The sequence below is a fragment of the Mesorhizobium sp. P2_A12 genome, from assembly GCF_056405075.1.
In genome coordinates this window covers 1-56,372 of the sequence record NZ_JBFUCU010000028.1, presented here as the reverse complement: position 1 = coordinate 56,372, position 56,372 = coordinate 1, and the positions used below count along the sequence as shown (strand labels likewise).

Sequence of the window (56,372 nt, the reverse complement as noted above, 5' to 3'; positions counted from 1 at the left end):
AGCTGACCGCGATCCGGAATCAGCTCGATACGCTGCTGGAGGAAGCGGCGCGTCCCCCATTGACCTTGCGCGAGGCTTTGGCGCTTTTATGAACTGGCAGCAGCCGGTCCCGCGCCAATCGCCAGCGATGCGCTGAGACGGATCGCCGAACTCTACAAGATCGAGGATGACATCCGTGGCCGATCGGCCAACGAGCGCCGCGCGATGCGTCAGGACAAAAGCCGCCCGATCGTCGTCGAACTCGAACCATGGCTTCGCGAAAAGCTCGGGCTGATCAGCCAGAAGACAAAGCTCGCCGAGGCAATCCGCTACACGCTCTCACGCTGGGAAGGCCTCTCGCGCTTCCTTGACGACGGCCGCATCGAGATCGACAGCAACACCGTCGAACGATCGGTTCGTCCGATCGCGCTCAACCGCAATTATGCTCAGGCCCGGATTATGCGCAGTTTGTGTGCGCGACGTTCGGGATGCGAGCGGATGCCGGGCATCCCCCAGCAGGCCGGGCGACCGTAGGTTTACATAATCCTGATCTCCTCTGCGCGCCAACCGTAGAGGAGATCGTCATGAACCAAATCAAGCTGCAGCCGGCGCCCCGTCAGTGGCTTGAGAACAGCCCGTTGGGGCCATTCTCGGAGCGCTATCTTGAGCACCTGGGCCGTGCCCGCTATGCGCCCAGCACCGCACGTGTTTATCTGTGCTGCATTGCCCATTTCGTCCACTGGATCTCGACCGAACGGCTCGCGTTAGAGTCCATAGGCGAAGCCGCGCGAGTTCGGTTTATCAGCGAGCATCTTCCCGTCTGTGACTGCCCTTATCCGGCCCGTCGCTTGCCGCACGAACTCAGGGCGGCCATCACGCATTTGCTTGCAGTGCTGAGTGCCGAGGCGCCATTCCCGCAGCTACCGCACACATCACACATGGCGGGGAATTGGCGGCATTCCGGGCCTACAGGCGCGATGTCGGCGGGTTAGCCGTCAGCACACGAGCGAGGCGCGAGCGGATTCTTCGACGCTTTCTTGAGGAACAGTGTCGGGAAGGGGAGATCTCTATCGCCGGCCTTGAGCCGGCGCGTGTGAGACGCTTCATCCTCGGCGAACTGCAGGGCGGACGACCGCCACCATTCGCATTGTTGGGGGTGCGATCAGCTGCTATCTCCGGTTTCGGCAGATGATGGGCGACGACGTTCAGCATCTACTCGGCGCAATCCCTCGCGTTGCATGCTGGCGACTGAGCAGCTTGCCGGATGTGCTTTCCGACACGCAGATTGAGATTCTGCTCGCTTCATTCGACAAGGATTTCCCGTCGGGCCACAGGGCCAACGCCATGGTCCGGTGCCTGACCGATCTTGGGCTCCGAACCAGTGAGGTTGTGCAACTGCAGCTCGGCGACATCGATTGGCGGCAGGGTACGATCCGCATTTCCCGGTCAAAGGCCGGCGTTTCGACGTCCTTCCCTTGCCGCCCGAGACGGGTGACGCGATCGCTGCGTATCTGCGGCATGAACGTCCACCGAGCACGAACCGCGCAATATTCGTACGCCACGTCGCGCCCTATGACCTGCCGATCTAAAAAGACGTTGTAAGGCGCGCCGTTTTCGCCGCCTACAAACGTTGCGGCTGGTCTCAGACACGCGTTCATATCCTCCGGCACAGCGTCGCCAGCCGCATGCTGAACGCTGGTGTGCCCATGAAGCAGATCGCCGATATCCTGCGCCATCGGAGCATCGACACCTCCATGATCTACACGAAGGTCGACCTTCAGCGGCTCGCGGCGGTCGCTATGCCGTGGCCGGGGAGTGTGGCATGAGCCGGTCGCTGACCATGCAGGCGCGGATCGACGCCTATCTTGTGGAGCGACGTCGCCTTGGATTCTCGCTCGAGACCTCTGGCATAATGCTGCGGTCGTTAGCTCGCTTCGCCGATCTGTCCGGCCATCGCGGCCGCAGCACGTGGCTGGGACGGCGTGATCACACTCTGCTTTGCTGGCAGCGCAAACGGGGTTGCGGGTCTCGGAGATCATCGATCTCGACCGGGACACGGTGATGCTGGGGCACGGTGCCCACGTGCGATGCGTTGGCAAGGGCCGCAAGGAGCGAAGTACGCCGCTCACCAAGGTTGCACAGCAAGCCCTTCGGGGCTGGCTCAACGAGCCCAGCAATCGGGGCGCAACGGCTCTCTTTCCGAACACGCACGGCGGCAAGCTGAGCGCCGACGGCGTGCAGGCGCTGCTGAACAAATATGTCGCCAAGGCTCGCGAACACTGCGTCACCCTCCGCTCGAAGCGGGTGTCGCCAGCCCCATGTTTTGAGGCACAGCGCTGCCATGGAGCTGCTGCAGGCGGGCGTCGATTGTTCGGTCATCGCCCTATGGCTGGGCCATGAGGCGATGGAAACGACGCTGACCTATCTTCACGCACATCTTGAGCTCCGCACTTGCCAAGCTGAAGCCATACGAACGCGTAAAGGCCGGACGATTTCGACCAAACGACCGGCTTCTTGAGTTCCTGAACGCCCTTTGAGCATGAGAACTATGCCGAGTGCCAACGACCGGTTCTTGGTCGAAATGGCGGGCAAAGCGCTTCATACCGCCATGATCGGAAGAGGCGCTCGGCATAGTTCGGCGGTCGGCATAAACCGGCAAGTTCAATGGTGTCGAACCGCTCGGCTATCTCGTTGACGTCCTCACCAGGATCGTCAACGGCCACCCCAACAGCCAGATCGACGATCTCCTACCTTGGGTCTACATCGACAAGCTTGAGCTCAAGGCCGTGGCCTGAAAACACCGCTCTGATGTCCGCTGTCAACGCTGTGGGCGCACAAAATCATCCGATCCGAGGAGCGGCCGTCGTGCTGATGATCGCGTATGGGAGGAGGCGGAACTGAAGGACGTCGGTGATCAAGCTCTGATGCGCGGGTTGGCTACCGCATTCCCGATTGCGCGTCCGGGGCTGTTCCTATCTTACTGCGGGCGTCGGTCAATTTGCCGGCCACAAAGCGTCTGACGGGCATTCCCCTGCCGTGGTCCCGCCTCCGCCCATGCGCGAGGTGTACACTGCCGCGGCGAGCGATCAGGTGGAGCGTGCCTCCCTGGCGACGGCCCACATGAAGCCGACTAGTTCGCGGGCGATCGCCGTGCAGACCACCGTCGTTCGCTTGCCTCGCCCGACCAGCTTTCGATAGCGGGTCGTCAGGCGGGCTTGAGCCTTCCATGCGATCTCACGGACTTTCGGCGGCGCCTGCTCCAGCCGGTACAGCTTCGCTTTGCCGATCCGGGGAGGATGTCGATACGTCCAGGCGCTCTCGACCAGCATGTGGCGAACGCGGCCATTGCCTGGCGGCTATGCCGGAGAAAAACTGACGCAGGCTCTGGCCGATCTGGGCACGTGACCGTCGAAATCATCAAACGCTCCGACCGGCCAACGGGTTTGAGGGTGCAGCCGCGACGATGGGTCGTAGAGCGAACTTTCGCCTGGTTGGGACGGTGTCGCCGGTTGGCCAAGGGCTTCGAGGCGACCATCGCCAGGGCTGAGGCATGGATGCTCATCGCCTCCATTCGCCTCATGCTGCGCCGCAGGGTCCGCGCCGCGCGTAACTGAGTTTCGAGTCAGGTTCTTAGGTTCTTAAATACGCCAAGCCGATAACGTTTTCAGAATTACACAGTTCAATGGCAAAAGTACGATTTACCCTCGATACGTGTGCTACGCTGGACCTGAGGTCAATCTCGACGTCCTGAAAATCGAGAATTTCATTGCATAGTGGGAAACACGCCTTATAGACGGCCTCCTTGAGAACGAATAGGTCTCGCTGCTGGAGCAGACGTAAGTCGTACATGCTTCGCTCCCTAGAAGTTGTTACCAACTCAATTAAACCGTCTGGAAGAGGTTCGTTGGGTTCAATGTCGATACCTAGCGCTCCGATGGTATCCTTCTCTGCTATAGCGGCGGCTGCTACTGTATCGTGATGGGCCAGAGAGCCGACAATGCCGGCTGGCCAAATCGGAACACCAGATCGCGTCTTTAAGATAGGCATCAGTGAAAATCCTAGTTTGCCTAGGAGTGTTCGGGCAATAATTCTTGCCGCACCGCTTTGGCGACGGACTTTGGGAACAGCGCGTCCCAGCGCAGCAACTTCGGAAGCGAACAACGCGACCTCATCGACAGGTCCTATTGGACGAATGCCGACGAGGATGTTCAGTTGATCAAACCTTATGGTATCCACCTATTGGCCCCTTTAAGGTTTCCGGATGGGAATCTAACGCAATGTAGCTTATGGTCGAGCTCGACAACAGGGTCCGGAGGTGAGATGTCCTGGACGCACAGAACCAGAACCGGCTTAGTCGGCTGCGACCAACGGCGCGCTTTGCTCAACGATGGCGGAGGCTGGCGCGGCTGTGACACAGCTTGGCAACTTGCCGGGAATGCCAAGTGACCGTTCTCACGCAGACCGCTGGTCGGCAAGGACCTGCGGCGGGGGCCCGATTAGCCACGGAAGATGCTATGCCGCCTGGGCCAACCTGATCTGTGCCATCAGGCACGGCTCTGCTTTGTCCACGCTTGAACGACAACCAAGCGTGAGACGGAACGCATGGCCAGACGTTTTTCAGAACGGCCTCTTAAATCCCTGTAGAAAGTTCACAAAAAGCGACTATGGCCGTGACCCGCGATACTCCTCCGAGAGGTAAGCAGGGTGACGCTGGGTTTATTGGCTCACCGCAAGATCGGCCCAGCTCGATTCCGTGCGTCGCCGCGTGCCCTATTTGACTCCGTTGGACTGACGAGTGGAGTGCGCCCCTGAGGGTGGACAGATATCAGCTGCGGGCTCAGATATCCGAGCGCCGAATGGAGCCTGCGTTTGTTGTAGACCTCCTCGATGAAGCGGGGAAGGTGATCAATGACGTCGTCGAAGGTTTCGAAGGCCATCGGGTAGACCGCCTCGACCTTCAGCGTCTTCATGAAGCTCTCCGCCTTGGCGTTGTCGTAAGGATTGCCTCTGCGGCCCATCGAGCCCGTCAGGCCGTTTGTTTCAAGCGCTTCGCGGTAAATCTGCGCAGCGTATTGGGAGCCCCGATCGGAATGATGAATGCAGCCGGACGGCGGCTGGCGCCGTTCAATGGCCGCCTTCAAGGCTGCCATCGTCAGCCGCACATCGATCGATCGGCCAATGGCGTAGCCGACGATCATGCGCGACCAGGCGTCTAGAATGACTGCGACGTAGACGAAGCGGGTCGGCAGCGCGACATAGGTTATGTCGGAGACCCAGAGCTGGTTCGGGCCGGTTGGAACGATGTCCCTGGCCAGGTTGGGGAAGATCGGGCCATCATGATCGCTGTCGGTGGTGGCCACGAAGCGCCGCCTGATCCTGGGCTGCAGATCATGCTCGCGCATCAGGCGCCGGATCTTCTTGTGGTTCGCGACGAGGCCTTGCTGACGCAGCGCAGCGCCGACGCGGCGATAACCGTAGAACTCGAACTCGTCGCTGATCGAGAACATTGCCTCGACGATCGCGGTGTCGTCGGCCGCCTTCTCCAGGGGGTCGTAGTAGGTGGAGCGCGCGATTCCCATTAACCGGCATCCTTCGGCAACGCTGATGCCGCGGGGCCGGTGATGACGGATGTAGTCCCGCTTCTCGGCCGCGGTGCGTTTCTCAGAGCCCCCTTTAGAAACTCCAGTTCCAGAGCCTGCTTACCGACCAACCGTTCGAGCGCTGCGATCCGGGCTTCGTATTCCTGGATCAGGTCGGCGGCCTGCGCATCATCGTCGAACGCGCCTTGCTCATATTTGCGGACCCAGATGCGGATTAGGTTGCGCGAGACATCGTGATGCTTAGCCAAGCCGTGCAGCGTCTCGCCGGCGATGAACTCCTGCGCGACCTGGCGTTTGAACTCGATGCTGTGACTGCGGTGCTTTGCCATGGGTTCTCTCTCCGAAAACCCGGAAGGCTGGTCAATCCACACATCCCGATCTGTCCACCCTCAGGGGCGCACTCCAGAGCTTGGGCTAAAATGCCCATATGTAGAAGCTTCACACATCCTAAGGGGTGGCCCGTGTGCCCTGTGAAACGTCGGAGTAGCAGAGCTCAGCGAAGCAGCCCCGGCCATCTCGAAACACGATCGCACTGTCCGGAACATTATATTGGCGCACCCAATGCCAAGTGGCACATACTTGGTGGGTAGCGGATCGAACTGCATCCGCCCGTCAACGCCGTCCGACAGAAATCGAGCGAACTGAAGTGCAGATCAAAGACGTGCTCCTCGCGCCAGGAAACGGCGCCTTTTTCTACGACGATCAGGCAGCTATAAGAGCCGGTGCCTCGCAGGACGGTTTCGTCTATGTGGGCGAACCCATCACGCCCGACTTCCAGTCCATTCGCGTTCCGGCATCTTCCCTTAGTGTCGGGCTTGTCCTTGTCGATGACACCGTCGTTTGGGGCGATATGATGAGCGTTCAGTATTCTGGTACTGGTGGACGCGACCCTTTGTTTCAAACTGCTCAAATCTCGGATTTGATGTCGCGGGTTGTGGTGCCACGGCTCCTCGATATCGATGCATCTCGGTACCTGGAAGCATGCGCCTGTGTTTTCGAACCTCACGAACATAAGCGGCTACCCCTCGCGCTCGAGTATGGCGTCAGCCAGGCACTGCTCCGAGCAGCGGGCCATCTTCACAGCAGGACGATGGCAGAGGTCATATGTGCTGAATTTGGCTTGCCGCTGCCAACGCGCAGGGTCCCGATTTACTGCCAGACCGGCGATGCTCGCGAAATCAATGTCGACAAGATGATCCTAAAGGCGGTGGATGTGCTTCCCCACGGCCTGATTAACTCACGGGAGAAATTCGGCGTCGGCGGCCGGACCTTCATGGAGTTCGTCAAGTGGGTTGCCACGCGTACGCGTCAAATCGGACGCGCCGGTTATCAGCCGGTGCTGCATTTCGACGTGTATGGCTGGATCGGCCGGGAAATCGGCCTTGATCCGCAGCCTATCGCCGACTTTATCTGCAGGGTCGCCGATACCGTTCCGGATTTCACGCTCAACATCGAGTCGCCAGCGGATTTTGGTTCTACACCGGCTCAAATTGAGAACTACGCCAAGATCGTATCGATCTTGAACAACCGGGGTTCCAGCGCGCGCATTGTCGTGGATGAGAGATGCAATACGCTTGAGGATATTCGGCTGTTCGCCGAAGCCAAGGCCACGCATCTCGTTCAAATCAAGACGCCCGATGTCGGCTCAATTGCCGACACGGCGCGGGCCGTTCTCCTCTGCAAGGAAAACAAGGTCGGAGCGTATGTCGGGGGAAGCTGTACCGAGACAGATCTCTCCGCCCAAGCTTCTGTCCACGTATCGGTGGCAACCCAGGCCGACATGATGCTTGCAAAGCCCGGAATGGGTGTCGACGAGGCATTCTCAATTGTTGGGAACGAACAAAACCGGTTGCTGGCGATGCTGAACCGTCGTCGGACTCAAAACGAAAACGTTGGATGAAAAGCACGGTGTCGCATGCAGAACTCTCTTAAGGGGATCACTGTCGTAGCGGTGGAGCAGGCCGTGGCGGCGCCCTACGCATCATCTCGTCTTTCTGACGCCGGCGCCCGGGTGATCAAGATTGAGAGGCCTGAAGGGGATTTTGCCCGTAACTACGACAAGTTGGTGCGGGGACAGAGCGCTTACTTCGTCTGGCTCAACCGGGGTAAGGAGTCAGTCTGTCTTGACCTGAGGTTGGAGCCGGATCGCGCCGTCCTCGACGCGCTCATTGCCAGCGCTGACGTCTTTATCCAGAATCTGAAGCCGGGCAGCATCGAAAAACTGGGATTCGGTTCCGCGGATCTCCGCCGACGATTTCCAAGGCTGATCACATGCGACATCTCCGGTTTCGGGGAGGGGGGGCCGTTTTCCCACCTGAAGGCTTACGATCTTATCGTACAAGCCGAGACAGGTTTGTGTGCGATCACGGGAACGCAACACGGGCCGGCGCGGGTGGGGGTGTCGGTTTGCGACATTTCGGCAGGCATGACGGCACATAGCGCCATTCTTCAGGCGCTGTTTCATCGGGAGCGGACAGGTGAGGGCGCCCGCATACAAGTCTCGCTATTCGATGCTGTGGCCGACTGGATGAACGTACCGGTTCTGCAGCATGACCATAGCAGCTACGAGACGGTGCGCGCCGGCGTGAACCATCCGTCGCTGGCCCCTTACGGTGCCTACCGTTGCGCCGACGGCAAAGACATCATCTTCTCGGTTCAGAACGACCGGGAATGGGTGAACTTCTGCGAGAAATTCCTCAAGCAGCCCGAGCGCACGCGCGAGCCCGGGTTTGCCGATAATATGGAGCGGCTCGGCAGCCGTGCTCGCCTCAATCAGATTGTCAAACGGCGTTTTTCCGAACTATCCAGCGAGGAAGCGATGCAGGAGCTTGAGGCGACTGGCCTGGCATACGGTCGTTTGAATGAGATTTCGGATGTTTCACAGCATCCACATGTTCGCAGAGTGCAAGTCCGCACGTCTGAAGGGATTGTCGAGACTATAGCGCCCGCGGCGATTTTCAACTCCGAGAAGCCCTCGTTGCGCCCTGTCCCGGCACTTGGCGCACATACGGAGGCTGTCCGCGATGAGGTCCAGGCGCGCTTACGCCTAAGGGCTGCGTCCGCGTGAAGACACCGTCGTCCCTTTGCGCTGACGCGCTCGCAATGTACGAGACCACCGTTACTGTTGGCCTGGCCGGTCCAATTGGCCCCTAAGGAAGGTCACTCACTGCCAAAACACCCGCGCAAATGGACAGAAGGAGCGTGCTCGTGAGCAGGGACACCATTCCAGTCGTCCACAGCACGAGCTCCATTCCTCGATGGAGATCCCTGCTCTTTGTCCCCGCCCACGTGTCCCGGTTCGTGGAGACAGCGTATGACCGCGGTGCAGATGCGGTCATACTCGACCTCGAGGACTCGGTCCCGCAAGACCGGAAGGAGGAGGCAAGGCGTCAACTTCCTGAATCGGTGACAAAAGTGGGTTACAACGGTGCGTCGGTTTTGGTCCGTGTAAACCGCGGCCTGCGCGCGCTGGCTGCCGACCTTGAAGCAGCAGTCGTCGCCGGCGTTAACGCCCTTGTCCTACCAAAGGTGGAATCGGCCGAGTGGGTGATGGAAATCGCTGATGCCGTTACGGAACTTGAGCAGGAAAGGAATCTTGACGCGGGAACCGTTCGGTTCGTTGCCCAGATCGAAACTCCGGGAGCATTGACGAGACTCGCGGCAATAGCTTCGGCCCATCCACGGATGGCCGCGATGGCGCTTGGCCCGGAAGATTTCAGCGCGGCCGTTGGCGGCACGCCCGGTCCGGAGCTCCTTCTGGGACCGAGCCTTTCGGTCTTGTTCGCCGCCCGCGCGAGAGGTCTGCTGCCTCTGGGATTCGTTGGAAGTATCGGGGAGTTCTCGGACACGCAGAAGTTCCGCGATGTCGTCATACAGGCAAGGCGGCTCGGTTTCGTCGGAGCGTTGGCAATTCACCCGACACAAGTTGCCATCCTGAATGAAGCCTTCTCGCCTAGCGCAGAGGAGTTCGAGTGGGCCCGGCGCGTGCTCGCGGCCGAAAGGGATGCTGCGGCAGAGGGTAGAGGTGCTTTTGCCTTGGATGGAAAGATGGTCGATGCCCCGGTTATCAGGAGGGCCCGTGAAATCATCGCCATGGGTTCGAAAGCCGAGTTGGGCGTTTGAACGGCTGATTTAGCCCAGACTCGGACGACACGACACCAAGGTACTCCACTTGCCTGGGCCGTGGATTGCCACGGCGATTGCTGCAGTGCGGCACAATTATTGCTTTCTCGCCATCACTTTTCGAGATAGATAGGGGGAAGTTGAGGAAAGTGCCTCAGTTGGGCTCTTCAAGTTATGGAAATTAGGCAGTTAAAGTACTTCGTCGGCGTAGTCGAAGCAGGCAGCTTCACGAAGGCTGCTGCGTTCCTCAATATTGCGCAGAGCGCTCTGAGCCTGCATGTGCGTCAGTTGGAGGAAGGCTTCGGCACTCAGCTGCTAATACGCGACAGGACCGGCGTGAGCGTGACGGCGTCAGGAGCCAAACTGCTCGAACGAGCGCGGGCAATTCTCAAGGAAATTCGACTCACCGAGGCGGAATTGACCAACACAGCCGCATCCCCTGCCGGGGAGGTAACCATTGGCATTCCGTCTGGAGCTGCTCGAGTCCTAAGCGGCCCGCTGCTTGAGTCGGTAAGAAACGAACTGCCCAAAGTGTCCCTCAAGATGGTCGAGGGTATGACTGGACCGCTAGAGGAGTGGATGGCTGCTGGACGCTTCAATCTGGCGGTTCTCTACCGCACGGCGGACAGTGTAGGGCGAATGACGGTGCTAGCGCGCGAAAACCTTTGTCTGGTGGTCCCGTCGGGTGAGCCGCCTTTCGAAGATGCGATATCTCTGGCTGACCTGCATGCATTCCCGCTGGCCGTTCCCATGCGCAACAACAATGTCAGGCGTTCTGTGGCTGACGTCGTCGCACAACACGGTTGCGCGCTGGACGTCAAGTTTGAAGTGGACTCGCTCTCAACGATCATCAACATGGTTATAGAAGGAAAAGCCCATTCTATTCTCGCCCCCTCGGCCGTTCAAAAAGAGGCATCTCAAGGGCTGGTGAGGACGGTCAAAATCGTCGATCCGGTGATCACCCGTTCCGTCGTGCTTGCCGTAAATCCGAAAGATGAGCGTTCTGCGGCCGTCTCCGCAGTCCGCAAGCTCATCCCCAAGGTCGCCAGAGAATTAATTGAGAGTCGGGCCTGGGCAGCCGCGGCACCTGACGCGGCCTGAACTCTTCACCCTATTTGGCAAGGCTATGTCTTCTTGCGGCCATCAAGATCAGATCGATCTCGATTCTAGATGGTTTTCGGCAATATTCGATATTTGACCTGCCGCGACACTCGCGATGAAACTGGCTCAAGCGAGTTTAGCGGTTTCGACATCGAACGACGCTCGTATGGCAAAAAATTCACATAAGTGGAGCACGCGATGTCAGACGCCAGGAGCCACGAACTCTTCATCAACGGCAAATGGCGGGCCGGTGGTAGCAGAGCCACATTGCCCGTGATTAATCCGGCAACGGAGAAGGTATTTGCCTCGGTCGCCTCTGCGACGGTGTCGGATCTGGATGAGGCCCTCGCTTCGGCGGAATGGAGCCGCAAGGCGTGGTCCTCGCGGCCTGCAAAAAAACGTGGCGAGATCCTGGTAGCAGCCGCAAGAATCTTGGCAACAAAGATTGAAGCAGCAGCCAGGGACCTGTCGGCTGAACAGGGAAAGACGATTGCCGAAGCGACAGGTGAATACGCGCGCGCTGTCGAAACGCTCGAATGGAACGGCAGACACGCCGAAGAGCTGTCGGCCCCGATTCCGTTGGGCCCGAACCGGATGATCGTCCCGGAGCCGCTCGGTGTCGTTGCTGCCTTTACGCCATGGAACTATCCCGCCGTTCTGATCGCCCGCAAGTTCGCCCCCGCGCTGGCGGCAGGCTGCCCGGTGATCCTCAAAGGGGCTGAAGAGACCCCGAGCGTGGCGGTCCATATCGTTGAATCATTGCGCCAAGCAGGTATCCCAGCCGGCGTGGTCAATCTGGTCTTCGGTGTTCCGGTGCATATATCGCGGCATCTGCTCAGTTCGCCAATCGTGAAGGTCGTGACTTTCACGGGTTCAACCGCGGTTGGAAAACAGCTGGCCACGCTCGCCGCGAATAATTTGCAACGCTGCATCCTTGAACTTGGGGGACACTCACCGGTTATTGTGTGCGAGGACGCCGACTTGGCAAAGGCCGTACCGGCAATTTCGGAATACAAGTTCGAGTGCGCGGGCCAGAGCTGCAATGCGCCGAGCAGGATTCTCGTCGCTCGGCCTCTTCATGAGCAATTCCTGTCCCGGATGACGGATGCGGCTCGCAAGATCAGAATCGGCCCACCGGACGACCCTGCAACAGAGATGGGACCGATGGCAAACGCCCGGCGAATCGAGGCCATGCAGCGTCTGACCAAGGATGCAGTCGATCGTGGCGCCCGCATCGAGACTGGCGGCACCCGCCTCGACCGACCGGGCTTTTACTGGCCGCCAACCATCCTGACAGGCGTACCGAAGGAAGCGAGAGTGCTTCATGAAGAGCCGTTCGGGCCGATCCTCACGGTGGCGCCGTTCGATACGCTCGAGGAGGCCATCGAGGAAGCCAACGCCACTGAGTATGGCCTGGCCGCTTACTTCTTCACGGACGCTGCCGATACGCAACGAAAGCTGACGAACAGTCTTTCAGCAGGCGCTGTCAGTGTGAATTACCTGAAAGGGGTTTCAGCGGATACGCCCTATGGGGGCGTCAAACAGAGCGGCTATGGATATGAAGGAGGCGAGCACGGGGTGCGGAGCTTCCAGATCCTGAAAATGGTCAACGGCCTCAGCTCATTTGGATGAGATCCGGTGGGAAGTAGAACACGGAACATCGCCGGCAAGGACATCACAAGGAGCGTGGCCGACGCCCTTCAGTACATCTCGTACTACCATCCTCCAGATTATATCCGCTCTCTTTCGCAAGCATATGCGCGCGAACAGAGCCCGGCGGCGAAGAATGCCATCGGGCAGATTCTGCTGAACTCCCGCATGGCAGCCTTCGGGCGGCGGCCGATCTGCCAAGACACCGGCCTTGTGGTGGTCTTCGCAAAAGTCGGCATGGACGCCCGCATCAAATCAACGGTCAGTTTCGCAGACCTCGTAGATGAGGGCGTCCGTCAGGCATATCTCGATCCTGACAATCCCCTTCGGGCATCGATCGTTGCCGATCCGCTCGCCGGACGGGTCAACACCCGTGACAACACGCCGGCGGTCGTCCACGTCGACCTTGTGCAAGGTAACCAGATTGAGATCACCATTGCCGCAAAAGGCGGCGGTTCAGAGAACAAGGCACGCTTTACCACCTTGAACCCCAGCGGGTCCGTTTCCGATTGGGTGGTGGACACAGTCTCCACGCTTGGCAGTGGGTGGTGTCCGCCCGGACTGATCTCCGTTGGTATCGGTGGCAGCGCTGAAAAGGCGATGCTGCTGGCCAAGGAGGCCATGAACCAGCCCATCGATATAGCGGACTTGATCGCCAGGGGGCCATCAAGTGAGGAGGAGGCACTGCGGGTCGAGCTTTATGAACGAATTAATGCCCTAAGCATCGGCGCGCAGGGCCTAGGCGGCCTGACGACAGTCGTCGATGTCAAGGTAGCGACTTATCCTACCCATGCGGCATCCAAGCCTGTGGCGCTCATTCCGCAATGCGCCGCCAACCGGCACCTGAAGTTTACCTTGGACGGCTCTGGACCCATCAAGCTTCAGCCGCCCGACTTGCGCGAATGGCCCGATATTGGAACCGACGAATTGAGTCCAGCCGGCGTGCGAAGGATCAACCTCGATGCACTTACGAAGGAAGAGACGGCATCGTGGCGCTGCGGTGAAACGCTTCTTCTGTCCGGAAAGATGCTGACAGGCCGGGACGCCGCCCACAAGCGAATCGTCGAGTTGATCGACGCCGGCAAGCCACTTCCGTTCGATCTGCGGGGGCGCGTTATCTACTACGTTGGACCCGTCCGCGCCGTGAGAGATGAGGTCGTCGGACCGGCTGGCCCAACAACCTCCAGCCGCTTGGACGATTTTACGGACAAGGTGCTCGCCGAAACCGGGCTTTTCGCGATGGTGGGCAAAGCGGAGAGGGGACGGGCGGCCATCGAGTCGATTGTAAGACACAAAGCACCGTATCTGATCGCAGTGGGTGGGGCTGCCTACCTGATATCAAAATCGATCAAATCAGCGCGGCTCATTGCCTTCGAAGACCTGGGCATGGAAGCAGTCTATGAATTCGAAGTGCAGGATATGCCTGTCATCATGGCTGTCGATGTTGAGGGAAACTCCATTCACAATTCCGGGCCTCTTGAGTGGCGCAAGCGCATGGCTGCGGACAGCATCGCACGCAACATCGGCGTTTGAGCCTTCCTACCAAGCTGGGTTGGTTGGCGTCAATTCGAGAACGGCTAAAGAGCACAAGGTCATGAAGTCGAAACCCAATCCTGCATGCCTGGACGCTTGGGACTTCCGGATTCTCTCAGAGATTCAGTCAGACGGCCGGATTTCAAAAAGCGAGCTTGCAAAACGCGTTCATCTTTCGGCGTCGGCCTGCTCGGAGCGGCTCCGTGCACTCGAGGTCGCAGGGATTATTGAGGGGTTCTACGCGCGGCTGAGTCCGGCCCTCATCGGCGGCATGGTCTTTGTCATGGTGGAGGTCGTGCTGGAATGTCATCGCCTAGAGAACCAAAGAGACTTCGAGACTGCGATCCGAGAATTTCCGGAAATCCTGGATTGCTGGGCTATCGGCGGGCGGATCGATTATCTGATGCGCGTCGCATCTCCTTCTATGGCTGCGTACCAGGATTTCATGGAGGGACTGCTGCAGGTAGGCTTGGGGATTGATCAATATTACAGTCTTGTCGTGACCAAACCAGTCAAATCCAATTCGCCGATTCCCTTGTCCGCACTAAAGCAACGGTGACCCAAGCCTTGGTTTCCACGGCTTTTGATCCCGATTCCGCGAATTCGTCGGCTAAGGACATGCATTCCCGCGAAAGTTGAGGGGCGTTTGCGGTATGCTAATTGCTAAGGAGGCGGCTGACCGAGTGCCCTCCGCCAGTCTATCGCGAGGAGAGGGACCATGCGCTTGAGCAATCTGGGAACCGAGCAACTCAGAGAGAAGGATCGAACCTTCGTCTTTCATCCGTCTACGCATCTGGCCAAGCACAGCCGAGGCGAGACCCCAAATCGGATCATGGCCGGTGCAGAAGGCGTGTACATCTGGGATACCGAAGGCCGAAAGAGTCTCGACGGTTTCGGTGGGCTCTACTGCGTCAATATGGGATATGGCTGCACGGAAATTGCCGAGGCCATTGCCAGGCAAGCACACGAATTGCCGTTCGCCCATGTCTATGCAAGTCAAGGAACAGAGCCAGTCGCCCTCTTGGCCGAGGCCGTGGTCGAGTATTTTGGTCAGAACATGCGAAGGGTTTTTTTCGGCCTTTCCGGCTCCGACGCCAACGAAACCAACATCAAGCTGGTCTGGTACTACAACAACATTCTGGGCCGCCCCGAAAAGAAGAAGATCATCTCGCGACATCGCGGCTATCACGGGTCTGGGCTGGTCACTGGCAGCCTGACGGGCCTTGCCTTCTTCCATAATTTCTTCGACCTGCCGTTGGATCTGGTGCGCCATACAACGACGCCGCACCACTATCGCCAGGCGCATGACGGCGAAAGTGAGCAAGGGTTCTCGGAGCGCTGTGCGGATGAACTTGAAGCCCTTATCCTCGCTGAAGGTCCGGAGTCCGTTGCAGCTTTTATCGGAGAGCCGGTGCTTGGGACAGGCGGTATCGTTCCGCCCCCAAAAGGATATTGGACCGCGATCCAAGGCGTGCTCGACAAGTATGATATCCTCCTCATCGCCGACGAAGTGGTCTGCGGGTTTGGACGAACCGGTGAGAAATTCGGTTCACACCTCTATGGCATGCGGCCGGACTTCGTGACCATCGCCAAGGGCTTGAGTTCAGCCTACCTACCCATCTCCGGGTCAATCATTGGCGACCGCGTCTGGTCGGTCTTGGAACAAGGAACAGAGAAGCACGGCGCCCTCGGTCATGGCTGGACATATTCGGGTCACACGCTTTGCGCTGCGGCCGCGCTCGCCAATATTCGACTCCTAAAGGAAAGAAATATCCTGGAGCATGTCCGCGATGTCGGACCGTATTGGCATGCCCGCATGAATGCCGAACTGGCGGGACACCCTATCGTCGGCGAGGTTCGTGGTGTCGGAATCCTCTCCGCCGTAGAGCTGATGCGAGATCCAAAGCAGAGGATACCGTTTGAATCCGATCTTCAGGTCGGCGTTCGCGCCGCCGCTGCTCTGTTCGAGAACGGTGTTATCGGCCGCGCCATGCCGCACGGCGATATCCTCGGCTTTGCCCCGCCTTTGATCATCACCCGGAAGGAGATCGACATAATCGTCGACGCAACCGCTAAATCTGTCGAGACAACCTATCACGCGTTGAAGGCCGAAGGTGCGATATGAACATGCGAACGCCGACAGGAGCGAGCCGGAGGTTCGACGCTTCCCGTAACCAATGTAGGTGGTCCGTGGGATGAACTTTCACACGGACTAGACGCTTTGACGTCAGGCTGTCGTTAGGACTGGTCGCCCATTGGTGTCCCATGGTGAAGACGGATTGACAGCGCATTTCGTGCCGAGCCGACCGAAACTGCTAAACCTCAAGCCGTCAGATTCTAAGCATGCTTCGGATAGCTTCGATCGCAAGCGATAACCAAATCAGTTCTGCCGCCGCTGCCCTGTTGCCCAACGACCAGGGCGTCTGTGCGGCGCACCCTGCCGGTGCACCTCCCTACCGGCAGGGTGCCATTTTTGACCCGCTGAATCAGGGTGATTGTAGCGCGTCCGCCATCGAGAGTTTGAGAAGGAGGTCATCAGCAGATCCGGATGGCATATCGAGCTTCGACATTTCTATTACGCCATGCCAACCGCCACCATCGCAGCTCCCGACGCGGGGCTGACGGCAGCCGGCGTGGAGGTCGCACGCATCTCCCTTCACATGATCGAACGTCCGGGAAGCAATCACCGCGGTGAATTTTCTCCAGCGTCGATATTTTGGGGGCGACTCTCCTCGCCGTAGCTGCCAAGAGGCCAGAAAGTCCCAAGTTTAATTGAAAACAGCCGCAGGGGAAAATGCAGCTCGTCTTCGAAACTTTGCTGGAACAGTTATCTTTGAGCGTTGATGAAGTCGACTTCCATAACGCACTGGCCAGCGCCGCCGGCGCCTTCGACATTCCCGCATTCGCCTATCTGTCTCTGGTGTCTGATCGCGTCACAAAACCCAGGCTGATATCGAACTATCATTCCGGCTGGACGTCGCACTACTTGCGCCACCAATATGAAAGGATCGACCCGGTCATAGAATGGGCAAGATGCAGCGAATGTCCCTTTCAGTGGGGACCGGGTTTCGGCCATGCCGGCATTTCAAAGCGACAGCAACAGCTTTTCGATGAGGCTGCCGAATTCGGCATCTGCTGCGGACTGACGATTCCACTTGTCGATCGCCGCGGCGGTGTGGCTGCGATGACCTTCGCGGCAGACAGGCTCGATCCGACCTTCCTGCGCGTCGCCGAGCAGTATGAGCAGGCGCTCGAGATCATGGCGATGTGCTTTCACATTGGCGTTCGCCGCAAGCTTTCGGGTGGTCTGGCGGTGGATGGTGTTTCGCTGACGCCCCGTGAGTACGAATGCCTGGAATGGACGGCGAAGGGCAAGTCCGCCTGGGAGATCGGCTGCATCTTGGGGATCAAGGAGCGCACGGCCGCTTTCCATCTCGACAATGCCAAAAAGAAGCTCGGCGTGCGCACCAAAAATCAGGCGGTGACGCTGCTGGCCTCCTCACGATCATCAATTCTCTGAGGAACAGAATTCCTCTTTGATCTACCTGTGCAAATGTACAGGCAGTCGCGGCATGAAGGTTCGCCTCCAATGGCAGGGTCATACCTGCGAGGAGACCATCATGATTGAGCTTATTGTGCCCGGCTGGTACGGCGCCTTTGCCGACGAACTTCACGAAATGCACCGCCTGCGCTACCGCGTCTTCAAGGAACGGCTGGACTGGAACGTGCGCACGACCGGCGGCTTCGAGATCGATTCATTCGATTCCCTGAAACCGCACTATCTTGTGTTGCGCGATGCCGGCGGTCGTGTCGGGGGCGGCGTACGCCTTCTGCCCTCGACGGGGCCGACGATGTTGCGAGATGTCTTTTCGAGGCTGTTGGAGGGAAGAACGGCACCCGAGGAACCGAGTGTCTGGGAAAGCAGCCGTTTCGCCCTTGATCTTCCACCGTCTGCACCGAAGGGCAGTGGGAGTATTGCTGTTGCGACCTATCAACTCCTCGCTGGCATGATCGAGTTCGGTTTGTCGCGGCAGCTCACCCATATCCTCACGGTTACGGATTTGCGCATGGAGCGAATCCTGCGTCGCGCCGGATGGCCGCTGGCCCGCATCGGGCCGCCCCAGACAGTCGGCACCACGCGCGCCGTTGCCGGCTTTTTGGATGTCTCAGAGGAGAACCCTGCTGCGGTCCGCCACAATGGCGGTCTTGGCGGTCCCGTACTGTGGGCCCCGGTGCTCTGCACGGGCGCCTGACATGGTTATGATAGGTAATGACGCCGACTGGCCGGACTGGCAGCATGAGAAATCCTATCGCTACACGCGGCACCTGACGCGACGCGGCTGGGCCTGGGAATTCCTACGGCGCAATCCGGCCTTCCAGCGTGACTGCAGGCTCTCGCTTGAGCAGGCAGAATTTGCAGAAAGGTGGTTCGAGGTAGAAGTGGTGAGATCGTCGCTCGATCTCACGCAGTGGGGGCTCCTTTTTCGCAGGCTCGTTGAGGCGCGATGCGGCTGTTTTCTGGTGCTTCCGCCAATGCCCGCATGTTCTGCCGCTCATTGCGGAAAAGGCATTGTCGGCCGAAACGCTTTCGTTTGATCTCGCTGCATTGCCATGTCGGGCGGCACTCGTGATCACGGCGGACGGTCGACAGCACGTCATGCTGCGAAATGCTCACCGGGACCTCCAACTTGTCGTGGAGGGCGCGGAGGTTTTGCGCCCCGTTCGGCTTTCCGTCGACGCGATCTGGCCTGCCGATCGGATGAGACATCACCTGAATGCGCTCGAATGCCTCAATGCTCTTCACGCGACCGGGCAACTTCCCGACAGGCTGTTTCCGCCCGAAGCGCGCGCCAGCCGTCTGCGCTTTGTCCTCCAGGCGCTTGACGGCTCGCTGGGCGGGGCATCGCACCGCCAAATCGCATTGGCCCTGTTGGGCCGACAACGCGTCCAGGCCGACTGGACGGATCCGCGCAACCACCTTCGCGATCGCATTCGCCGTGCCGTCCGGCGCGGTCACATGCTCATGGATCGCGGCTATCAGGATTTCCTCGCCTGAAGGTGATTGCAATATCTCACCTGGAGCCGCTCAGCGCGCGAACAGTTCTTTGTATCCAGTCGTAACCATCCAGTTTGCCCGACCGAGATGGCTGCGAACCGCCATTCGAGCGCGCTCAGGTTCTCGCACCGGATCGATGCCGAGGACGATCTGCGCCATCTCATCCTCGCTGGCATCGTCGGCGGACGCGTCCAGGAGCCTCATATAGACAGTGAAGTGCTCGTTGTCGTAGGCGGTCAGGCGGTCCGACCATGGGACTTCGTCTTGAACTTTGGGTTTCATCGCGACCTCCTGGGGTTCGGGTTTGTCGTCATCGGATAGGGCAAGATATCTCCTCGTTAGGCTAATCATATCGAATAGGAACGATCGTTCCTAGAACGATAGTTCCGGTTCTGGTCCCTTCTTGCCATGGACCTCAAAGAGGTCATGGCGATCAACATGCGTCGTTTGCGCCATGATCAGGACCTGACGCAGGAAGAATTGGCTGCTCGCGCAGAGCTGAGCATGCGCTATGTGGGCTCGATCGAGCGTGCTCGGGTTTCCGCAAGCGTCAGTGTGCTTGGCCAGCTCGCAAAAGCGCTTGACGTTGATCCTTGTGAGTTGATTAGGCCGCAGTAACAAAGGCGATCCGGCCCATCCCGGATTGCCGCAATCGATTTTGATGGCGCGCAGCCGGCCGCCGGTGAACTGAGCCCGCTTTCCTCGACATGGGCCTAGACCATTCGGCTTCGCCCCCTGGCGCAGCTTTCGTGACCTACAGCGCTGACCTTGAGCGATAATCATCGTCAGATCGCATCCGCGAAGTCGCGATCCCTAACAGCAGGTAGTTCGGGCAAAGTCGATGCTCGTGCGAGTTGCTCCTTAAGTTTGTAGAGTATACTCCGTGGTGAAATCCTCAACAAGAGGGTGGCCTCTCGCCTATGGGAATCCGAGAGGTCTTTGCCCGCAATCTGCGTAGGCTTCGCGAGAAAAAGAAGCTGTCGCAGGAGGCGCTGGCACATGAAGCTGGTGTTGATCGAACCTACATCAGCGCTCTTGAGCGCAGTGTATATGCTGCTAGCATCGACATGGTCGAGAAGCTCGCTATGGTGCTGGAGGTTGAGCCGGCAACGCTGCTCGATCCGCGATCCGAATAGACTTAAGCACAGTCTGATGCCGGCATCTCTTCGATCGCCCCGCCAAAGCAGGCTGCTGGAATAGCTGATAGCGGCGCGGAAGAACAAGGGCTTGACCCAGGCCAAGGTTGCCGAAGCGCTTCGCCGCCCGGGAACATCCGCGCATGGATATGCGCAAGTTGGTCGGACGAAATGCACGCAGGATCAGGGAGAAGGCCGGCTTGACGCAGGAGCAGCTTGCCGAGATCTCCGGCTTCAGCCAGCAGTACGTCAGCGGGCTGGAGAAGGGTAAAAGGAACCCCACCATCGTCACGCTTTATGAACTGGCACAAGCCCTCCGTGTCAGTCATATCGATCTGGTGCGACCTGACTGACCATGATTAAGCGCAATTTGGAAATGACCGACGCGCCGCGGACATTGCGACCGCATCCACCATGTAGATGATGCTGCGCACAGTCGGATAGGCGAAGAGGCACGACGTGGTGCCAGTCGCGCCGCCAGCTTTGAGTGATCGCCGGGTATCGCCGGCCCAGTCGCCGGCCTCGAAGTCCTCCAGACCCTGCATGCCGGCTTGGCGTTCGCGCCACGGCAGATGACGCTGAGCATCGGCACGACGGCTTTGCAATCCTTCTGTGACATGAAATCAAGCAAATGGCGGATCAGGTGCACCATGCAGGTTAGCAATGTCGCCTGGGGAAAGGTGGCGCCGGTCGCCTCCCGCTTGGCCAAGCAGTTCGCCAGCTTGCCGTCTTACCAGCACCTCGCCAATCTCGTTGCGTTCTTGTTTAGGCCTTGCAACAGATCCTTCAAGGAAATTTATGGAATCTTTGCGACCGCAAATCGCTGTCAATGTTACGCTCACCACAACTTTCAAGTTCAGTGGGGCAGAAACCTGGTGTCGTTTAATGTTCCGCCGCCGGACAGCATCTGCGGAGAGCGCGAAATGACAAAGCCGGCAGGACGAGGGTTCGGTTCTTCTATTTGGGGTCGTGCCGACCAATGAAGATACTTGTCGATCGCCTGATGACAGCAGCGCATCCTGATCGCCTTCGGATCCTGGGCCTTTGCGCACATGCCGACCTCACTGTCCGCGAACTGGCGGAGATTCTCGATCTTCGTCGGGAGCGCGTTGCGCGACACGTCCAGATGCTGGCCAGAGCTGACTTTCTTTGCCGCAATCGACAAGGTCCTTGGTGCTCATATCATCTCAATGCAGGAGGCAAGGACGGAGGGTTGGTTCAATTCCTGGTCGATCTCCTGCCCCACGACGATGGGTATCATAAGCGCGACCTGGAGCGGCTGGAGGCGGCACAAGACGCGTGGTCGAAGGGGACTGCTGCTTGATCGTGGAATAGATTAAGCCAATGGAGCGCGACTACCATGGACAACTCCGCTGACGCAGCCATCGCAGAGCCCGGCACATACGGACGGTCTTCCTTGATCCACGTCGATTGCCGCGTTCACGAACTGCTTCTAAGACAGGAGCGGCAGGAGCGGACAACGCTCAAACTCATCGCATCCGAGAACTTTGCCTCTTCGGCCGTACTGGAAGCGACCGGCTCTATATTCACGAACAAGTATGCCGAAGGGTACCCGGGTGCGCGCTACTACGCGGGAAACGAGATCGTCGATGAGCTTGAGACCCTCGCGATCGAGCGCCTGAAAGCGCTCTTTGGCAGTGAGCACGCCAACGTCCAGCCTTATTCGGGCTCGCCAGCCAACCAGGCTGTCTATCGTGCGCTTTTGAGCCACGGTGACAAAGTCATGGGCTTGCCTTTACCTGAAGGCGGCCATCTGACTCATGGTTGGTCCGTCAACTTTTCCGGCACTGATTATCAACGCGTCCCATATGGGCTGCACGAACAGACGCAGCAAATTGACTATGACCGCTTGCGCGAGACAGCCAGGCGGGAACGGCCGAAACTGATTTGGGTCGGCGGAACTGCCTATCCGCGCGCCTTTGACTACGCGGCAATGGCAGAAATCGCTCTGGAGGCGAAGTCTTATCTCGTGGCCGACATCGCCCACATCAGCGGCCTGATTGTCGCTGGAGCGCATCCGAATCCCGTGGTTCATTGCGACGTCGTCACCAGCACATCTCACAAGTCGATCCGCGGCCCCCGTGGAGGCTTTATTTTGTCGAAGAATGAAGATCGTTATCAGGCGCTCTATCATCCCACGAGCAAACACAATCTCGCCAAACGGATTGATCGCGCGGTGTTTCCTCAACTGCAAGGTGGGCCGAACATGAATATCATCGCCGCGCTCGCTGTTGCTTTGCAGGAAGCCGCGACCCCCTCTTTCCGCACCTACGGTCACCAGATCGTCAAGAATGCCAAGGCGCTGGCCGAGGCGCTTCTGGGTCGTGGTTATGATCTGGTCACCGGCGGGACTGACAATCACATGCTGATCCTTGATCTTCGGGACCGGCCGCTATCAGGCAAAGCCTATGCCGAGCGCCTGGCAAGGGCAGGCATCATTACGAACTTTAATATGGTGCCGGGCGACCCGCGCGACCCGACGGTCACAAGCGGAATCCGCTTGGGGTCGCCGGCAGTGACGTCCATGGGCATGCGTGAAGGGGAAATGGTGCAGATCGCCGCTTTTATTGATTTGGTCTGCCGCCAGCCCGACGACCCAGAAGTTCATGCGAGCGTACGAAGAGACGTTGCCAACTTCTGCACTGCGTTCGACGTCCCCGGCATCCCCGACCGGTAAGCCACCTCAATCCAGAAACTCCCCACCTTCCAACATTTGCAGCGAGGACATTCCATGACCAGGCAGTTCGTGTTCTCTTCCGAATCCGTCGGCGCGGGACACCCCGATAAGATGGCAGACAACATCTCCGATGCCATCCTCGATGCGATCCTCCGCACCGACCCGAAGGCGCGCGTCGCTTGTGAAACGTTGGTGAAGACAGGGATGGTCGTTCTGGCTGGCGAGATCACCAGCCACGCGGAGATCGATTACAGCCAAGTTGCCCGCGATACGATCCTCGATATTGGGTACGACGACGATGCCATCGGCTTTGATGGTCGACGTTGCGCCGTCGTTCTGGCTCTCTCCGAGCAGTCGCCCGACATAAGCCAGGGCGTTGATGAAGGACGAGGGCAGGATCTCGAGCAGGGGGCGGGGGATCAGGGCCTCATGTTTGGATTCGCATGCAACGAGACGGATACATTGATGCCCTTGCCGATCCAACTCGCTCACCACTTGACGAAAAGACAGGCAGAGATCCGGAAAACGGGACAGCTTGGCTGGCTGCGTCCGGACGTGAAATCTCAAGTGTCCGTACGCTACGAGGGTCTCCGCCCGGTGGCGCTGGACACTATAGTCCTGTCAACGCAGCATGACGAGGCGGTCTCCCAAGATACAGTCCGCGAAGGCGTCATTGAGGAGATCATAAAACCGGTCCTGCCAACCCATCTGGATACTTCGGAGATCAGATTTCTGGTCAACCCAACAGGGCGGTTCGTGGTCGGTGGGCCTGCCGGCGACTGCGGCCTCACTGGACGTAAGATCATCGTCGATTCTTACGGTGGAACGGGACGTCACGGCGGCGGCGCCTTTTCGGGCAAGGACCCATCTAAGGTTGACCGCTCGGCGGCCTATGCGGCGCGGTACGTCGCGAAGAATATCGTTGCCAGCGGACTTGCGGAGGTCTGCGAGGTTCAGCTTGCCTACGCGATCGGCGTGGCCAGTCCGGTTTCTGTGATGGTCAACACCTTCGGAACCGCAAGAATCGAGGAAAAAAGGATCGAGTGCCTTGTTCTTGAGCTTTTCGATCTCCGACCGAAAGGCATCATCAAGATGCTTGATCTCTTGCGCCCGATATACCGCAAGACCGCGACATACGGACACTTCGGCCGTGAAGAGCCTGAGTTCACCTGGGAGAAGACGGACAGAGCCGACGACTTGCTGCGTGAAGCAGGACCGGCAGCTGCGTGAGGCCGCATGCGGCAACCCATTTCAACTCGCTAGACCCGCGCCTGGCCGGCATAGCAGAAAGCCGGTGGGTAGTTGGCGGAGACATTGATGCCGGATTATGACGTGCTTTGCATCGGCAATGCCATTGTCGACATCATCGCCCAGTGCGACGAGGACTTCCTCGAGACCAACGGCATCATCAAGGGCGCGATGAACCTCATCGATACCCAGCGCGCCGAACTGCTCTACAGCCGCATGGGTCCGGCGATCGAGGCGTCCGGCGGCAGCGCCGGCAACACGGCGGCCGGCGTCGCCAGCTTCGGCGGCCGCGCCGCCTTCTTCGGCAAGGTTTCCAACGATGCGCTCGGCGAAATCTACGCCCACGACATCCATGCGCAGGGCGTCGCCTTCGACACCAGGCCGCTCAAGGGCCTGCCGCCGACGGCGCGCTCGATGATCTTCGTCACCCCCGACGGCGAGCGCTCGATGAACACCTATCTCGGCGCCTGCGTCGAGCTCGGGCCGGAAGATGTCGAGGTCGACAAGGCTTCGGGCGCCAAGGTCACCTATTTCGAGGGCTATCTGTGGGATCCGCCACGCGCCAAGGAGGCGATCCGGCAGACAGCGAAGCTGGCGCACGCAGCGGGCCGCGAGGTGTCGATGACGCTTTCGGATTCGTTCTGCGTCGACCGCTACCGCGACGAGTTTCTCGACCTGATGCGCTCGGGCACCGTCGACATCGTTTTTGCCAACAGCCACGAGATCAAATCGCTCTACCAGACATCGTCGTTCGACGAGGCGCTGGCGCAGATCCGCAAGGATTGCCGAATCGCCGCCGTCACCCGCTCGGAAAAGGGCTCGGTCATCGTGCGCGGCGACGAGACCGTGGTCATCCAGGCGACCACGATCAAGGAACTGGTCGACACGACAGGCGCCGGCGACCTCTATGCCGCCGGTTTCCTGCATGGCTACACGCAAGGCCGCGACCTCAAGATCTGCGGCGATCTTGGCTCACTGGCGGCCGGATTGGTGATCCAGCAGATCGGCCCGCGCCCGCGCCAGAACCTGCGCCGCGAGGCCGAGCAGGCGGGGTTGATCTAGCCGGGCGATTCAACGACGAGCTGCCCGTCTGCCTCGTGCAAGCTGTGCGGGGAAGTGCGTGTAAATCGAAATGTCGGATGCGCATCCGTGTGAGACGCAGCCGCTGATGTCACGATCGAACGGTCGATGGCGCGCCCTCCGGTGCGAACCTTCTGCCGTGAGATGTAGAGAAGCGTTCGGATCAGCAGCTCGACCTGTGGCATGTATTGCTCACCGGTCATCGTCGACCTCGTGTGGCAACAGGTCGGCCGGGCCATGGTTCGATCGAGCGGCTAAGCGGCCAACTGGTGAATTGACTTCAACGCATCGCCCGATTGAGATTATCCTACCGGGAGCGCAGTGCGTTGTTCAAGCCAGTCGGACGATCATGGGCAAATATAAGGACCATCGTCAGCCACGCCGGCATCGTCATGACGATGACTCGGCTTCTTTTACGGAACGGCCTTCCGAGCCAAGCTACTTTCAGCGTTCGTCGATCGTAACCGCGGACCCTGTCGACGCCGAAGTGGTGTGGTTCAACACCAGCAAGGGTTTTGGCTTTGTCAAACTGCCGGAGGGCACCCAGGCCTATCTGCACATCCGGGTGCTGGAGGCGGCCGGGAGCCGCGGTGTTTCCGAGGGAACGCGTCTCAAGGTCACAACGGAAGAAAGTCCAAGAGGTCATCAGGTCGCGCAAGTGCTGGAGGTCGGCGATCAGACCGCGAAACCTAAGCTGCATACGCATTGCACTGGAGAGTCCACCGCCGGGACGAGCGTCCAGTTCGAGAGCGAGGGCACCGTTAAATGGTACAATTCCGAAAAGGGTTTCGGCTTCATTGCTCCTGAAAACGGCGAGAAGGACATCTTCGTTCATGCCACCGCGCTGACCCGCTCAGGACTGAGCATGCTGATGGAGGGTCAGAAGGTGTTTGTCCAATGCGGGCAGGGCAAGAAAGGCCTGGAAGTTCGGAGCATTCGCCTCGCTTAGAGCCAAATGCGTTGGCCTACCAAGATTGCGCCTCAGACAAAGAAAAAGCCCGCCACCGGGAGGAGGTGGCAGCGGGCTCGATTTAGAATGAGACGCGGGAGGAGGTGCGCCCCATTCAGGGTCGGCACCACATCTGGGAGGAGTAGATGGCCGACACCATGATCATACCGATAGCCCCGGATATTGCAATGCACAAATGTTATCTCGCGAGTGCGAAATGATGCCTGATCCGCTTAGCCCATCCTGAAAAACTCCGGTCAGGCTGCGGCTTTCTTGCGGGCACGCTTGGCAGGTGCCGGCGTTTCCGGTTCCTTCGGCTTGCGGCCGAGACCCATGGTCTTGGCCAATGCCGAGCGCGCCGCAGCATAGTTCGGCGCCACCATGGGATAGTCCGCCGGCAGCCCCCATTTCGCGCGATATTCGTCGGGTGTAAGGCCATAGTGGGTAGCCAGGTGACGCTTGAGCGACTTGAACTTCTTACCGTCCTCAAGGCTGATAATGTAGTCGGGTGTAACCGATTTTCTGATCGGCACGGCAGGCTTGAGAGCTTCCGGCTTTTCTGGTGCGGCACTACCAGCAGTGGCTTTCAATGCGATGTGGATCTGGCCAATCAACCCAGGCAGTTCACCGACGGGAACCGGATTGTTCGAAACATAGGCTGAGACGACATGGGCGGTGAGTTCGATGAGACTGTCAGCTTTGCTCTCGGTTTCTTCGGTCATAAAAACGCTCCTGCGGGCTTAGACTAGGCGGTGAGAATCACTTCGTAGCTTAATAGTGACGACAGCGTTTTATGGCAACCAAAGCCATTGCAGGATGTGGCGGATCGCTACGCACCCGGCCGCAGTCGCGGATGTTCCGCTTGAACCGTCATCGCCCTGACAACACATTGTGTCAGGGTCGCCACGCGTCGATGCGGCGCCTCTTCACATAAATTGGCTATTTGGAAGGTTGGAGGAACTAATGAACGCTGAGGCTTTCAGCAGCCCGCTTTTCGTGAGGCGCGCAACGCACATCATCCAAGAGATTGCCGGCCTTGCGGATGCAATCGATTTTCTCAATGAATGGCCGGAAGATCGCAGAGACCTGATCCACGAAGCCGCCCTGAGGGCATGCTACGATGCATACGATGGGCGCAAGCCGGTAAGCACGGCGCGCAATGCGTTTTTCGGCTTTGCGAAGCGCGTCGCCATATTGGAAGATCCAACCCCCGCCATGCAGTGGATCGCCGCCTGCAGATCGGGCAGTGGAAAAGTGCAGGTGTAGACTTCGACGACGAGTTTGAGACTGGCGAGGCGCGTCAAACAGTGCACTATGTCCAGGTTTCACAACTAGACCACGCGAATGAGAAGCATTTCCTCACAGATCGCACGCAACCTGACCATGGCCAGACGCGCCTCACATCGATCGCGTGCCCGCCAATGGCCAGGCCCAGTGGTGCAGGTGCAGCGGTCGCGTTCGGCTGAGCAAAGAAATGCGACCCGGGCTGTTTGCCGCATAGTGGCTATGGAGGAGGGGGATGACCGGCTTGATCAGATTTGAGAGGCCAGTCGTTGTTCAGGTTAGCCGCCGCAGCTCGGAGCGTATCGTGTTCGACGTCAACGACGCGGCCGCTATCTTGCTGCGGGATCTGCATCATGAGACCGATAAACGCAGAATAGCGATGGACACCTGTCTGCAGGTGTTACGCGGTAAGACCCATCCACCAGCCGCTCGACGAGCCTTCGTCGCAGCCGCGCTCGAAGCACGCATTTTGCGCAGCGATTGAGATCTAGTACGCCGCTCATGAACCTCGCCAACTGCACTCGCTAGTGAGCGCGCTCCAAATACCCCTGTCCGGCATCGCCAGGTGCAAGCCAACCCCTCTCCTTCCGCGACGGCTTTCCTGGTCCGGCGCCTCATCTTCCACCATCAAAACACAAGGGGTCCGCCAGCCAGCTGCGGCCGCTCGGCTGCGCCGTCGCGGTGATCGTGATTGCAGCCAGAGGCAGACGGAGCCATCGAGCGGGAATTGGCCCGCTGCAGATGGCGGAGCCTCGATGCCGCCTCAACAGTCTCCACAAGTGCCGTTTGAACCTTCCCCAGCTTGGCCCTGTATCCGGTTCCCGGAACACGCTCCGCGGACCAGCGCCGCGTGATCGCCGATGCTTCTCCCGATGGTCGGGACTGGGGTTTCGGCGACCAAGGGCGGGGAGATGATGGTGATGCTGGATTATCCCAATCCGGAATAATCCGAAACTGGCTGGCGGTGAGCCTTCTCCTTTCTGGCCGGCTCATTTGAGGCCTAAGCCTCCTTCGATCGCCCGCCAACGGCGGCGTGTGGAACAGCTGACTTCGACGCGCCGGAACAAGGGCCTCGGCCAGGCCAAGGTTGCCGAGGCGCTTCACCGGCAGCTCGATTGCCTTGGGTGCGCCGGATAGACTCCCCCTCGATGCCCGGTGTGGCGTTGCCGCTCACCGCCGGCGAGTGTCACCGAGCATCACCCAGTCTGCGCTTTTTCCCGAATTGCGCGTGCCGCAGCCACCATGTTCATCAGGGCAGGGCGGACCTCCTCCCATCTGCGCGTCTTGAGACCGCAGTCGGGATTCACCCACAGTTGCCCATCCGACAATCGCTCGCGCGCAAGCATGATAAGGTTGGAAATCTCCCCCACTTCCGGGACCCGTGGCGAGTGAATGTCATAGACGCCAGGACCGATCTCGTTCGGATACTTGAAGGTTCGAAGCGTATCGAGCAGTTCCATCTGCGAGCGCGAGGTTTCAATGGAGATCACATCGGCATCCATTGCGGCAATCGCGTCCACGATATCGCCGAACTCGGAGTAGCACATATGGGTGTGGATCTGGGTCGCATCGCCGACCGCCGTTGAAGCCAGCCGGAAGCATTCGACAGCCCAGTCGAGATAGGCCTGCCAGTCGGCCTCGCGTAGCGGCAAGCCCTCGCGCAGTGCGGCTTCGTCGATCTGGATCATCCTGGCGCCGGCCTCTTCAAGGTCGCTCACTTCATCGCGAATGGCGAGCGCGACCTGGCGGCAGACGGCTGAGCGGGGAAGGTCGTCTCGGACGAAGGACCAGTTGAGGATCGTCACCGGGCCGGTAAGCATGCCCTTCACCGGCTTCGGCGTCAGCGACTGGGCATCTCGCCACCAGTGTACTGTCATCGGATTTTGTCGCGACACATCTCCAATGATGATCGGGGGGCGCACAAAGCGCGAGCCATAGCTCTGCACCCAGCCGTGTTGCGTGAAGGCGAAGCCGCAGAGCTGCTCAGCGAAATACTGCACCATATCGTTGCGCTCGAATTCGCCGTGGACCAGCACATCGAGTCCGATCTCTTCTTGCCAGCGAACGGCGGCTTCTATCTCTTTCTTCAGGAACGCCTCGTAGTCGACGTAACTCAGCTCGCCCTTGGCATGAGCTGCCCGCGCCTTGCGAACCTCGGCTGTTTGCGGGAAGGAGCCGATCGTCGTGGTGGGGAAGAAAGGCAAACCAAACGTGTCGGCCTGAAGCTTGGAGCGCACGTCGAATGCGCTCTTCCGGCGCGTCATGGCGACCTTGATGCTGGCGACCCGGCCTTCGACGAGCGGATCATGCACCTTCGCGGATGTCGCGCGAATGGCGGCAGCCTGAGCCGACGCCTCCAGTTCGGCGGCGACCGCGTCCCGGCCTTCGGCCAGCGCACGGGCGAGCACGACCAGCTCGTCGGCTTTTTGCGCCGCGAAGGCGAGCCACGACTTCACATCCGCATCGAGGGCCGTCTCCATGTCCAGGTCGATCGGCACATGCAGCATCGAGCAGGACGGGGCGATCTCCACGCGGTCCAGCGGCCAGCCGGCGACGATCGGCTTGATGCGGTCAAGTATGGCAGGCAGGTTCGCGCGCCACACGTTGCGGCCGTCGATCAGCCCGAGCGAGAGCACAAGGTCCTTCTGCGCGAGCCGGCCGACGGTCTCCAACTGCTCTGGAGCGCGCACGAGATCGACATGCAGTCCCGCCACGGGCAGGGAAATCGCGGTCTCGAGATTGTCGCCCAGCGATCCGAAATAGGTAGCGACCATGATCTTCAACTCCGGTGCTGCTTTCGACAGCCGGCAGTAGGCGAATTGGAGCGCATCCCGTTCGTTGGGAATCAGATCCAGCACGAGCGCCGGCTCATCGATCTGCACCCAATCGGCTCCCGCGAGCTTCAGCCTCCGCAGGAGCTCCTCGTAGACGGGCAGCAGCCGTGGCAGGAGCGCGATAGGGTTGAAACCTTCCTCAGGTGACTTCGCCAACTTGAGAAAGGTAACCGGTCCAAGCAGGACCGGGCGCGTGTGGATGCCGAGCGCCCTGGCCTCGAGGAAATGATCGACCGGTTTCGCCGACGAGAGGGCAAAGCTCTGATCGTCGGTAAGTTCCGGCACAATGTAGTGATAGTTGGTGTCGAACCACTTGGTCATTTCCATCGCGGCAAGGCCATGCCCGTTGGCCGCATGCTTGTCACCAGCATGTCCACAATCCGCGGCCTGACCTTGGTTGCCGCGCGCCATGGCGAAATAGGTATCGAGTGGGACCTCGCCGTCAGTCCAGGCGTATCGTGCCGGCACGGCGCCGACCATGGCGACGGTGTCGAGCACATGGTCATAAAGCGAGAAATCGCTGGACGGGATTTTCGACACGCCGTGGTCGTGCTGCTCCCTCCAGCTGGCGGCGCGTAGCCCCTTCGCCGTCGCGAGCAGGTCGGCAGCGGGAGATTTTCCGGACCAGTAGCTTTCAAGCGCGAATTTTAGTTCCCGCCGTCGACCGATACGCGGCACGCCGAGCGTTGCCACAGGAATTTGTTGAGAGACAGTCATGCCATACCCCGATGGTTGGGGCGTGGGGACAAGGAACGCGCGAGCAGGCGGCACGAAGCCGGGCTACCGCGACCACCGAGACACCCCGCCCGTGGACGTTGTTCGTCGTGGCAGGTCTCCTGGCTCGCGGGTCAAAGCCTCTGCCCGTCTTCCCGAGGCCGTTCGCCTCAGTGACACCAATGGGCTTGGCTCGCCGCTAACAGTTGCGGGGGCAGCGCCGGCATCGCACCGGCTTCCCTCTTAGCTCCGCTACGGCAGTGCCGCGCGGAGAACCACGACATGCGCACAATCACAGCAGCTTCGCTCCTTGTCAATACATATAACGAGATGTTTATGTGATGATGCGAATAATGCCCTTGCGCTGATCGGTCTCTTTCGCCCAAAGCCGCATACGATGCCGCCTCTCATCAGTGCAGGCTCGGAGAGGTCCTTGTCCCCATCGGCGACGCCGGATCAGATCGAGGTCGCCGGGCTCAAAGGGCGTAAAGTCGGGCCAGGTCGTCACGGTCAGCCGGGAAATCCCGGTATTTGTTCCCGCTCGGCTTCGCTCAGCGTGCTTGCGCACTCGCCCATCAGCACGCTGATAACCATGTCCGGAAGCGGAAAGGAGAGGTGGCGCCTCAGGTCGGCGGAACTGGGGCTGGGCCTCCAGCGTCTCGAACAACTGAGCGGCGATCGCCTCGACCTGCTGCGCGAGCAGCTTCACCCTGCGATTGCTGAAGGCCGGCGCCACGATCGTGCGTAACCGGGCATGCTCGCCCCCCTCGTGCGAGACCAGCCACCCCGGCGAACCGAGAATCACCGAATCCGGGGTGAATGCCGCACTCTCTAAGCGACGGAAGGGCGGAAGCTGACCGGCAGGCGCTGCGGGCAGCGAATGACGTAAGACGGCATGTAGACGACGTCCTCCGCGGCGATGGTCAGGGCCAGATCCTCCAGCCGCCCGAACAGCGCGGGGAAGGCGCAGCGCAATTCCAGGCGCGCCAGCGCAGCGCCCAGGCAGGAATGCGGCCCCTCGCCGAATGACAAATGCGGGTTGTGCCGCCGGGTGACATCGAACCTGTCGGCGCCGGGACCGAAGGCCTTTTCGTCCCGGTTCGCCGCATGGAACGCCATCAGGACGGCATCGCCGCGGCGGACCATGCATCCGTCGATCTCCACGTCCTGGGTGGCATAGCGGAACGGCAGATTGGCCGCTGAGCTGCCCCAGCGCAGGATCTCCTCGATCGCCTGTGACCAAGGAACTTGGCCGCTGCGCACCAGGTGCAGTTGCTGCGGATGCGTCAGCAATGCCAGCACGCCATTGCCGATGACGCTGGCGGTGGTCACGAAGCCCGCAGAGAGCACCATGAACAGCATGTCGATGAGCTCGGTGTCGGAAACGAGCTCGCCTTTGTCACGGGCGACGATCAGGGCCGAAGCCAGATCATCGCCGAGCTGGCCCCGCTTGAGCGCGATAAGGCGACGGAAGAACTCCGGGATGCGCTGCCGCGTCTGTCGCACCTCTTCGGCTGTGGCGGAGGTGTTGGCCAGGCTGTAGGTGAGCGCGACGATCTCTTCACGCTGTTCGTCCGGCAAACCGAACAGTTCGGCAATCACGTTGGTGGGCAGCGGAACGGCGAACTCGCACATCAGATCGGCACTGCCGCCGCGCTGCGCCATCTCGGCCAGGAGTCGATCGACGCATTGTTCGATCCGTGGCGCCAGCAAGGCGATACGACTGGGCGCGAAGCTGCTGGACAGCAGGCCGCGCAAGCGACGGTGATCGGCGCCGTGCGCCGTGGTCATGTTGTCCACTTTGCATATCCCGATCAGCGGATGATCCTCGGGAATCTCGCCGTCCTGCAGCGCCCGCCACTGTCGCCAGTCCTTGTTGAAACGGTGGTCGGAAAGCATCTGCCTGAGCGTCTGGTGACGGCCTGCCGCCCAGGCCACCACACCGCCTGGCAGCGACACTCGCGCCATCCCCCCCTGCTGCAGAATCGCAGAAGAAAGACGATCAAGTTGCGTGGGAGCGGCCGGCACACCGATCACGTCGCAATGATCGTTTTCTACGCGCATGCCAACAACTCCTTTAAGAACCATCGCGGGTCCACTTCTCGGCACGGATGATCCGCGCGCGGACTTCGAAAAGTGCCCCTTTTGTGTGGTTCGTCCTCAGAAGCGGTAGGTGAGACCTGCGCCTATCAACCAGGGATCGAGCTTGGCCTTGCCCGTGAGCTTGGCGCCGGCGACAGTGACGTCGAAGTCGGGCTTGAGGAAAAGCTTCTTCACGTCGAAGTTGACGCCCCAGTGCCGATCTACCATGTAGTCGAATCCAACCTGCAGCGCGGCGCCGAATGTGTTCTTGACCTTGAGATCATCGGCGCTGCCGACTTGCTGATGATAGAAGATCGTATAGTTCACGCCGGCGCCGACATAGGGCGTGAAGGCGCCGAAATCGGTAAAATGATACTGCAATGTCACCGTTGGCGGCAGCAGCCAAACCTTGCCGACCTTGCCAAGCCCGCCGATCGCACCTTGGCCATCGATGTTGGCATAGGTGGTGCCGAGTATGAGTTCGGCGGCGATGTTGTCCGTGAAGAAGTACGAAATATCGAGTTCCGGCGTCACGGTGTTCGAATAGGAAAGACCGGAGCCGGGCACCGCATTGACATAGCCCGAATCCTCGGTGATCACCCCCAACGCACGCAGGCGGATCTGCCAGGGGCTTGGCGCTTCCGCGACGCAGGCTTCTGCCTGCGGGACGCTCGCGGCTTGCCCAACATCTGCCGCGCCGGCCTGTCCCGCAACGATGAGGACGACAGCCGCTGTCATTGCCCGCGCCACGCCAATTCGCGCTCTCGCCATACTTTTCTCTCCTTGATCTTCAGAAGCGACGCACTGCGCCTTGATTGAATCCTGCTCGCATCAATCGAGATTGACGGAGCGCTCATGCGGGAGAGCCCCCGCATGTGTCGTGCCAAATGAGAAAATCGTTGCAGAACAATGCGGTCACTCCGATAGCGCTGTGTCTGATGTCCGACTTCGTCGAAGATCCGACAATGAGTGCAGCCGTAGCCGCCCCTGGTAGCCGTTCGTCAACATCGGCCGGCAGTTCGTTGGCACGCTCGTCCTCGGCTTCGAGTTTTGGCGTATTCTGCGTTCAGCGCCTTGATCGGCGCCTGCTGCTTCGCCATCAGGCCGGGGAACGTTCCAGCCAGTTGGCGCAGTCCGTGGGCATGTCCGTAAGGCGTCTCGACCGATATGGGCGGGAAATCCTTTGGCAGCATGCGCCAGCCGCCATCCGATCGGGCCATGTAGCGGATCGCGTTCAAGACCTCGCGCAGGTCCGTCACCACGCGCCGCCCGGTCTTGGCCGCGCCCGGCAGGAACGGTTTATCCGCGACCATTCCTCATGCGTCAGATCGGAGGTGATAGCGCTTGGTCTTCTTCTTGATATCGGCCACACGGCCACGCGTCGCTCGGGTCCACATCCCAAGCTTGAAACACGATTAATCCCGCCAATCCGCTGCCCGCCCTGCAGCAGGCCCCTCTTCGGGCGGCAACTAATCCTGCTTCGGTTTGAAATTCGCGACGTGTGCACGATATCGTTGTGACGACCGACCTGGATTGATCATCAAGTGGCCGACACCGCCATCAAATGCGACGAAAAGGCGCGTAGTCGTTCTGAACCCCCGGGGCGGCCGCCGCGCAATCGTGCGGTGATGAAGCACTCCGATGTCCTTGGCGGTCTCGATTACCTGGCGGCGGACTATCACCGGCAGGATTTCTCCAAGCATGTCCACAACGAGTATCTGATCGGGCTGATCGAGCGAGGCGTCCATGATGTCTGGTGCCGAGGTGAGGTTTGGCACGCCGGTAGCGGCACCGTCGCGACCTTCGCGCCCGGCGAACCGCACTTCGGGGGTGCGGGTGACGATCTTGGCTGGAGCCAGAAGATCTTCTACCTGCCCGAAGGCCTTGTCCGGCAAGTCCTCGAGGACAGCGGCCAAAACGAACCCGGAACGATCGACTTCAGGAGCCCGTTCCAGGAGAATGCGGTCGTTGCGCACGGCCTCGGCACGCTATGGCGCCTGCTTGAACATGGGCATAGCTCGGCACTGGAGATCGAGGAGTATCTGATCCGTTTCCTGCCCCACGTTTTCGCAGAGGCCGGCGGGTCGCGCGTTGCAGAGCCAAAATTCGTGCCACCGAGGTTCCGCGACGTATGTGACTTCATCCATGCCCACTTCGACGAAGTCCTGCAGCTCGCCACTCTCGCCGCCCTCGCCGGATGCTCCAAGGCGACGCTGATCGATGGCTTCAAGGCGCTTTTCGGGTTGCCGCCCACTCGCTACCTGATCCAGGTCCGCATCGACGAGGCGCGACGGCTGCTGAGGCGAGGTCGGCAGGTCGCCGAGGTTGCCGTCGCGGTCGGGTTCGCGGACCAGAGCCACCTGACCCGACACTTCAAGGCAGTGTTGGGGGTGACGCCGGCACGTTACCTCTCGATTTGAATATCGTTCAATAAAGCGCGCGGCGAACCGTTTAGCTTGGACGCACAATGGATGAAAAGAGCGTCAAGACCATGAGCGACAACAAGCAGACCCGCCCGCGCGGCTTCACCAGCGACAACATCGCCGGCGCCTCCCCCGAGGTGATCGCAGCCATCACGGCGTGCGCGTCGGGTCAGGCGCTTCCCTACGGCAACGATGAGCTGACGCATGCCGTCGAGCGCCAGCTCGCCGAGGTGTTCGAGCATGCGGTCGACGTGTTCCTCGTTTCGACGGGGTCGGCGGCGAACGCGCTGGCGCTGGCGGCGATTACGCCGCCATGGGGCAGCATCCTCTCGCACGCCGACGCACACATCAACCGCGACGAGTGCGGCGCGCCGGAGTTTTACACCGCCGGTGCGAAGTTGGTGCAGCTTCCAGGCGAGGCTGGCAAAATCGACATCGACGCCTTGGCGGCCAACGCAACGCGCATGGTGGGCGATATCCACTCGGTCCAGCCCTCCAGCGTCAGCATCACGCAGGCGACCGAGATGGGATCGGTCTACGCGCTCGACGAGATCAAGGCCATCAGCCACATCTGCCGGTCAGCGAACCTGGCGCTCCACATGGACGGTGCTCGCTTCGCCAACGCCCTCGTCACTCTGCGCTGCTCGCCGGCCGAGATGACGTGGAAGGCCGGCGTCGACCTTGTGTCGTTTGGCGCCACGAAGAATGGAACGTTTGGGGTCGATGCAGTCGTCTCGTTCCGCGGAGATCTCGCGAGCACGATAGCCTTTCGCCAAAAGCGGGCCGGCCAGTTGAGTTCCAAGATGCGGTTCATGGCGGCGCAAATGGACGGTTATCTGAGGGACGGTGTCTGGCTTCGCAACGCGACCCATGCCAATGCGATGGCATCGGCGCTCGCGCAGGGGTTGGCCCTGGTGCCAGGCGTGAAAATCCAGCAGCGTCCCGAGGCCAATATCCTGTTCTGCCGACTTCCCACGTCCCTCATCCGGGGGCTGCTCGACATGGGATTCCGGTTCTACCATGATCGCTGGGAGCCCGGGATCGTGAGGTTCGTCACCTCTTTCGCGACGACCGAGGCGGACGTGTCCGACTTGATCGGCGCGGCAACCAGCCTCTGCGCACCGGTCGGCTCGGCTCGTGTTCCGGCTGGCGCCGAATGAGTGTGGCGACCGTCGAGCGCTCTCGCCGCCCGTCACGGATGTCCTCTTTGCTCGACTGCATTGTCCGAGCGTTCTGGCCGCACGAGCATCTCAGGCTGTATCTTTTGTCTCAGGCCCTTTTAGACCTGCAACTTCATCTGACCTCGGCAAGGCGGCTTCACCGTGCGGTCACGAAGTAACCAGGTTGATTTGCAGGCCCCCTATCTGCGCAATTCACCGCAAGTCATCGGTATCCTGTTGCTTGTAATATTTATTTTGCAATTTTTTATCATATTTTTGATGAAAAATGCTGTTCACTCGAATGCTGTTCACTCGTCCGAGTTACTTAAAAGAGTGAGTCGGATCTGCGCGGGGTGGCAGCATCAATCGGGATTTTGACCACTAGCAGGAGAAAATATGCCTTCCATATCTACGCGCCGCGCCAACGCAACGGACGCAGGGACGGTCGTCCGTTTTATTCACGCGCTACTCGATGAACTCACTGGCGGGAAAGCGCCCGCGCCCGACGACGTGAGACAAAGCGCGGAGATAATGCTCGCCGACGCTGGCGTGGTCGCCGTGATCGCAAGTGCAGACGACGAGCCGGTCGGCATCATGGTGCTGAATGAATGCACAGCGATCTATGCAGGAGGTAAGTTCGGTTATATTTCGGAGCTGTATGTTCGACCCGAAAAGCGCTCCAAAGGGATTGCCCCTCATCTGCTTGAGGTCGCCTCGCAGGAAAGCCGTGCGCGTGGTTGGAAGCGACTTGAGCTTGCAGCGCCCAGGCAACCAAAATGGAAGCGCACGCTCGATTTCTATCTGCGCAACGGGTTCGAGGAACTCGGCCCTCGGCTCTGTCGGATTATCTAGACTAGAGAGTTTGCTATGGGCCGATGAAAGCAACCTGCACGATCTCAGCGGATTGAGGTCCGTGCGTGGTCGCTGCCTGCCGCTGCAATCGTATCAGCATCGTCATCGCAAATGTGTGCCTCGGACAATGCAGCGTTCCCGTCACGCCGGCCGCCCGGAACGCATAGGCAAAAACCGCCGTCAATCGGGTCACGCTAACGATGTTTCCTTGAGTGTTGAGGAACAGAGCCGAGGGCGGCAATTTTGCCACCTACAGGGGCGCTGCATAGACGACCGCACCTGACTTGCACCCGGTTACGCTGCGTATGGCCGAATGGCGGATGATTCCCATGAGGGTAGTCCTATGAAATTGTACGCGAAAGTCTTTGGTGGAGCGGCAGCGTTGCTCGCTGCCTGGCCGGCGATGGCCAGCGACGCGGTGGCGAGCGAACCGGCGCCCTACAATCCCAATTTCTCTTTCGTTGGCGGCGTCGGCGTCATCGACATCGAGGCCAACGAGCTGGTCTATCAGGCTCCCGGTAGCGGCTCGAAGCTGAGCCACCTTATCTGGGAAAGCACCTCTGTGGTCATTTCAGCCGAGATGACGGCGCGCAGCGAGGCCGGCTGGACCGCCAAGCTTTCCGGCCAGATCGCCTTCAGCGGCGACAGCTACATGGAAGACTATGACTGGAACCCGTCATTCTCGACCAATGATGGCTGGAACGACTGGAGCAACCGTTCGCGCCATTCCGACACCGATCTTGATTACTTCTATTCGGCAACCGTCGCGCTCGGCCACGATTTCCAGTTCAGCGACCAGCTGCTGATCAACGTCAACGGTGGTTTCAAGTACACCTCGGTCAAGTGGACTGCCTATGGCGGCTCCTATGTCTACAGCGTTGCCGGCTTCCGGGATTCGGTTGGCGACTTCCCAGGAGACGCAAAGGCCATCAGCTACCAGCAGAAATTGCCGGTCGCCTTCGCCGGCATCGATGCGACCTATGTCCAGGATCGCTGGAACTTCGGCTTTGCGCTGAAGGGCGGCACGACCTTCTCGGCCGGCGATACCGATCATCACTGGATGCGTGACCTGCGCTTCGAGGATGATTTCGAATCGGCGCCGGTTCTGATGGTCGGCGGCAGCGCCGGCTACCAGTACAACGAGCGGACCAGCTTCTTCGTCTCCGGTTCCTACGAAAAGGTGTTCACAGCACGCGGCGACTACAACACCTATGACATTGCGACCGGCGCAGAGACTGGCGGCGAAGACGACCGGATCGGCGGCGATTTTGCCGCGGCGACGGTGATGGTCGGCATCAAGACCTCGTTCTGATTGAACGAGTGCGACCGGAACGCCAAACCGATGTCCGCACGGCGCAGAAATCTGACGCGCCCGCGCGCCTGACGGCGCGTGCCGGGTGCTCGTGAACCGAGCCCGCATTTTCTTCGCCAGGCTCAGGCGGTCTCGGCCATCCGGCTTCGCCCCCTGGCGCGGGCAGCCTTCGGCTGCTGACGGTCGCCGCCCTGTCGGACGGCGCGGTTTGTTCGTTGGCCGTTCCCGGCGGCGCGCGGTGGGCGGCACTCCCTTCTAGGCCCGCCGCGGCATCCCGCAACCCTTCGCTTCGCTTCGGGTCCTCCTCTTCGTTCCGGTCCTTCGGATGCGGTCCGCCTCCGACGCAGCCGAGAGGCTGGCGCGGGCAGGGGCGGGCGCCCGGGCGCCAGCCTTTATCAGGAAATCACGGACCGCATCATTGCCGAACTGGAGCGCGGCACCGTGCCATGGGTCAAGCCATGGGGCAGCGCAAAGGCCGACCTCGGCCTGCCCAGCAACGCGGCCACCGGGCGCCGCTATTCCGGCATCAACATCCTCATCCTGTGGGGCGCCGTCATCGAGCGCAGCYATCCCGGCCAGAACTGGCTGACCTTCCGGCAGGCGCTTGCCCTTGGCGGCAATGTCAGGAAGGGCGAGCGCGGCACMACAATCGTGCATGCCGACCGCTTTGTCCCAAAGGGCGAGCAGGAGCGCGCCAGGACRGACGGCGACGAGCCGCAGGCGGTGCCGTATTTGAAGCGCTTCACCGTCTTCAACGTCGCGCAGTGCGACGGCCTGCCCGAGCACCTTTATGGCAACGCCGAACCGCTGCCCGAACGCCAGATCGTCCCCCAAGCCGAGGCGCTTATTCGAGCAAGCGGCGCGGATTTCCGCATCGGCGGCGATCGCGCTTTCTACATGCCGGGCAGTGACACCATTCAGGTGCCGCCGCAGCCCGCATTCTTTCAGCAGATCGACTATTACCGCACCTGCTTCCACGAGCTTGGCCACTGGACCGGCCACCCGGCGCGGCTGGCGCGCGACCTCTCCGGCGCCTTCGGTTCCAAGACCTATGCGCGTGAGGAACTGGTTGCCGAAATCGCTGCTGCCTTTGTCTGCTCGACCCTCGGCATCGAGCCGAGCGTGCGCCATGCCGACTATATCGGCACATGGCTGAAGGTGCTGCGCGAGGACAATCGCGCCATCTTCCGCGCCGCCAGCCTTGCCTCCAAGGCCGCCGATTTTCTTCTGGGCTTCAACGCCGAGGCCCAAGGCGCGCAACAAGACGAGATCGCGGCATGAGCGCGCGCGATCCCGACACCCTGCAGACCCGAACCGAAACCGCGAGCAGACGCTCATTCCCGGTGTCCGGCCGCTCTCCACGCGCGACCGACTCGCCCTTTTGGCCGACGCGCCGATGCGCCCGCGCGCGGCGCAAAAGCCGCTCGTTATCGGGCTGTTCGTTGACGCCCCCAGAAATCAACTCGACCTGTTTTGAGAGGAGTTTCCCATGATCCTGATCACCGACGAGCTTTGCGCCCGGCTGCTCGCCAATGGCGCAACCGACACCGAAACCGACCATGTCCCGGTGGTCAAACTGTTCGATCCGACCGGGCCAGCAACCTGGCTTCTCACCGAACTCGACGCCGACGGCGACACCCTTTTCGGCCTTTGCGACCTCGGCTTCGGCTTCCCCGAACTCGGCAGCGTCAGTCTTGCCGAGCTTGCAAGCGTCAAGGGGCGGCTTGGCCTCGGCATCGAGCGCGACCTCTGCTTCAAGCCGCGCTTTCCGCTCTCCGTCTACGCCCAGGCAGCGTGCAGCGCCGGCCACATCACCGAAGCCGACCGGCTGCTGCGACAGGCGGCAGAAGCCCTTGGCAACGCTCATTCCAAGCTTCCGCCCGACACGGCGGAACAGACGCGCCGCTAGGCGCGAAAACCGTCCCGCCGCGCCGGCTTGCAGCCTCTGCGGCGGGGCAATCCCACCCCTGAAACGAAGGAGACCAACCATGCAACTTGCCCACATTCCGCTTGATAAGCTCAACATTTCCGCGCTCAACATGCGCCATTCCAAACGCGCGCCCGACGTGTCGGACATTCTGCCGTCCGTTCGCGCGCGCGGCGTCCTGGTGCCGCTTCTGGTGCGGCCCAACGGCACGCCGGAAAGCTTCGAGATCGTCGCCGGCCGGCGCCGCTATTTCGCCGCCAAGTCGCTCGCCGACGAGCGCGGCCAGCGCAATGCCTTGCCCTGCGCCATCATGGAAGACGGCGACGACGCCGACGCGCTCGAGGCCTCGCTGATCGAAAACTTCGCCCGGCTCGATCCCGACGAGGTGTCGCAGTGGGAGACGTTTTCGCGGCTGATCAGGGAAGGCCGCACCATTCCAGATATAGCCGCAACCTTCGGCATCACCGAGCTTCTGGTCAAACGCATTCTGGCGCTCGGCGATCTTCTGCCCAAGATCCGCGAAGCCTATCGGCGCGAGGACATCGACGCCGAGACGGCGCGCCATCTGACCATGGCCTCCAAGGCGCAGCAGAAGGATTGGCTGACGCTTTATGCCGATCCCGAGCAATACGCGCCGCGCGGCCACCAATTGAAACAATGGCTGTTCGGCGGCCAGTCGATTTCCACCAAGGTGGCGCTGTTTGCCGTCGAGGATTATCCGGGCCTGATCGTCTGCGACCTGTTCGGCGAGGACAGCTATTTCGCCGATGCCGACCTGTTCTGGCAAAAGCAGAACGAGGCCATTGCCGCCAGACGCGACGCCTATCTGGAAGCCGGCTGGCCCGAGGTGGCCGTGCTGGAACCGGGGCAGCATTTCCAGTCATGGGACCACGAAAAGACGCCGAGGAAGAAGGGCGGCAAGGTCTTCATCTCAGTCTCGCATCGCGGCGCGGTCGAGTGCCATGAGGGCTGGCTGTCGCGCAAGGAGGCCCGCCGCGCCCGCACGCAAGGCGAGGGCGGCGCGCACGACGAAACGCCCGCCAAGCCGTCGCGACCGGAACTCACCGGGCCGATGCAGAATTATGTCGATCTGCACCGCCACGGTGCCGTGCGCACCGCCATGCTCGACCATCCGGGGGTCGCGCTGCGCCTGATGGTGGCGCATGCCATTGCCGGTTCAGGCCTGTGGCAGGTTCGCCGCGAGCCGCAGCGCACCGCCAATGAAGCGGTGGCGGCAAGTATTGCCGCGTCCAGGGCCGAAGCCGCATTCGCCGAAAAACGGCGCGCGGTGCTGGCGCTGCTTGGGCAGGCCGACGAGGAGGGTGCGATAGCCGGCGGCAATGGCGACGCCTTTGCGCTTGCCGCCGTCTTCGCCCGTTTGCTGCCACTTTGCGACGACGACGTCATGCGCGTTCTTAGCCTTGTCATGGCCGAGACGGTCGAAGCCGGCAGCGCCGTCGTCGAGGCGCTCGGCAACCATCTGGGCATCGACATCGGCGCGTGGTGGCAACCGGACGACGCCTTCTTCGATCTGCTGCGCGACAGGGAGATCGCCAATGCAATGCTGGCCGACCTCGCCGGCAAGCCTGTCGCCGACGGCAATGTCGCCGAGAAGGTCAAGACGCAAAAGAAGATCATCCGCGATTGCCTCGCGGGCGAGAACGGCCGCGAGAAAATCGACAACTGGCTGCCCAACTGGATGAAATTCCCGGTCGAAAGCTACACGAAACGCGGCGGATTCCGCACCGCCGATCAATGGGCGAGCGTCCAGCCGCTGTTCGTCCGCCAATAGCTGCCAAGCCGGGCGGCGGCTCTTTTCAAGTGCCGCCGCCTCGTTTGCCTGCCGCTGGATATTGGCTGATGCGCACGGCGATCCGAACAGCATTTGCCACGCGCAAGGCTATTGTGCGTTGCGCAAAAACCGACGCGCGCCTACACGTCCTTCCGTTGCGGGAATCGGGCTTGGACCAGCGGCGAGGCAGTGAAAAGAGATGCTTCGTCAATATCATATTGCATTCATAGCTGAGGACTTTCATGACCCTTTCGAGCCCTGACAAATCCGGCGCCACCAGTCTCGAGGCCATCGCGCGAAACGGCGGCGTGCTGCGCCGCATCGCCGTGCGCATTCCGACCTATCTGTCGGACTTTCGCGAGAACCCGGCATGGCTGCCGATGTTCGTGCTCGCCCGCACCATGCCGGCGCGCCGGATGCACTGGCGTGGGGCTAAGCCGGTTCGCGTGTCGCAAAAAGCCCACGACACCATGTTTGCCGGCGTCGATCGCCAGGACGTTGTCGAGGCGCTGCGGTCGGACGGGCTGTTTTGCGGGCTCGTCCTGCCGACTTCCATCCATGAGGAGATCGCCGCCTTCGCCCGGTACACGCCTTGTTTCGGCAATTTCGATCGCCGTCTCGAATTCATGGCTGAGGACCATGCCGAGGCCGAGAAGCGTTTCGGCCGCTCGCTGCTCAGCGGCCACTTTTTCGAACACATCCTCGGCTGCAAGGCAGCGGTCGCCATCCAGAACGACCCGCTGCTGCTCGACATCGCCGCGCATTATCTGGGCGCTCAGGCGAAACTGATCACCACACGCGTCTGGTGGAGCTTCCCGACCAGCGAGGCTTCCGACGCCGACAAGAACCGTGCCTCGCTCGGCAAGTATCATTTCGATCTCGATGACTGGCGGATGCTGAAATTCTTCTTCTATCTGACGCCGGTCGACGAAGGCACCGGCCCGCATGTTTATGTGCGGGGCAGCCACAAGCGGCGCATCCTCAAGCATCAGCTGACGCTGCTCGTCGGCCATCCGGCGCAAGAGGTTCTCAAGGTCTATGGCGATGACAGCCCCGTTACGCTGACCGGCGAAGCCGGTCTCGGTTTCGTCGAGGATCCTTTCGGCTTCCATATGGGCACCGTGCCTTCGCGCACGCCACGGCTGATGATGGAAGTCGGCTTCGGCGTGTCGCCGCCCTCGCGCCGGCGCTTCCATGGCGAGCCGGTTATTCGCTGATCTCGCAAAAGTCCTTAAAACAGCCTTCCCCAGATCAGACGCCTGGTTCTCCCTTGGGCTGGCTGGTGCCATGGCGTCGTCATGGGATCAGCTGGCGCATGACTGGATTGGGCAGATACTTTAAGAAAATCACATATTTACGGTGTGCAAAAATCGCACACGAAAGTTCTGCTTCTCTCGCTTTTTCGTTCCCACGATGGAGCAACCGACAGCCCTTTTCGGACGCTCTTCTGCCGACGATATTGACCGCTTCAATGCTGCCGGCGGCGCTCGTCAGTCGGACGACGACGTTTGAATGCTCTTTCGCTAGGGTGAGCGCCCTGAGCCAATCATCATGCTGCCGGCGAACCACGTACCGGCGGCTCAAAACGACGTATTTTGGACTTTCCGCGGCGCCCTCCTAGCATTCTCATTGACAGGAGAGACATCGAATGATGGAATGTCCTTGGTCCTAGGACAGAGGACAAGCTGCAATGATTGGAATGAAAAGTCAGGATATCGTGGTGCTTCTGAAGCTCGTGAGCTTGCAGGAGCAAGGAGAGTTCGCGGGCCATGGGGAACAGCGTAGGGGCTTTGCGGGCGAGGACCCCTTCTCTGTCCGCGGGCTGGAATCCCTAACAGGTATCAGCAAGACAGAGATCAACGCCTCCTTAAAGCGCAGTCTCTCATCGGGGTTGGCCATTAAAGACCGGGATACGGGACGGGCCAATCCTCACCGCCGCAATCTCTATGAATTTATCGTCCACGGCCTGAAGTTCGTGTTTCCCGCGAAGGCAGGCGCGATGACGCGCGGTATTCCGACGGCGTTCGCCGCGCCGATGCTGAAGGGGCTATTGGTCAGCGGAGGCGAGTACATACACATATGGCCCTATGCCCAAGGGCGGGACATGGGGCAGTCGGTTGAACCTTTGTTCAAGAGTGTGCCTGAAGCAGTCCAGAAAGATGAACGGCTCTACGAATATCTTGCTCTCCTTGATGCCATCCGGCTCGGCAATCAGCGCGAAGCGGGCCTGGCTGGACAGCGGCTTTCGGAGAGGTTCCTGAAAAAATGACGGTCCGAGGCCAATTGCTCCTGATGCTGCAGACGGTGGCGGAAGCTTTGGGGGAAGACTTCCGGGAACGGCTGGTCTTTGTCGGCGGGTGCACAACCGCTCTTTTTATAACAGACGAAGTCACCCTTGAGGATGTGAGGGCGACTGACGACGTCGACCTCATCGTCGATCTTGCCGGTTATGGAGAGTGGGCGCAGTTGCGGGAAGAATTGAGGCAGCGAGGTTTCGCTGAGTCCCCCGAGGACAACGTCATCTGCCGGATGCGGCTGCGGGACCTCAAGGTCGACTTTATGCCGGACGATGCCGGCATACTCGGCTTCACTAACCACTGGTACGCAGCTGGGATCTGTTTGGACTGGGGACATCGCGAACAGGTGTGCGAGGACATCGCGAACAGTTTTGCATGCTATCGAGCCAAGGTGTTTAGGTCGATGGTTTCTATTTTCTGATGTCTGAACCATGCGTCGAAGACGCCGTCTGTTGTGGTAGGCCTGAAGGCGACGGACTTTCCCGCGAAGGCCCTGCACAAGCGCATTGACCGGCCAAGGATTGAGACGAAGCCGTGCTGCTGAACGCGGCGGATGAGATCGTCCTTGGCGTATTCGAACAACTCGACAGTTTCGCGATACTGGCGCGGCGAGGCCTGGTAGCGATCGAGCGGCACGCCGCCGTCCAGCGCGTCGTGGGGACGCTGGGCGTTGTAGACGTGGCGCCACTGGTCGAATGCGTCCTGGGCCTCGGCGAGATTCGCGTGGGTTGCCATCCACCGGAACACGAGTAGAAGCCCGCAAACTGCCGCGGTCCAGTGCCAGCGCGCCGCGCTTTAATTAGTCGGGCGCTCGCTCACGCGTTTTTTCCGCGCCGGAAGTCGAATGGAAAGCGCTTCAGGAAACCAGGAAATGCATTCCAGTCGTGTGATCACCGCTGCCACAATGCATGGTGTCCCCTATTTCTGATGCTACACAATAATAGGTCAGGGCGAGGCAATTATTGATGCATCGGTGACTAATATTAACCAATAATCAGAGTTTTATTGGCAACCTCTTCTGCTGGGTCCGATGACTGTGTCGGAGGGGATGTGTAATGAGTCTGGGTGCCGCAGGGCTCACGCCCATAACGCCTGCAGCTTTCATCAAGAAATGGAGGAAGTCGGAACTTGGCGAGCGGCAGGCAGCTCAAGAACACTTCCTCGATATCTGCTCGCTGGTCGGCCATCCGTCTCCGAGCGATGAGGACCCGACCGGCGCGTTCTTCGCGTTCGAGAAAGGTGCGAACAAGCTCGGAGGGGGTAAAGGTTTTGCTGACGTCTGGAAGAAGGGTCACTTCGCATGGGAGTACAAGCGTAAGAAGGGAAACCTCGACGAGGCCCTCCTCCAGTTGATGCGATACGCGCCGGCGCTTTTGAGCCCGCCGCTACACATCGTTTGCGACATCGAACGCCTTCGCATCCATACCGCTTGGACGAACACCGTTCCGTCCACATACGTGATCACCCTAGATGACCTCGCGGAACCTTCAGCGCGTGAGATGTTGCACAACGTCTTCTTCAGCCCGGAAAAGCTGAGGCCGACCCGAACACGCGCGGCGGTCACCAAGGAGGCAGCAGACAAGTTTTCCACGATCGCACTCCGCGTTCAGGGGCGAGGCACACCAGATGAGATTGCTCATTTCGTAAATCAGCTGGTCTTTTGCTTTTTCGCCCAGAGTGTCAGCCTGCTGCCTGATGGCCTGTTCACTAAGCTCCTGAAGCGATCGGCCCGTGCTCCTGAACGAGCCATGAGCTACCTCGACAAGCTGTTTGAAGCAATGGAGCGCGGCGGCGAGTTCGACCTGACCGACATCACATGGTTCAACGGCGGCCTGTTTGATGGTCGCCGAGCGCTACGGCTCGATGACGGTGACATTGGTTTGCTTGTCGCCGCAGACAGCCTCGATTGGGGCCTCATCGATCCGACGATTTTCGGAACTCTGTTCGAGCGGTTTCTGGACCCGGAAAAACGCGCCCAGATCGGCGCGCACTACACCGATCCAGAAAAAATTATGCGTCTTGTCGATCCGGTCATCCTGAGGCCTCTGAGACAGGAATGGGAACAAGCAAGGCGGGAGATTGTCGAACTCCTGAATGGCAATCGCAAGCCGCCAATGCGCAGGCAGCAATCCCGCCGGATGACGCGGGAGGAAGCGGCCGCCGAAGTACGGTCCCGGTTCACGGAACGGCTGCGAAAGCTCCGCATCCTGGATCCGGCATGCGGGTCTGGGAACTTCCTATACCTCGCTCTCCAGGGTGTGAAGGATATCGAACACCGCGCCAACCTCGACTGCGAGATGCTCGGCATGCCCGCTCAGCTTCCGCTGGTAGGGCCTGAAATCCTGCGCGGCATCGAAATCAACATGATGGCGGCCGAGCTTGCACGCACGACCATTTGGATCGGAGACATTCAGTGGCAGATCAAGAATGGGATACGCTCGAAATCGATACCAATCCTACGCAAGCTAGATGCAATCGAAAGGCGAGACGCCTTGGTCAGGCAGGCCCAAGACGTTGATACAGCTCGTGACGCACAAGGAGACCTTCTTGCTGCACTGCAACCAGTCTCGGAAGATGCTGAAGCAGAATGGCCAGAAGCAGAATTCATCGTAGGAAATCCGCCGTTTGTCGGCGTGCGTTTGATGCGGCAAGCCTTGGGCGATCCAACGGTTGATCGCCTTTTCGATGTGTACGATGGGCGCGTCTCTCGCGAGGCTGATCTCGTCTGCTATTGGGTGGAGAAATCCCGCGCCGCTGTCGCAGCAGATCGAACGCGTCGAGTGGGTCTGGTCACGACGAATTCCATACGCGGTGGAGCGAACAGAAGGGTGTTGGATCGGATCATCGCCGAAAGCCGGCTATTCGAAGCCTGGAGTGACGAGCCGTGGGTCGTCGATGGCGCAGCCGTACGAGTATCCCTAATCTGCTTCGGCCACGGCGAGGACCCGTTGTGCCTCGATGGGAGGACGGTTGCACAGATAAACGCAGATCTTACCGCCGGCGTAACCGACTTGACCAAGGCGCGCAGGCTGTCTGAAAACCAGAACGTAGCGTTCATGGGCGACACGAAGGGCGGTGCCTTCGACGTCCCGGGTAGCTTGGCGCGGGCCTGGCTCTCGATGCCGATGAATCCCAACGGTAGGCCAAACTCAGATGTGCTCCGTCCATGGCGCAATGGAATGGACGTCACTCGCCGCGGCCGCGACATGTGGATTGTGGATTTCGGCTGGGAGATGTCCGAGCAGGAGGCTGCCCTCTACGAGGCGCCGTTCCAGCACATTAGAGAGCATGTGTTTCCGGAGCGCTCAAAGAACAGGCGTGATGCCTACCGCGAGCGTTGGTGGCGACACGTGGAGCCGAGACCGGCTTTTCACGCTTCCTTGAAGGGCCACTCGCGTTACATGGCAACACCTCGCGTCGCAAAGCATCGGACATTCGTGTGGCTTGATCAAGCGATAGTGCCCGACTCCCGCATCTTCGCGTTTTCTCGGTCAGACGATGTCTTTTTCGGGATTCTTCACTCCCGATTTCATGAGGCTTGGAGCTTCGGAACTTGCTCGTGGCACGGCGTCGGCAATGATCCAACCTACAATAGTGCGGGGGTATTCGAGACCTTCCCGTTCCCCGAGGGCCTCACGCCGGATATCCCAGCAGTCCGATATGAAAAGGACGCACGAGCCATCGCCATATCACAGGTGGCCAAGAGGCTTGATGACTTACGAAACGCGTGGCTCAACCCGAGCGACCTTGTCCAGATCAAGCCCGAGGTCGTGCCCGGCTATCCGGATCAAATCCTTCCGAAGGACATCGTGTCGCACGCGATCCTCCGCGAGCGTGCCCTGACCAACCTCTACAACCGGCGTCCGCAGTGGTTGGTCGACGCTCACTCGGACCTGGATGCCGCCGTTGCCGGAGCCTACGGGTGGCCTACAGATATCTCTGAAGATCAAGCTCTGGCGAATCTCCTAGAACTCAATCTGGCGCGTGAGGCATTCAACGAGCACGCCAAATCCGGTCTGAAGACAAGAAAGCCACGTCGTCGTCCGACGCCGGAAGAGATTCGACGTGCCCCGCAGATGAAGTTGCCCATTGCAGGTGGCCGCAAGTCCGTTGTCGGTCCGCAGCAATTGACCACCAAGGATCGCGAAAACCAGCCGACGTCAGCAGAGCGTCCGCGAAACACCAAACGCCGAACAAGCTGACCCAGGTCAGCCAAATTGTGCGAGACGCCCTTGCTCCAAGACCGATGATAGACCCATTCCAGTCATTTCCGTTACACCTCATCAAAAGCAGATCGAAGCCGGCCGCGCCTATGACCGCCTTCTCAAGCGCGGCACCCGGCCGAAGGGGCTCAAGGCAATCGTCGCATGGTTCAAGCGCCTGTGGATCAAGTTCATCGGCTAATCAGCGTGCGGCCGACGGCATCGCCTTTGCAGGCACAGATCAGGTTGCCGACGCCTTCGGGAAAGCCGGCCTCCGCGCCGAGTGCAACCATTGCGCCTGCAACAAGCGGCGTCTGTTCGGCAGGTTTGAGGATGACCGCGCAGCGGGCCGCCAGCGCCGGCGAGCTCTTGCGCGCAACCCTCGAGGCCGAGAAAATTCCACGGCCTCATGGTGCCAACAACGCCGATCGGCTGCTTGACCGCCAGCATGCGCTGGCCCGTCGAGGGCAGGGAGATCGTCTCGCTATAGATGGCTTTGGCCTCTTCGGGCGTCCCATTGCAGATCGCAAGCAGCGTGAGAGACTTCCGAGCCGGCTTCGGCAAGCGGCTTGCCCATCTCAGCGGTGAGAATGGCAGCAAGGTCGTCCGCATGGTCGATGATCAGCTGATGCCAGTGCCAAGCCATGTCGCTGCGCTCTCGGGCGGTCATGGCTGCCCATCCAGTCTCTTGCGATACAGGCCTTGCTGCCCGCGTCTCCGTGACCCCATGTTGGGAAATTTCCGCCAACACGTCGCCAGTGGAATCAAGACCTCGAAAATTCGCTCGCCCAGGCGGCGTGCCGAGTGGCGGCATGCGGTCGAAGGCGCCGAACAGCTATGCAGATTTCAGGTGCAGGCGGTTGGCACAGAGGCACGCCTCGCGGGGGCACCGGCGTTAAGTCCTGCGAGCTGATAAAACCGCAGCGCAAGGCATGGCGTCCAGGCATCCGGCAAGCGGCAGTCTGCCGGCACTTGATGACGCCCGCGCGCCTGACGGCGCGTGCCGGGTGCTCGTGAACCGAGCCCGCTTTTTCTTCGGCAGGCTCAGGCGGCCTCGGCCATCCGGCTTCGCCGCCTCCGATAGCGCCAAGGGCGGACGGCCGCCCTTTGATACGGTGATGATGTTGAAGATCATGGTGCTGCAGGCGCTCTACTGTCTCTCGGACGATCAAGCCGAGTTTCAGATCCAGGACCAGCTGTCGCCGGTGGGCATGGCCCGCATATCCATCCCATGGATGCATTATATCCAAACAATCAACTTTACCCCTCCGTCATGATGCTGCATAGCGCAGTATAGGAAAGCCAATGTCCCGTGCTTTCCAGCTCACGTTCACGAGCGTGGACTTTGTAGGAAGACCAAGTCGAAACCGGCGCATTCATAAGGGGCAGAGTATCCATGAACGGAATGGCGGCGGGGCAGGCCGGATCTGAACGTTTTATTGCTTTAGAGGGGTTGAGGGGGCTGGCTGCAGTTGGCGTCCTCTTGTCTCACGCCCTCTTCGCTGTCGAGCCAGGGATATTCAAAACCATGTACCCGTTGGCGCAAGCAGCGTGGCCAGAAATCGGATGGCCTGCTCAGCTTCTAACTCTCCCCCCATTCAGCATGCTTATCAACGGAAGCTTTGCGGTTTGTGTATTCTTCGTTCTAAGCGGCTTCGTCCTTACCAAGTCTTTTGCTGACACTGGAAATGCGTCGGTGCTTGTATCCAGAGCAATCCGACGGATACCCCGCCTCGGCATTCCAATCGCGGCTTCAATCGTTTTTGCCGGTACCATTTTTGCCATGGGGCTGATGAGAAATCTTGAAGTTGCTCCACTCACGGGCTCGATCTGGCTGACCTGGTATTACGCTAGCTCAATTACGGTCGCGACCATCGCCAAGGAGGCCCTATATGAGTCCTTATTTCTCGGTAAGAACCAACTCAATTCACCACTCTGGACGATGTCCATCGAGCTCGTCGGTTCATACTTAGCCTTCATGTTCGCCCTCGCTGCGAGGTGGTTCACCTTCGCCCTCGTCACAGTTTTTGCCGCGGCTCTCTCTTTTGCGGTCCATATAGCTTACCTGCCCTTCGCCTTGTCGTTCGGGGTCGGCGTCCTCCTGACTCGCGTTTCTCCAGCGAAATGGCCTCACAAAGCTAAGATCGCAATCTTTCTTGCTGCCATCTATCTTGGCGGCTTCTCAAACGACATCTTGTATGAGCCGATCATCAAACTCTCCCCAATCGACTTTAATCACCTGAAGGACGCAATGCACTGCGTCGGTGCAACCTTCCTTGTCGCTAGCGTTCTCGCGCTTCCATCGCTTCAGCGAGCCTTCTCGTCATACTTTTTCCCACTCCTAGGTCGATTGTCGTTCTCGGTCTACCTTCTTCATTTCCCTCTCCTTTGTTCCCTCGGGTGCTTTGTCTATCTCTGGACTATCCAATGGGGGCATGCCATTGCGGCTAGTAGCACTGTCGTCATTGTACTTGTAACCACCATCATTGCTGCGGTGCCTTTTCAGCGCCTTGTAGACGTGAAGTCCATGGAAGTAGCCAAGAGGGTGGACCAATACCTGAGAGGTTTTTGCGTAAGTCTGCGGAGGCGTAGACTGGCGCTGCGCTCAACCATTTGAGCGAGACAAACATAGCTAATCATTCTGACCTCAAAACGAAAGGTGCCCTGCCTTGGAAGAATTCGTATCGCGCATCGCCACCAATGTCGGCGTCGACCCGGCTCTCGCAGACAAGGCCGTTGGCATGATGCTGGGTTTCCTGCAACGCGAGGCAGCCGACGGTCCCGCTGCGCGCATGATCGAGGCCATTCCCGGAGCTTCGGAATTAGTGGCGAAGCATGATGGTGAGGACGCAGAGGGCGGCAGCGTCCTCGCCGGAGGCGGCGTGGTGGGTTTCGGCCAGCAATTGATGAATGAGGGTCTCAGCCTAGGAAATATCGCCGGCCTTGCTAACGAGACGATCGCCTTCGCCAAGGAACATGCCGGCGACGAACTCGTGGACGAGGTCCTCAATTCCGTTCCCGGCCTTCCCCAGTTCGCCTGATCAGCAGCAGCCGGGTTGCGTACGATGTCGTGCGCCCGTCTCGGCCCGTTTGCGCAGCCAGAGCAGATTCGACGTATTCCGGGTCAGAGCTGTCTGCCTCGAAATAGTGCCTGCATTCCTCGGCTGTGAAAGCTGCGAGGCAGTTGGCCACGACCGACCAGAACTCGTCGATGGTTCGGGTTGCAGCCTTTCTCAGGAGAGCCTTGAGCTTCGAGAAAGCCATCTCGATCGGGTTGAAGTCGGGCGAGTATGGCGGCAGGAACAGGAGCGCGCCAACTTCTCGATCACCTCGCGCCCGCCGCTGATCTTGTGGGCGGGCAGGTTTGTTCATGACCACGATGTCGCCTGGGCGAAGCTCGGGTGCGCGGACCTGCTGCGCATAGGCGAGCAAGGCAGAACCTGCATAGGGCCATCGAGCAATATTGGCGCCGCCAAGCCGCCCAGCCGCAGGCCGGCCGAGGATGTGGTGGTCTTCCAATGGCCGTGAGGAACGGCCGCCCGACAATCGTTCGCCGCGCAGGCTGCGGCCACGCAACCGCGCCATCTTTGTGGATGCTGCGGTCTCATCGATGAAAATCAGCCTCTCGGGGTCGAGATCGAGCTGGCCATCGAACCAGGTTCTGCGACGGCGCAGGACATTGGGGCGCTGCTGTTCGGCGGCATGCGCCGTCTTCTTTTGAAACGTGATGCCGCGCCGGTCGAGGCACAGCCGGACCGTGGACGACGCTACCAGCACGCCACGCTCGGCGGCAAGGCGCTCGCCGATCTCAGCAAGCGTGATGTCCGGCGCGTCCTCGATGAGGCCAAGAATGAAGGCCTCATGCGCATCGAGCTTCGAACGCGACGGCTGGCCCTGCTTGCGCGCTTCCAACTGGCCGGTCTCGCGATAGCGGCGATACCAACTCCCGGCCATCGAAATACCGATCCGGAAGCGACGCGCCGCCTCCCGCCTCGAAACCCCGACTTCAATGGCCGCAATCACGCGCCCACGAAGGTCCGCCCTTGGGCTCCTCGTCATCATCACATCCTCGTAAATCACCGGGACAGTGAATCAGACAGGATCTATCGCGTGATTCCCAAACCGACTCTGTGTTCATCAAAGATGCTCGAGGCATTCTCCGCCGAGTGTTGCGTACGGACCCTGCCAGATCACCAACCGCCGGGCGCGCGAAGCGAATGAACTTTGGAGTTCATTCGTCTACCCCAAAATCGACCTCGGGCGTACCGATGTGCATAACTTTAGGCGGCAAAGGCTTATCCTGAACGCTTTCGATGAAGCCCGCGAGATAAGCAAATATATTGTACTTCTCAAGTACCAACCGCTTCGCCTCTCGTATTGCATCGCGACGGTCCTTCCAGAGGTCCGAGTTGGTTATTTCTCGGATCTTTTGAATTACGTTCTTGTCCTCTGGATCAATCAGAACCATTGAATCCGGCGGAAAGAACCTCGTGATTGCCGGGCTGCCGTAATAGATCGGCATTGTTTCAGCAACGAAGCAGTCCATAAGCTTCTCTGTAAAATAGTAATCATCTCTAGTATTCTCGAAAGCTATACTGTAGCGGTAAGGTGCAAGTGCGTCCCATTTATCTCCAATCAGGTGAAAACCTCGGCCGAACAGGTCGAACTCGAGCTCCTCTCTCAGCCGCTCCAAAAACGCCAGCCGATATCGATGTCCTTTAAGCAGGGCGATGTTGCTGGTAATCCATGAGAGCCGACGCGGCTTGTCAACGACTTCGCTGACCAGAAGTTGGTCATATGTCTTTCTTACAGACCAAGACCGAGTGATAGGTGGAGACAAGACGAATCGACGCCCTGCATTCTGCCGAGCTACCAGCTCTGCGTCAGACGTCAGAACGATGGTATTTTCCCCTTGCCCTAGATGGAGCGCGCGATGAGCTTTCGTCGGCGGTTCGCCGATTGCAAAAATTGTCCTGTTCGGGCTCGCCTCGATATCAACTGGAAGCCCAAAAACAGAAGGAGAGTTAAAGATTATATGCCAATCCGGCGTGAAGGATGTCTTGCGTACAAAAGCGACATTGTTCCAGATTCCACTGCCCTTTGGAGTGAGATGGTGGATGGCGTCATCCAGACCGCCCCAAGAATCGAGGCATGCAGCAACAATGGGCGCCGGACGTTCCGTCGGCAATTTGGCGCTATACAAAGCAGTTCGACTCCTTCACTTCGGTGGTGCCGGGAGTAATTTCTGCACCAGGGCCAGACCTCTCTGCGCTCCGTCGTGAGATGAAGCTAAAACGATCGGAATCGATGGCCAAACGGTCCGCAGGTAAGCCCTTCGATATCGAAAAGTTTGGGGGAACTATACAGAGGCTTGTAACCCCTCCTCCTCCATCTCGATCGGCTTCCATAATTTAGCTCTGACTATTTTTGATGAAGTTTGGGAGCTCTGTCCAGAGTCTTCTGCAAATTTGCGATCACGGTCGCCGGTGTTGGCGGGTCAGGCGCGGCGTCTTCAAGTAACCGCGGCCTTGGGCTCCTCCAGCTTGCGCAGCATCTCCTTCTTGTGCTCGGCCAGGTGCTCCATGTTCAGATTCGCATGGCCTCCGCCAGTTTTCGTGTGTTTCGACGGCGAGCGCGCGGACGAGCCGCAGGCAGCTCTCGGCGCTGGGAAAGATGCGCACCACATGGGGTGCGCCGCTTGATCTCCTGATTGAGCCGCTCCAGGATGTTGATGCTCTTCAGGCGCTTGTGATGCTGGCGTGGCAGCCGGTTGAAGGTGAGCGTCTCCTCGATGTTGTCCTCTACCCACTGGCACAGCTTGGGGCAGCGCGTCTCCCACTTGGCCAGCCATTGGGCGAGGTCGCGCCGCACTTCGGAAAGGTCGCGCCGGTCATACATCCAGCGCAGTTCCTGCAGGCAGTCATCATCGATCCATTGGGCCGGCAAGATGTCTCGCGAGCAGATCGAAGCCGGCCGTGCCTATGCCGCCGTCTCAAGCGCGGCACCCAGCCGAAGGGGCTCAAGGCCATCGTCGCATGGTTCAAGCGCCTGTGGATCAAGTTCATCGATCGATCAGTATCAGGTTGACGACGCCTTTCGGGAAAGCCGGCCGCGCGCATTGCGCCTGCAACAAGCGGCGTCTGTTCGGCAGGTTTCAATATCACGGCGCATCCGTCGCCAGTGCCGGTGAGATCTTGCGCGCCACCATTGAAGCCGGGAGATTCCATAGCGTGATCGTGCCAACAACGCCGATTGGCTGCTTGATCACCAGCATGCCCCGGTCAGTCGAGGGCGGGGAGATCGTCTCGCCATAGATGCGGTTGGCCTCTTCGGCATACCATTGCAGATATGCCGCCGCATGCGAGACTTCCGACTTGGCTTCGGCAAGCGGCTTGCCCATCTCAGCTGTGAGGATGGCAGCGAGGTCGTCGGCGTGGTCGATGATCAATTGATGCCAGCGCCAGAGCATGTCCCTGCGATCCCGGGCGGTCAACGCCGTCCATCCAGCCTGCGCCGTATAAGCCTTGTCGATCGCCGTGCGCGTCTCAGCGCCCATGTCGGGTAGCGCTGCGGATTAAAGACCCTCGAACTTTCGCTCACCCAACACCGTGCCAAGCGTCGGCATGCGGTCGATAGCGCCGAACAGGTCGGGGAGTTTCAGATTCGCATCAGCGGCTGGCACAGAGGCATCCCAGCTTTCTCTTCAAAACGGCGGATGTTTTCTATTGGCTGCGTCAGGATGTGTAACCGCACTTCGCATAGGACCTCGAGCGACGGGGACCTGGCGACCTGCCGACCGCGTTATGGAACAGGAACGACCGTTCCTGGAACGAGAATTCCTGTTCAGCGCCTTTCTCGCCCGCACGCCTGGCGGGGGCACCGAGCGCTGAGCCCTGCAACCTGATAACCGCAGCGCAAGGCATGGCATCCACGCATCCGCGGGAGGCCTAAGCTTTGACGGCGCCCGCGCGCCTGACGGCGCGTGCCGGGTGCTCGTGAACCGAGCCCGCTTTTTCTTCGCCAGGCTCAGGCGGTCTCGGCCATCCGGCTTCGCCCCCTGGCGCGGGCAGCCTGTCGGCTGCTGACGGTCGCCGCCCTGTCGGACGGCGCGGTTTGTTCGTTGGCCGTTCCCGGCGGCGCGGGATTGAAGAGCGGAGGACCAGACGATGCGTGCAAAACACCAGCGTTCCGSCAGCCGAGAGGCTGGCGCGGGCAGGGGCGGGCGCCCGGGCGCCAGCCTTTATCAGGAAATCACGGACCGCATCATTGCCGAACTGGAGCGCGGCACCGTGCCATGGGTCAAGCCATGGGGCAGCGCAAAGGCCGACCTCGGCCTGCCCA

The 56,372-nt window shown here is 60.0% G+C and carries 52 protein-coding genes, 12 pseudogenes and 1 riboswitch (1 of these 65 running past the window's edge); of the genes and pseudogenes, 46 read left to right on the top strand and 18 right to left on the bottom strand.

What is annotated here, in order from left to right:
• The 8 genes and pseudogenes from AC1DZU_RS32490 to AC1DZU_RS32455 all read left to right on the top strand — a co-directional run.
• Nucleotides 1–92, top strand: partial view of a hypothetical protein gene (locus tag AC1DZU_RS32490; protein ID WP_477291116.1) — the 3' portion only. The gene continues 40 nt to the left of window position 1, outside the view; only the last 92 of its 132 coding nucleotides appear in the window; the start codon falls outside the window, past its left edge; its stop codon occupies nt 90–92.
• Nucleotides 82–426, top strand: a pseudogene (locus AC1DZU_RS32485) (IS66 family transposase); the annotation flags it as partial. The gene AC1DZU_RS32490 and the pseudogene AC1DZU_RS32485, both read left to right, overlap by 11 nt.
• A gap of 137 nt (nt 427–563) precedes the next feature.
• On the top strand, nt 564–971 hold the full coding sequence (locus AC1DZU_RS32480; RefSeq protein ID WP_477291114.1) for a hypothetical protein: 408 nt from the start codon (nt 564–566) through the stop codon (nt 969–971).
• A gap of 196 nt (nt 972–1,167) precedes the next feature.
• Entirely contained in the window at nt 1,168–1,581 is a 414-nt protein-coding gene (locus tag AC1DZU_RS32475) for a tyrosine-type recombinase/integrase (protein WP_477291112.1), read from the top strand.
• An 8-nt stretch (nt 1,582–1,589) separates the two neighbouring features.
• A pseudogene (locus tag AC1DZU_RS32470) lies at nt 1,590–1,805 on the top strand (tyrosine-type recombinase/integrase); the annotation flags it as partial.
• 193 nt (nt 1,806–1,998) lie between these two features.
• Nucleotides 1,999–2,379, top strand: a complete 381-nt coding sequence (locus tag AC1DZU_RS32465; protein ID WP_477291110.1) for a tyrosine-type recombinase/integrase — start codon at nt 1,999–2,001, stop codon at nt 2,377–2,379.
• The gene (locus tag AC1DZU_RS32460) at nt 2,321–2,497 is read left to right on the top strand and encodes a hypothetical protein (protein ID WP_477291108.1); all 177 of its coding nucleotides are present in this window, start codon (nt 2,321–2,323) and stop codon (nt 2,495–2,497) included. Before AC1DZU_RS32465 ends, AC1DZU_RS32460 begins: the two co-directional genes overlap by 59 nt.
• Before the next feature lie 133 nt (nt 2,498–2,630).
• A pseudogene (locus tag AC1DZU_RS32455) lies at nt 2,631–2,774 on the top strand (transposase domain-containing protein); the annotation flags it as partial.
• Between the two features lie 291 nt (nt 2,775–3,065).
• On the opposite strand, the pseudogene AC1DZU_RS32450 reads toward AC1DZU_RS32455, so the two are convergent.
• A pseudogene (locus AC1DZU_RS32450) lies at nt 3,066–3,329 on the bottom strand (IS110 family transposase); the annotation flags it as partial.
• Nucleotide 3,330: 1 nt separating this feature from the next.
• Here AC1DZU_RS32450 and AC1DZU_RS32445 point away from each other — a divergent pair.
• A pseudogene (locus tag AC1DZU_RS32445) lies at nt 3,331–3,593 on the top strand (transposase); the annotation flags it as partial.
• Between the two features lie 16 nt (nt 3,594–3,609).
• Here the strand turns inward: AC1DZU_RS32445 and AC1DZU_RS32440 are convergent.
• From AC1DZU_RS32440 to AC1DZU_RS32430, 3 genes are all read right to left on the bottom strand, one after another.
• On the bottom strand, nt 3,610–4,215 hold the full coding sequence (locus AC1DZU_RS32440; protein WP_477291106.1) for a 4'-phosphopantetheinyl transferase family protein: 606 nt from the start codon (nt 4,213–4,215) through the stop codon (nt 3,610–3,612).
• 488 nt (nt 4,216–4,703) lie between these two features.
• On the bottom strand, nt 4,704–5,585 hold the full coding sequence (locus AC1DZU_RS32435) for an IS3 family transposase (RefSeq protein WP_477291144.1): 882 nt from the start codon (nt 5,583–5,585) through the stop codon (nt 4,704–4,706).
• Nucleotides 5,558–5,908, bottom strand: coding sequence for a transposase (locus AC1DZU_RS32430; RefSeq protein WP_095809480.1), 351 nt, complete (start codon nt 5,906–5,908; stop codon nt 5,558–5,560). Before AC1DZU_RS32430 ends, AC1DZU_RS32435 begins: the two co-directional genes overlap by 28 nt.
• A gap of 317 nt (nt 5,909–6,225) precedes the next feature.
• Between AC1DZU_RS32430 and AC1DZU_RS32425 the strand changes: the two genes are divergently transcribed.
• The 12 genes from AC1DZU_RS32425 (at nt 6,226) to AC1DZU_RS32370 (ending at nt 19,041) form a co-directional block, all read left to right on the top strand.
• The gene (locus AC1DZU_RS32425; RefSeq protein WP_477291104.1) at nt 6,226–7,479 is read left to right on the top strand and encodes a methylaspartate ammonia-lyase; all 1,254 of its coding nucleotides are present in this window, start codon (nt 6,226–6,228) and stop codon (nt 7,477–7,479) included.
• Nucleotides 7,480–7,494: 15 nt separating this feature from the next.
• Nucleotides 7,495–8,646 carry a CaiB/BaiF CoA transferase family protein gene (locus AC1DZU_RS32420; RefSeq protein ID WP_477291102.1) on the top strand — a complete coding sequence of 384 codons (1,152 nt, stop codon included), beginning with the start codon at nt 7,495–7,497 and terminating at the stop codon, nt 8,644–8,646.
• Nucleotides 8,647–8,786: 140 nt separating this feature from the next.
• The gene (locus AC1DZU_RS32415; RefSeq protein ID WP_477291100.1) at nt 8,787–9,701 is read left to right on the top strand and encodes an HpcH/HpaI aldolase/citrate lyase family protein; all 915 of its coding nucleotides are present in this window, start codon (nt 8,787–8,789) and stop codon (nt 9,699–9,701) included.
• A 174-nt stretch (nt 9,702–9,875) separates the two neighbouring features.
• Nucleotides 9,876–10,802: a LysR family transcriptional regulator gene (locus AC1DZU_RS32410; RefSeq protein ID WP_477291098.1), complete on the top strand. Its 927-nt coding sequence runs from the start codon at nt 9,876–9,878 to the stop codon at nt 10,800–10,802.
• 198 nt (nt 10,803–11,000) lie between these two features.
• Complete coding sequence (locus tag AC1DZU_RS32405; RefSeq protein ID WP_477291096.1) at nt 11,001–12,434, top strand: NAD-dependent succinate-semialdehyde dehydrogenase; 1,434 nt, start codon at nt 11,001–11,003, stop codon at nt 12,432–12,434.
• Between the two features lie 6 nt (nt 12,435–12,440).
• A complete protein-coding gene (locus AC1DZU_RS32400) occupies nt 12,441–13,985 on the top strand; it encodes a fumarate hydratase (RefSeq protein WP_477291094.1) in 1,545 nt (514 codons plus the stop codon).
• Nucleotides 13,986–14,046: 61 nt separating this feature from the next.
• Nucleotides 14,047–14,544: an Lrp/AsnC family transcriptional regulator gene (locus AC1DZU_RS32395; protein ID WP_477291092.1), complete on the top strand. Its 498-nt coding sequence runs from the start codon at nt 14,047–14,049 to the stop codon at nt 14,542–14,544.
• A gap of 159 nt (nt 14,545–14,703) precedes the next feature.
• The gene (locus tag AC1DZU_RS32390) at nt 14,704–16,110 is read left to right on the top strand and encodes an aminotransferase (RefSeq protein ID WP_477291090.1); all 1,407 of its coding nucleotides are present in this window, start codon (nt 14,704–14,706) and stop codon (nt 16,108–16,110) included.
• Between the two features lie 669 nt (nt 16,111–16,779).
• Nucleotides 16,780–17,505, top strand: coding sequence for a LuxR family transcriptional regulator (locus AC1DZU_RS32385; protein WP_477291088.1), 726 nt, complete (start codon nt 16,780–16,782; stop codon nt 17,503–17,505).
• Between the two features lie 100 nt (nt 17,506–17,605).
• Nucleotides 17,606–18,238 carry an acyl-homoserine-lactone synthase gene (locus AC1DZU_RS32380; protein WP_477291086.1) on the top strand — a complete coding sequence of 211 codons (633 nt, stop codon included), beginning with the start codon at nt 17,606–17,608 and terminating at the stop codon, nt 18,236–18,238.
• Entirely contained in the window at nt 18,147–18,581 is a 435-nt protein-coding gene (locus AC1DZU_RS32375; protein ID WP_477291084.1) for a transcriptional regulator domain-containing protein, read from the top strand. Before AC1DZU_RS32380 ends, AC1DZU_RS32375 begins: the two co-directional genes overlap by 92 nt.
• A gap of 61 nt (nt 18,582–18,642) precedes the next feature.
• Entirely contained in the window at nt 18,643–19,041 is a 399-nt protein-coding gene (locus AC1DZU_RS32370; RefSeq protein WP_477291142.1) for a DNA -binding domain-containing protein, read from the top strand.
• A 30-nt stretch (nt 19,042–19,071) separates the two neighbouring features.
• On the opposite strand, the gene AC1DZU_RS32365 is transcribed toward AC1DZU_RS32370, so the two are convergent.
• Nucleotides 19,072–19,323: a DNA -binding domain-containing protein gene (locus AC1DZU_RS32365; RefSeq protein ID WP_436258167.1), complete on the bottom strand. Its 252-nt coding sequence runs from the start codon at nt 19,321–19,323 to the stop codon at nt 19,072–19,074.
• Nucleotides 19,324–19,449: 126 nt separating this feature from the next.
• Between AC1DZU_RS32365 and AC1DZU_RS32360 the strand changes: the two genes are divergently transcribed.
• The 3 genes from AC1DZU_RS32360 (at nt 19,450) to AC1DZU_RS32350 (ending at nt 20,530) form a co-directional block, all read left to right on the top strand.
• Nucleotides 19,450–19,659, top strand: a complete 210-nt coding sequence (locus AC1DZU_RS32360) for a helix-turn-helix domain-containing protein (RefSeq protein ID WP_010913773.1) — start codon at nt 19,450–19,452, stop codon at nt 19,657–19,659.
• A 302-nt stretch (nt 19,660–19,961) separates the two neighbouring features.
• On the top strand, nt 19,962–20,177 hold the full coding sequence (locus AC1DZU_RS32355) for a helix-turn-helix domain-containing protein (protein WP_019863473.1): 216 nt from the start codon (nt 19,962–19,964) through the stop codon (nt 20,175–20,177).
• Between the two features lie 143 nt (nt 20,178–20,320).
• Nucleotides 20,321–20,530, top strand: coding sequence for a helix-turn-helix transcriptional regulator (locus AC1DZU_RS32350; protein WP_477291082.1), 210 nt, complete (start codon nt 20,321–20,323; stop codon nt 20,528–20,530).
• On the opposite strand, the gene AC1DZU_RS32345 is transcribed toward AC1DZU_RS32350, so the two are convergent.
• A complete protein-coding gene (locus AC1DZU_RS32345) occupies nt 20,503–20,886 on the bottom strand; it encodes a transposase (protein ID WP_477291080.1) in 384 nt (127 codons plus the stop codon). The genes AC1DZU_RS32350 and AC1DZU_RS32345 overlap by 28 nt on opposite strands.
• Before the next feature lie 270 nt (nt 20,887–21,156).
• Between AC1DZU_RS32345 and AC1DZU_RS32340 the strand changes: the two genes are divergently transcribed.
• The 5 genes from AC1DZU_RS32340 (at nt 21,157) to AC1DZU_RS32320 (ending at nt 26,152) form a co-directional block, all read left to right on the top strand.
• Nucleotides 21,157–21,501 carry an ArsR/SmtB family transcription factor gene (locus AC1DZU_RS32340; RefSeq protein WP_432284852.1) on the top strand — a complete coding sequence of 115 codons (345 nt, stop codon included), beginning with the start codon at nt 21,157–21,159 and terminating at the stop codon, nt 21,499–21,501.
• Between the two features lie 36 nt (nt 21,502–21,537).
• On the top strand, nt 21,538–22,875 hold the full coding sequence (locus AC1DZU_RS32335; RefSeq protein ID WP_477291077.1) for a serine hydroxymethyltransferase: 1,338 nt from the start codon (nt 21,538–21,540) through the stop codon (nt 22,873–22,875).
• Nucleotides 22,876–22,929: 54 nt separating this feature from the next.
• Nucleotides 22,930–24,105: a methionine adenosyltransferase gene (gene metK / locus AC1DZU_RS32330; RefSeq protein WP_477291075.1), complete on the top strand. Its 1,176-nt coding sequence runs from the start codon at nt 22,930–22,932 to the stop codon at nt 24,103–24,105.
• A gap of 87 nt (nt 24,106–24,192) precedes the next feature.
• Complete coding sequence (locus AC1DZU_RS32325; protein ID WP_477291073.1) at nt 24,193–25,185, top strand: adenosine kinase; 993 nt, start codon at nt 24,193–24,195, stop codon at nt 25,183–25,185.
• A 367-nt stretch (nt 25,186–25,552) separates the two neighbouring features.
• Nucleotides 25,553–26,152 carry a cold-shock protein gene (locus AC1DZU_RS32320; protein ID WP_477291071.1) on the top strand — a complete coding sequence of 200 codons (600 nt, stop codon included), beginning with the start codon at nt 25,553–25,555 and terminating at the stop codon, nt 26,150–26,152.
• Between the two features lie 257 nt (nt 26,153–26,409).
• Here the strand turns inward: AC1DZU_RS32320 and AC1DZU_RS32315 are convergent, their stop codons facing one another.
• On the bottom strand, nt 26,410–26,874 hold the full coding sequence (locus AC1DZU_RS32315; RefSeq protein WP_477291069.1) for a Ros/MucR family transcriptional regulator: 465 nt from the start codon (nt 26,872–26,874) through the stop codon (nt 26,410–26,412).
• Nucleotides 26,875–27,115: 241 nt separating this feature from the next.
• Between AC1DZU_RS32315 and AC1DZU_RS32310 the strand changes: the two genes are divergently transcribed.
• Nucleotides 27,116–27,418, top strand: coding sequence for a DUF982 domain-containing protein (locus AC1DZU_RS32310; protein WP_477291067.1), 303 nt, complete (start codon nt 27,116–27,118; stop codon nt 27,416–27,418).
• A gap of 253 nt (nt 27,419–27,671) precedes the next feature.
• On the top strand, nt 27,672–27,920 hold the full coding sequence (locus AC1DZU_RS32305) for a DUF982 domain-containing protein (RefSeq protein ID WP_020629161.1): 249 nt from the start codon (nt 27,672–27,674) through the stop codon (nt 27,918–27,920).
• Nucleotides 27,921–28,632: 712 nt separating this feature from the next.
• Here AC1DZU_RS32305 and metE read toward each other — a convergent pair.
• The 5 genes and pseudogenes from metE to AC1DZU_RS32280 all read right to left on the bottom strand — a co-directional run bounded on the left by metE (nt 28,633) and on the right by AC1DZU_RS32280 (nt 34,379).
• Nucleotides 28,633–30,963 carry a 5-methyltetrahydropteroyltriglutamate--homocysteine S-methyltransferase gene (metE, locus tag AC1DZU_RS32300; protein WP_477291140.1) on the bottom strand — a complete coding sequence of 777 codons (2,331 nt, stop codon included), beginning with the start codon at nt 30,961–30,963 and terminating at the stop codon, nt 28,633–28,635.
• A 116-nt stretch (nt 30,964–31,079) separates the two neighbouring features.
• Nucleotides 31,080–31,279: riboswitch (cobalamin riboswitch) on the bottom strand.
• Nucleotides 31,280–31,554: 275 nt separating this feature from the next.
• Nucleotides 31,555–31,849: pseudogene (locus tag AC1DZU_RS32295) on the bottom strand (cytochrome P450); the annotation flags it as partial.
• Entirely contained in the window at nt 31,816–33,048 is a 1,233-nt protein-coding gene (locus AC1DZU_RS32290; protein WP_477291064.1) for a cytochrome P450 family protein, read from the bottom strand. The pseudogene AC1DZU_RS32295 and the gene AC1DZU_RS32290, both read right to left, overlap by 34 nt.
• A 96-nt stretch (nt 33,049–33,144) precedes the next feature.
• Nucleotides 33,145–33,837 carry an OmpW/AlkL family protein gene (locus tag AC1DZU_RS32285; RefSeq protein WP_477291062.1) on the bottom strand — a complete coding sequence of 231 codons (693 nt, stop codon included), beginning with the start codon at nt 33,835–33,837 and terminating at the stop codon, nt 33,145–33,147.
• Between the two features lie 230 nt (nt 33,838–34,067).
• Nucleotides 34,068–34,379 (bottom strand): transposase, encoded by a 312-nt coding sequence (locus tag AC1DZU_RS32280; protein WP_477291060.1) that lies wholly within the window; start codon nt 34,377–34,379, stop codon nt 34,068–34,070.
• A gap of 231 nt (nt 34,380–34,610) precedes the next feature.
• Here AC1DZU_RS32280 and AC1DZU_RS32275 point away from each other — a divergent pair, with 231 nt between their 5' ends.
• The 10 genes and pseudogenes from AC1DZU_RS32275 to AC1DZU_RS32230 form a co-directional block, all read left to right on the top strand.
• Nucleotides 34,611–35,486, top strand: coding sequence for an AraC family transcriptional regulator (locus tag AC1DZU_RS32275; RefSeq protein WP_477291058.1), 876 nt, complete (start codon nt 34,611–34,613; stop codon nt 35,484–35,486).
• A gap of 47 nt (nt 35,487–35,533) precedes the next feature.
• On the top strand, nt 35,534–36,649 hold the full coding sequence (locus tag AC1DZU_RS32270) for a threonine aldolase family protein (RefSeq protein ID WP_477291056.1): 1,116 nt from the start codon (nt 35,534–35,536) through the stop codon (nt 36,647–36,649).
• 396 nt (nt 36,650–37,045) lie between these two features.
• Nucleotides 37,046–37,501: a GNAT family N-acetyltransferase gene (locus AC1DZU_RS32265; RefSeq protein ID WP_477291054.1), complete on the top strand. Its 456-nt coding sequence runs from the start codon at nt 37,046–37,048 to the stop codon at nt 37,499–37,501.
• 343 nt (nt 37,502–37,844) lie between these two features.
• A complete protein-coding gene (locus tag AC1DZU_RS32260) occupies nt 37,845–38,813 on the top strand; it encodes an omptin family outer membrane protease (RefSeq protein ID WP_477291052.1) in 969 nt (322 codons plus the stop codon).
• A gap of 345 nt (nt 38,814–39,158) precedes the next feature.
• Nucleotides 39,159–40,094, top strand: a pseudogene (locus tag AC1DZU_RS32255) (ArdC family protein); the annotation flags it as partial.
• Between the two features lie 208 nt (nt 40,095–40,302).
• Nucleotides 40,303–40,722 carry a DUF2958 domain-containing protein gene (locus AC1DZU_RS32250; protein ID WP_477291050.1) on the top strand — a complete coding sequence of 140 codons (420 nt, stop codon included), beginning with the start codon at nt 40,303–40,305 and terminating at the stop codon, nt 40,720–40,722.
• Nucleotides 40,723–40,801: 79 nt separating this feature from the next.
• Nucleotides 40,802–42,532: a ParB/RepB/Spo0J family partition protein gene (locus AC1DZU_RS32245; RefSeq protein ID WP_477291048.1), complete on the top strand. Its 1,731-nt coding sequence runs from the start codon at nt 40,802–40,804 to the stop codon at nt 42,530–42,532.
• A 242-nt stretch (nt 42,533–42,774) separates the two neighbouring features.
• Nucleotides 42,775–43,749: a hypothetical protein gene (locus AC1DZU_RS32240; protein WP_477291046.1), complete on the top strand. Its 975-nt coding sequence runs from the start codon at nt 42,775–42,777 to the stop codon at nt 43,747–43,749.
• A gap of 482 nt (nt 43,750–44,231) precedes the next feature.
• The gene (locus AC1DZU_RS32235; protein ID WP_477291138.1) at nt 44,232–44,801 is read left to right on the top strand and encodes a hypothetical protein; all 570 of its coding nucleotides are present in this window, start codon (nt 44,232–44,234) and stop codon (nt 44,799–44,801) included.
• Nucleotides 44,798–45,148: pseudogene (locus tag AC1DZU_RS32230) on the top strand (hypothetical protein); the annotation flags it as partial. The gene AC1DZU_RS32235 and the pseudogene AC1DZU_RS32230, both read left to right, overlap by 4 nt.
• 59 nt (nt 45,149–45,207) lie before the next feature.
• Here AC1DZU_RS32230 and AC1DZU_RS32225 read toward each other — a convergent pair.
• A complete protein-coding gene (locus AC1DZU_RS32225) occupies nt 45,208–45,564 on the bottom strand; it encodes an integrase core domain-containing protein (RefSeq protein WP_477291044.1) in 357 nt (118 codons plus the stop codon).
• Between the two features lie 320 nt (nt 45,565–45,884).
• Between AC1DZU_RS32225 and AC1DZU_RS32220 the strand changes: the two genes are divergently transcribed.
• Nucleotides 45,885–49,031, top strand: a complete 3,147-nt coding sequence (locus AC1DZU_RS32220) for a class I SAM-dependent DNA methyltransferase (RefSeq protein WP_477291042.1) — start codon at nt 45,885–45,887, stop codon at nt 49,029–49,031.
• Between the two features lie 197 nt (nt 49,032–49,228).
• On the opposite strand, the pseudogene AC1DZU_RS32215 reads toward AC1DZU_RS32220, so the two are convergent.
• Nucleotides 49,229–49,845, bottom strand: a pseudogene (locus AC1DZU_RS32215) (aldehyde dehydrogenase family protein); the annotation flags it as partial.
• 271 nt (nt 49,846–50,116) lie between these two features.
• On the opposite strand from AC1DZU_RS32215, the pseudogene AC1DZU_RS32210 reads away from it, so the two are divergent.
• From AC1DZU_RS32210 to AC1DZU_RS32200, 3 genes and pseudogenes are all read left to right on the top strand, one after another.
• Nucleotides 50,117–50,233 (top strand): annotated as a pseudogene (locus AC1DZU_RS32210) (transposase); the annotation flags it as partial.
• A gap of 194 nt (nt 50,234–50,427) precedes the next feature.
• The gene (locus AC1DZU_RS32205; RefSeq protein ID WP_477291040.1) at nt 50,428–51,648 is read left to right on the top strand and encodes an acyltransferase family protein; all 1,221 of its coding nucleotides are present in this window, start codon (nt 50,428–50,430) and stop codon (nt 51,646–51,648) included.
• 52 nt (nt 51,649–51,700) lie between these two features.
• Nucleotides 51,701–52,072 (top strand): hypothetical protein, encoded by a 372-nt coding sequence (locus AC1DZU_RS32200; RefSeq protein WP_436175704.1) that lies wholly within the window; start codon nt 51,701–51,703, stop codon nt 52,070–52,072.
• Here the strand turns inward: AC1DZU_RS32200 and AC1DZU_RS32195 are convergent.
• From AC1DZU_RS32195 to AC1DZU_RS32180, 4 genes and pseudogenes are all read right to left on the bottom strand, one after another.
• Nucleotides 52,038–53,090: an IS630 family transposase gene (locus AC1DZU_RS32195; RefSeq protein ID WP_477291037.1), complete on the bottom strand. Its 1,053-nt coding sequence runs from the start codon at nt 53,088–53,090 to the stop codon at nt 52,038–52,040. The genes AC1DZU_RS32200 and AC1DZU_RS32195 overlap by 35 nt on opposite strands.
• Before the next feature lie 172 nt (nt 53,091–53,262).
• On the bottom strand, nt 53,263–54,234 hold the full coding sequence (locus AC1DZU_RS32190; RefSeq protein ID WP_477291035.1) for a glycosyltransferase family 10 domain-containing protein: 972 nt from the start codon (nt 54,232–54,234) through the stop codon (nt 53,263–53,265).
• 309 nt (nt 54,235–54,543) lie between these two features.
• Nucleotides 54,544–54,956 (bottom strand): annotated as a pseudogene (locus AC1DZU_RS32185) (transposase); the annotation flags it as partial.
• 151 nt (nt 54,957–55,107) lie between these two features.
• Nucleotides 55,108–55,721, bottom strand: a pseudogene (locus AC1DZU_RS32180) (aldehyde dehydrogenase family protein); the annotation flags it as partial.
• Nucleotides 55,722–56,197: 476 nt separating this feature from the next.
• Between AC1DZU_RS32180 and AC1DZU_RS32175 the strand changes: the two are divergent.
• A partial coding sequence (locus AC1DZU_RS32175) for an ArdC-like ssDNA-binding domain-containing protein (protein WP_477291136.1) occupies nt 56,198–56,372 on the top strand: 175 nt, incomplete at its 3' end.

Coding starts and splice junctions, on each gene's coding strand:
- AC1DZU_RS32310 (WP_477291067.1), top strand. CDS start 27,116: ATGAACGCTGAGGCTTTCAGCAGCCCGCTTTTCGTGAGGCGCGCAACG.
- AC1DZU_RS32375 (WP_477291084.1), top strand. CDS start 18,147: ATGTCTCAGAGGAGAACCCTGCTGCGGTCCGCCACAATGGCGGTCTTG.
- AC1DZU_RS32365 (WP_436258167.1), bottom strand. CDS start 19,323: ATGAAACCCAAAGTTCAAGACGAAGTCCCATGGTCGGACCGCCTGACC.
- AC1DZU_RS32390 (WP_477291090.1), top strand. CDS start 14,704: ATGCGCTTGAGCAATCTGGGAACCGAGCAACTCAGAGAGAAGGATCGA.
- AC1DZU_RS32285 (WP_477291062.1), bottom strand. CDS start 33,837: ATGGCGAGAGCGCGAATTGGCGTGGCGCGGGCAATGACAGCGGCTGTC.
- AC1DZU_RS32325 (WP_477291073.1), top strand. CDS start 24,193: ATGCCGGATTATGACGTGCTTTGCATCGGCAATGCCATTGTCGACATC.
- AC1DZU_RS32350 (WP_477291082.1), top strand. CDS start 20,321: ATGGATATGCGCAAGTTGGTCGGACGAAATGCACGCAGGATCAGGGAG.
- AC1DZU_RS32405 (WP_477291096.1), top strand. CDS start 11,001: ATGTCAGACGCCAGGAGCCACGAACTCTTCATCAACGGCAAATGGCGG.
- AC1DZU_RS32270 (WP_477291056.1), top strand. CDS start 35,534: ATGGATGAAAAGAGCGTCAAGACCATGAGCGACAACAAGCAGACCCGC.
- AC1DZU_RS32370 (WP_477291142.1), top strand. CDS start 18,643: ATGCTGCGAAATGCTCACCGGGACCTCCAACTTGTCGTGGAGGGCGCG.
- metK (WP_477291075.1), top strand. CDS start 22,930: ATGACCAGGCAGTTCGTGTTCTCTTCCGAATCCGTCGGCGCGGGACAC.
- AC1DZU_RS32395 (WP_477291092.1), top strand. CDS start 14,047: ATGAAGTCGAAACCCAATCCTGCATGCCTGGACGCTTGGGACTTCCGG.
- AC1DZU_RS32260 (WP_477291052.1), top strand. CDS start 37,845: ATGAAATTGTACGCGAAAGTCTTTGGTGGAGCGGCAGCGTTGCTCGCT.
- AC1DZU_RS32235 (WP_477291138.1), top strand. CDS start 44,232: ATGAAAAGTCAGGATATCGTGGTGCTTCTGAAGCTCGTGAGCTTGCAG.
- AC1DZU_RS32355 (WP_019863473.1), top strand. CDS start 19,962: ATGGGAATCCGAGAGGTCTTTGCCCGCAATCTGCGTAGGCTTCGCGAG.
- AC1DZU_RS32225 (WP_477291044.1), bottom strand. CDS start 45,564: ATGGCAACCCACGCGAATCTCGCCGAGGCCCAGGACGCATTCGACCAG.
- AC1DZU_RS32385 (WP_477291088.1), top strand. CDS start 16,780: ATGCAGCTCGTCTTCGAAACTTTGCTGGAACAGTTATCTTTGAGCGTT.
- AC1DZU_RS32305 (WP_020629161.1), top strand. CDS start 27,672: ATGACCGGCTTGATCAGATTTGAGAGGCCAGTCGTTGTTCAGGTTAGC.
- AC1DZU_RS32280 (WP_477291060.1), bottom strand. CDS start 34,379: ATGGTCGCGGATAAACCGTTCCTGCCGGGCGCGGCCAAGACCGGGCGG.
- AC1DZU_RS32360 (WP_010913773.1), top strand. CDS start 19,450: ATGGACCTCAAAGAGGTCATGGCGATCAACATGCGTCGTTTGCGCCAT.
- AC1DZU_RS32240 (WP_477291046.1), top strand. CDS start 42,775: ATGACCCTTTCGAGCCCTGACAAATCCGGCGCCACCAGTCTCGAGGCC.
- AC1DZU_RS32250 (WP_477291050.1), top strand. CDS start 40,303: ATGATCCTGATCACCGACGAGCTTTGCGCCCGGCTGCTCGCCAATGGC.
- AC1DZU_RS32460 (WP_477291108.1), top strand. CDS start 2,321: ATGGAGCTGCTGCAGGCGGGCGTCGATTGTTCGGTCATCGCCCTATGG.
- AC1DZU_RS32420 (WP_477291102.1), top strand. CDS start 7,495: ATGCAGAACTCTCTTAAGGGGATCACTGTCGTAGCGGTGGAGCAGGCC.
- AC1DZU_RS32380 (WP_477291086.1), top strand. CDS start 17,606: ATGATTGAGCTTATTGTGCCCGGCTGGTACGGCGCCTTTGCCGACGAA.
- AC1DZU_RS32340 (WP_432284852.1), top strand. CDS start 21,157: ATGAAGATACTTGTCGATCGCCTGATGACAGCAGCGCATCCTGATCGC.
- AC1DZU_RS32195 (WP_477291037.1), bottom strand. CDS start 53,090: ATGACGAGGAGCCCAAGGGCGGACCTTCGTGGGCGCGTGATTGCGGCC.
- AC1DZU_RS32265 (WP_477291054.1), top strand. CDS start 37,046: ATGCCTTCCATATCTACGCGCCGCGCCAACGCAACGGACGCAGGGACG.
- AC1DZU_RS32290 (WP_477291064.1), bottom strand. CDS start 33,048: ATGCGCGTAGAAAACGATCATTGCGACGTGATCGGTGTGCCGGCCGCT.
- AC1DZU_RS32430 (WP_095809480.1), bottom strand. CDS start 5,908: ATGGCAAAGCACCGCAGTCACAGCATCGAGTTCAAACGCCAGGTCGCG.
- AC1DZU_RS32315 (WP_477291069.1), bottom strand. CDS start 26,874: ATGACCGAAGAAACCGAGAGCAAAGCTGACAGTCTCATCGAACTCACC.
- AC1DZU_RS32335 (WP_477291077.1), top strand. CDS start 21,538: ATGGACAACTCCGCTGACGCAGCCATCGCAGAGCCCGGCACATACGGA.
- AC1DZU_RS32220 (WP_477291042.1), top strand. CDS start 45,885: ATGAGTCTGGGTGCCGCAGGGCTCACGCCCATAACGCCTGCAGCTTTC.
- AC1DZU_RS32410 (WP_477291098.1), top strand. CDS start 9,876: ATGGAAATTAGGCAGTTAAAGTACTTCGTCGGCGTAGTCGAAGCAGGC.
- AC1DZU_RS32480 (WP_477291114.1), top strand. CDS start 564: ATGAACCAAATCAAGCTGCAGCCGGCGCCCCGTCAGTGGCTTGAGAAC.
- AC1DZU_RS32245 (WP_477291048.1), top strand. CDS start 40,802: ATGCAACTTGCCCACATTCCGCTTGATAAGCTCAACATTTCCGCGCTC.
- AC1DZU_RS32475 (WP_477291112.1), top strand. CDS start 1,168: ATGATGGGCGACGACGTTCAGCATCTACTCGGCGCAATCCCTCGCGTT.
- AC1DZU_RS32205 (WP_477291040.1), top strand. CDS start 50,428: ATGAACGGAATGGCGGCGGGGCAGGCCGGATCTGAACGTTTTATTGCT.
- AC1DZU_RS32320 (WP_477291071.1), top strand. CDS start 25,553: ATGGGCAAATATAAGGACCATCGTCAGCCACGCCGGCATCGTCATGAC.